At 71.6% G+C, this 57,671-nt stretch carries 31 protein-coding genes and 2 pseudogenes (1 of these 33 cut by a window edge); 13 read left to right on the forward strand and 20 right to left on the reverse strand.

Going from position 1 to position 57,671, the window contains the following annotated elements; genetic code table 11:
• Positions 1-126: 126 nt before the first annotated feature.
• Positions 127-279, reverse strand: a complete 153-nt coding sequence (locus ACFY36_RS10025; RefSeq protein WP_499745560.1) for a hypothetical protein — start codon at positions 277-279, stop codon at positions 127-129.
• A gap of 190 nt (positions 280-469) precedes the next feature.
• Complete coding sequence (locus tag ACFY36_RS10030) at positions 470-3,409, reverse strand: ATP-binding protein (protein WP_499745561.1); 2,940 nt, start codon at positions 3,407-3,409, stop codon at positions 470-472.
• Positions 3,410-3,572: 163 nt separating this feature from the next.
• Here ACFY36_RS10030 and ACFY36_RS10035 point away from each other — a divergent pair, with 163 nt between their 5' ends.
• From ACFY36_RS10035 to ACFY36_RS10050, 4 genes are all read left to right on the forward strand, one after another.
• Complete coding sequence (locus ACFY36_RS10035; RefSeq protein ID WP_499745562.1) at positions 3,573-4,112, forward strand: hypothetical protein; 540 nt, start codon at positions 3,573-3,575, stop codon at positions 4,110-4,112.
• Positions 4,113-4,156: 44 nt separating this feature from the next.
• Positions 4,157-4,882 (forward strand): hypothetical protein, encoded by a 726-nt coding sequence (locus tag ACFY36_RS10040; RefSeq protein ID WP_499745563.1) that lies wholly within the window; start codon positions 4,157-4,159, stop codon positions 4,880-4,882.
• Positions 4,879-5,565 carry an NUDIX hydrolase gene (locus ACFY36_RS10045; protein WP_499745564.1) on the forward strand — a complete coding sequence of 229 codons (687 nt, stop codon included), beginning with the start codon at positions 4,879-4,881 and terminating at the stop codon, positions 5,563-5,565. Before ACFY36_RS10040 ends, ACFY36_RS10045 begins: the two co-directional genes overlap by 4 nt.
• Before the next feature lie 117 nt (positions 5,566-5,682).
• Entirely contained in the window at positions 5,683-6,903 is a 1,221-nt protein-coding gene (locus ACFY36_RS10050) for a 5'-methylthioadenosine/S-adenosylhomocysteine nucleosidase family protein (RefSeq protein WP_499745565.1), read from the forward strand.
• A gap of 4 nt (positions 6,904-6,907) precedes the next feature.
• Here ACFY36_RS10050 and ACFY36_RS10055 read toward each other — a convergent pair whose 3' ends face one another.
• The 4 genes from ACFY36_RS10055 to ACFY36_RS10070 all read right to left on the reverse strand — a co-directional run bounded on the left by ACFY36_RS10055 (position 6,908) and on the right by ACFY36_RS10070 (position 13,435).
• Positions 6,908-10,042 carry a helicase HerA domain-containing protein gene (locus ACFY36_RS10055; RefSeq protein ID WP_499745566.1) on the reverse strand — a complete coding sequence of 1,045 codons (3,135 nt, stop codon included), beginning with the start codon at positions 10,040-10,042 and terminating at the stop codon, positions 6,908-6,910.
• Positions 10,042-10,653, reverse strand: a complete 612-nt coding sequence (locus tag ACFY36_RS10060; RefSeq protein WP_499745567.1) for a hypothetical protein — start codon at positions 10,651-10,653, stop codon at positions 10,042-10,044. Before ACFY36_RS10060 ends, ACFY36_RS10055 begins: the two co-directional genes overlap by 1 nt.
• 22 nt (positions 10,654-10,675) lie before the next feature.
• On the reverse strand, positions 10,676-12,454 hold the full coding sequence (locus ACFY36_RS10065) for a hypothetical protein (protein WP_499745568.1): 1,779 nt from the start codon (positions 12,452-12,454) through the stop codon (positions 10,676-10,678).
• Positions 12,455-12,754: 300 nt separating this feature from the next.
• On the reverse strand, positions 12,755-13,435 hold the full coding sequence (locus tag ACFY36_RS10070; protein ID WP_499745569.1) for a hypothetical protein: 681 nt from the start codon (positions 13,433-13,435) through the stop codon (positions 12,755-12,757).
• A gap of 73 nt (positions 13,436-13,508) precedes the next feature.
• Here ACFY36_RS10070 and ACFY36_RS10075 point away from each other — a divergent pair, with 73 nt between their 5' ends.
• A complete protein-coding gene (locus tag ACFY36_RS10075) occupies positions 13,509-14,210 on the forward strand; it encodes a GAF domain-containing protein (protein ID WP_499745570.1) in 702 nt (233 codons plus the stop codon).
• 141 nt (positions 14,211-14,351) lie between these two features.
• Entirely contained in the window at positions 14,352-18,713 is a 4,362-nt protein-coding gene (locus ACFY36_RS10080) for a S8 family serine peptidase (RefSeq protein WP_499745571.1), read from the forward strand.
• A gap of 55 nt (positions 18,714-18,768) precedes the next feature.
• On the opposite strand, the gene ACFY36_RS10085 is transcribed toward ACFY36_RS10080, so the two are convergent.
• The 6 genes and pseudogenes from ACFY36_RS10085 to ACFY36_RS10110 all read right to left on the reverse strand — a co-directional run bounded on the left by ACFY36_RS10085 (position 18,769) and on the right by ACFY36_RS10110 (position 26,826).
• Complete coding sequence (locus ACFY36_RS10085) at positions 18,769-19,227, reverse strand: winged helix-turn-helix domain-containing protein (protein WP_499745572.1); 459 nt, start codon at positions 19,225-19,227, stop codon at positions 18,769-18,771.
• Positions 19,228-19,449: 222 nt separating this feature from the next.
• Positions 19,450-20,412: a hypothetical protein gene (locus tag ACFY36_RS10090; RefSeq protein ID WP_499745573.1), complete on the reverse strand. Its 963-nt coding sequence runs from the start codon at positions 20,410-20,412 to the stop codon at positions 19,450-19,452.
• Positions 20,413-20,423: 11 nt separating this feature from the next.
• Entirely contained in the window at positions 20,424-20,906 is a 483-nt protein-coding gene (locus tag ACFY36_RS10095; RefSeq protein ID WP_499745847.1) for an OmpL47-type beta-barrel domain-containing protein, read from the reverse strand.
• Positions 20,892-21,809: pseudogene (locus ACFY36_RS10100) on the reverse strand (cupredoxin domain-containing protein); the annotation flags it as partial. The gene ACFY36_RS10095 and the pseudogene ACFY36_RS10100, both read right to left, overlap by 15 nt.
• 80 nt (positions 21,810-21,889) lie before the next feature.
• Positions 21,890-25,795, reverse strand: coding sequence for a ThuA domain-containing protein (locus tag ACFY36_RS10105; RefSeq protein WP_499745574.1), 3,906 nt, complete (start codon positions 25,793-25,795; stop codon positions 21,890-21,892).
• Complete coding sequence (locus ACFY36_RS10110; protein WP_498688970.1) at positions 25,792-26,826, reverse strand: multicopper oxidase domain-containing protein; 1,035 nt, start codon at positions 26,824-26,826, stop codon at positions 25,792-25,794. Before ACFY36_RS10110 ends, ACFY36_RS10105 begins: the two co-directional genes overlap by 4 nt.
• Before the next feature lie 171 nt (positions 26,827-26,997).
• Here ACFY36_RS10110 and ACFY36_RS10115 point away from each other — a divergent pair, with 171 nt between their 5' ends.
• Complete coding sequence (locus ACFY36_RS10115; protein WP_499745575.1) at positions 26,998-27,720, forward strand: hypothetical protein; 723 nt, start codon at positions 26,998-27,000, stop codon at positions 27,718-27,720.
• On the opposite strand, the gene ACFY36_RS10120 is transcribed toward ACFY36_RS10115, so the two are convergent.
• The 5 genes from ACFY36_RS10120 to ACFY36_RS10140 all read right to left on the reverse strand — a co-directional run bounded on the left by ACFY36_RS10120 (position 27,710) and on the right by ACFY36_RS10140 (position 36,351).
• Positions 27,710-28,444 (reverse strand): DUF899 family protein, encoded by a 735-nt coding sequence (locus ACFY36_RS10120; RefSeq protein ID WP_499745576.1) that lies wholly within the window; start codon positions 28,442-28,444, stop codon positions 27,710-27,712. The two genes, ACFY36_RS10115 and ACFY36_RS10120, sit on opposite strands and share 11 nt — an antisense overlap.
• A 623-nt stretch (positions 28,445-29,067) precedes the next feature.
• Positions 29,068-31,749 (reverse strand): FtsX-like permease family protein, encoded by a 2,682-nt coding sequence (locus tag ACFY36_RS10125; protein ID WP_499745577.1) that lies wholly within the window; start codon positions 31,747-31,749, stop codon positions 29,068-29,070.
• A complete protein-coding gene (locus ACFY36_RS10130) occupies positions 31,746-34,805 on the reverse strand; it encodes an FtsX-like permease family protein (RefSeq protein ID WP_499745578.1) in 3,060 nt (1,019 codons plus the stop codon). The genes ACFY36_RS10125 and ACFY36_RS10130 overlap by 4 nt, the downstream gene beginning before the upstream one ends.
• A complete protein-coding gene (locus tag ACFY36_RS10135; protein ID WP_499745848.1) occupies positions 34,799-35,473 on the reverse strand; it encodes an ABC transporter ATP-binding protein in 675 nt (224 codons plus the stop codon). The genes ACFY36_RS10130 and ACFY36_RS10135 overlap by 7 nt, the downstream gene beginning before the upstream one ends.
• Before the next feature lie 8 nt (positions 35,474-35,481).
• Entirely contained in the window at positions 35,482-36,351 is an 870-nt protein-coding gene (locus tag ACFY36_RS10140) for an ABC transporter ATP-binding protein (RefSeq protein ID WP_499745579.1), read from the reverse strand.
• Between the two features lie 231 nt (positions 36,352-36,582).
• Here ACFY36_RS10140 and ACFY36_RS10145 point away from each other — a divergent pair, with 231 nt between their 5' ends.
• A complete protein-coding gene (locus tag ACFY36_RS10145) occupies positions 36,583-37,707 on the forward strand; it encodes a Fic family protein (RefSeq protein ID WP_499745580.1) in 1,125 nt (374 codons plus the stop codon).
• Between the two features lie 18 nt (positions 37,708-37,725).
• On the opposite strand, the gene ACFY36_RS10150 is transcribed toward ACFY36_RS10145, so the two are convergent.
• From ACFY36_RS10150 to ACFY36_RS10160, 3 genes are all read right to left on the reverse strand, one after another.
• On the reverse strand, positions 37,726-39,666 hold the full coding sequence (locus ACFY36_RS10150) for a WD40 repeat domain-containing protein (RefSeq protein ID WP_499745581.1): 1,941 nt from the start codon (positions 39,664-39,666) through the stop codon (positions 37,726-37,728).
• A gap of 52 nt (positions 39,667-39,718) precedes the next feature.
• Positions 39,719-46,300: an RHS repeat domain-containing protein gene (locus ACFY36_RS10155; RefSeq protein WP_499745582.1), complete on the reverse strand. Its 6,582-nt coding sequence runs from the start codon at positions 46,298-46,300 to the stop codon at positions 39,719-39,721.
• A 330-nt stretch (positions 46,301-46,630) separates the two neighbouring features.
• On the reverse strand, positions 46,631-53,509 hold the full coding sequence (locus tag ACFY36_RS10160) for a non-ribosomal peptide synthetase/MFS transporter (protein WP_499745583.1): 6,879 nt from the start codon (positions 53,507-53,509) through the stop codon (positions 46,631-46,633).
• A gap of 225 nt (positions 53,510-53,734) precedes the next feature.
• Here ACFY36_RS10160 and ACFY36_RS10165 point away from each other — a divergent pair.
• The 5 genes and pseudogenes from ACFY36_RS10165 to ACFY36_RS10185 form a co-directional block, all read left to right on the forward strand.
• Positions 53,735-54,676: pseudogene (locus ACFY36_RS10165) on the forward strand (pyridoxal-phosphate dependent enzyme); the annotation flags it as partial.
• Between the two features lie 61 nt (positions 54,677-54,737).
• Positions 54,738-55,988: a diaminopimelate decarboxylase family protein gene (locus ACFY36_RS10170; protein ID WP_499745584.1), complete on the forward strand. Its 1,251-nt coding sequence runs from the start codon at positions 54,738-54,740 to the stop codon at positions 55,986-55,988.
• A gap of 90 nt (positions 55,989-56,078) precedes the next feature.
• Positions 56,079-56,492 (forward strand): hypothetical protein, encoded by a 414-nt coding sequence (locus ACFY36_RS10175; protein WP_499745585.1) that lies wholly within the window; start codon positions 56,079-56,081, stop codon positions 56,490-56,492.
• Positions 56,489-57,241, forward strand: coding sequence for a vWA domain-containing protein (locus ACFY36_RS10180; protein ID WP_499745586.1), 753 nt, complete (start codon positions 56,489-56,491; stop codon positions 57,239-57,241). The genes ACFY36_RS10175 and ACFY36_RS10180 overlap by 4 nt, the downstream gene beginning before the upstream one ends.
• On the forward strand, positions 57,238-57,671 hold the 5' portion of the coding sequence (locus ACFY36_RS10185) for a PP2C family serine/threonine-protein phosphatase (RefSeq protein WP_499745587.1). The gene runs 310 nt beyond the window's last position; 434 of the gene's 744 nt are visible here — the first part of the coding sequence; its start codon is at positions 57,238-57,240; its stop codon lies beyond the right edge, outside the window. The genes ACFY36_RS10180 and ACFY36_RS10185 overlap by 4 nt, the downstream gene beginning before the upstream one ends.

Raw genomic sequence — 57,671 nt, forward strand, 5'->3', positions numbered from 1 at the left:
GCCCCCCCCCCCCCGCGGGCGGCCCCCCCCCCCCCCGCCCGCCCCCCCCCCCCCGGGCCCCCCCCCCCCCGCCCCCCCCGCCCCCCGCCCCCCCCCCCCCGCCCCCCCCCCCCCCCCCGGCTGTGATCAGACGCAGCGCTGGAGGAGATCGTCCCAGGTGGTGCTGGCCGGGCAGCCGACCGCGGCGGCCGAACCCGGCGACGGGACGAACTGACCGGTGAGGGCGACCGTGACGGCCGCGACGAAGGCGATGAGGATCTGACGACGACGTGCGCGCATGGCCTTTCCTTTCCAGGAAGGTTGCGATTGACGATGGGTGCGGCACGCGCGATCGCCGTCGTCCGGCCGAACGATGACGGAGAGGCTGGCCTACCTCAGCGCGCGTGCCCTGTGCGCGCTCGACATTGCTTTAATGTCGACCTGACACTAATACCTGGGACTAGTTTGTGTCAAGAAGACATTATGGCGGTCAGATGGCTCGGCGGTCCTCGGGCGGCACGTTGCCCCGGTCGTAGAGATCGGTCACCCGGTCCCGGGCGGCCTTCGCCTCGGCCACATTCTCGAGGCGGTCGTACGCGTCGGCCAGCTCCGCCTCGACACGGATCTCCAGCTTCGCCGAGCCGTACGACCGGATCGGGACCAGCGCGCGGCGCAGCACGGTGACCCGGGCGCCGTGGCGCCCCTCAAGGGCCTCCGCCGCCGCCAGCGACAGGCCGACCCGGCCCTCCAGCCCGGCGTCCGCCGCCTCGTGGGCGAGGGCCTCGGCCTCCTCCAGCAACGGCACGGCCGCACCGGCGTCACCGCGGGCCAGCGCGAGGTCGCCCAGGCCGTGCAGCGCGTACGCGTGCGCGACCCCGCTGCTCGGCGGCGACATCCGGAGCACCTCGTCGAACGCGGCGCCCGCCGCCGGCAGGTCGGCCCGGGCCAGATAGGCCTGACCCAGCCAGTACAGCGCCGGCGCGAGCACGCGGACCTGCCCCTGCCGTCGCGCCATCTGCTCGGCCTCGCGCAGCACCGCCACCGCCGACTCGGCGTCACCGCGGTCGAGATGGGCCTGCCCGATGAACCGCAGCGCCTGCTGACTGCCGACGAGGTCGCGGCTCTGGTGATAGTGGGCCAGCGCCTCGGCGAACAGGGCGAGCGGACGCTGGAGCTCGCCGTTGCGCCGCAACGCGTTGGCCAGGGTCCGCTGCGCGACGGCCAAGACGTGCCGCTCGCCGGTCTCGCGGAGCAGCATGACCGCCCGCTCCAGCTCGGGCACGCCGGACACCCCGGAGCTTCCGCTGGCGACCAGGGGCGGCATGCCCAGCATGGTCAGCACGATGCCCTCGCCACGGCGGTCACCGGCGGCCCGGCACGCCGCGAGAGCGACCTCGTGGGTGGCCCGCCAGTCGTCGAAGTAGCCGCGGACGGCGTAGAACTCGTGCGCCGAGACGGCCAGGTCCCAGCACAGGTCCGCGCGGCCCAGCGCGGCCGCCTGCTCGACCACGGCGCGGATGTTGGCCCGCTCCCGCTCGAACCACGCGTACGGCTCGGCGACCGCCGCCTCGAGCTCGCCCGCCGGCACCGGGATGTCGGCGATGTCGCTGTGCGCCACGTCGAAGTCCCCGCCGTAGAAGGCGGTATGGGCGCGGCGGGTGAGCGAGAGCAACGCGAGACCGACCCGCAGGGGCGCGCCGGCGAGCCCGTCCGGCCGGCCGGGCTCGGAGGTAGCCAGCCCACGGGCGTATTCGCGGGTCAGATCGTGGAAGCGGTAGCGGGCGGCACCCGGGACCGCGTCGACCATGCCGATCGCCGCCAGCTGGTGCAGCGCCTCGCCGGCCGCGGGGCCCGGCTCGCCGAGCACGGCGGCCGCGGTCCATTCACCGAACGACGGCAGGGCGAGCAGGCCGAGGCCGGGGAAGAGGCGGCGGGCGCGGTCGTCGAGCCGGAGAAGCCCGGCCCCCAGCGTCCGGGCGAGGCTCTCCGTCCCGTACGCGAATGCCGTCGGCCCCTGCTCGGTGAGACGTCGCAGCAGATCGCCGGTGGAGCGGTGGAAGGCCTCGACGCGCAGCAGCGCGGCCATCCGGACCGCGAGCGGCAGGCCGCCACAGAGCCGGACCACCGCTTCGACGGTCTCCTCCTCGCCGGTCAGGTCGACCCGCCCGTCGGCGACGATCTCGTGGAAGAGCCGCCGGGCGGTGGTCTCGTCGAAGGCGCCCAGCGGGGCGACGTGATGGGTGGGCGCCCCGATGTCCGGCAGGCGCCGCCGCGCGGTGATCACCACGACGCTGTCACCGCCGCCGGGCAGCAGATCCCTGATCTGCGCCCCGTCCACCGCGTCGTCGAGCAGCACGAGCACGCGCCGGCCGGCCACCGTGGAGCGGAACAGTGTCGCCCGCTCGTTCCGTGTCTCCGGCACGGCCGTGACACCGAGCGCGCGCAGAAACTGGGCCAGCACCTCGGCCGGGTCGGCGGGCGAGGCGCCGGTTCCGCCGAGGTCGGCCCAGAGCTGACCGTCCGGATAGGCGCCCGCGGCGTCGTGCGCCGCCCGCAGGACCAGGGCGGTCTTGCCGATGCCGCCGGGGCCGGAGACGGCCAGCACCGGCCACCGGCGCTCGCTCAGCAGCCAGCGGATCTCGGCGAGCAGGCTGTCACGGCCGACGAAGTACGGCGGTGGCGGCGGGAGCTGGCGCGGCACCACGGCCGTCTCGGCCACGTCGCCGCCGCCGCTCACCAGCCCGTACGCGAAGCGGCGCAGGCTCTGATCGGGGGTGGCGCTCGCGCTCTCGTACCGCTCGACGGCGGGAATGATCTCCTCGACCTGCCCGTCGCGATGCAGGCCGTCCACCAGCAGCCGGCAGAGCTTCGCGTCGTCGGGGTACTGCGCGGCGAAGGCGACCAGATCGTCGATCACCTCCGCGTGCGCGCCGCGGTCGATCTCCAGCGTGAACAACCGGGTGGCGGCCCGCTTGCGCTGCCGGCGCAGGGCCTCGATCTCGTCGGCCACCGTCTCCAGGCGCATGTTCGACAACGGGCGGTCGGACCGCCACAAGGTGAGAGCCTCCCGCAGGAGCGCGATCTCCCCGGCCGAACCGTCCGCTCGCTGGAACAGACGCCGGAAGCGCAGCATGTCCAGGTCGCCCTCGGACACCACCAGCTCGTATCCGTACCGGTTGTGGGTCCTGAGCGAGGCGTCCCGCCCGGCCGCGGCCAGGGTCTTGCGCACCGCGGAGACGGCCTTGTGGAGCTGGGCGTGGCTGACCCCGCGGTCGCCCCAGGCCGCGGCGACGAGGTCGTCGGCCGAGACCGGGTGGTTGGCGTTGAGCAGCAGCACGGCCAGCACCGCGCGCGCCCGGCCCACGGGCAGCTCGACGACGCCACCGGTGGAGTCGCGGACTTCGAGATCACCGAGAATCCCGTAGATCATGGGTAGTCCCCTCCACACCGTCGAGCCGCCACGGTAGGAGCTGAGCCGGGCGAGCGCCATCGGTGCGACAAGTAGTTGGCAGATTCTCTTCGCGCGCGGCGGAAGCAAATCGGTAGACCGCTGTGGCCGAATCGCGGAGTGTCTTCGTCACGGGGAGCGGGTCATGGTTCATCGTCTGCGCGACAGGCTGGACAAGCTGATCGACGACGAGAGCCGGTCGCTCCGGCCGATCGGCATGAGCGTCCGCGACGCCGCCGCGCGCACCGGCGCCCTGCTGGACCGCTTCACCGAGGCCCCCGGTGTCCGCCTCTACGCCGGCATCCGGCTGACCGAGCGCGGGCCGCGCGTCGGCTTCGCCGTCATGACCGCCTCGCGCGTGCTGCTCGTGGAGTCCGTCGCCTGGCCGTCCGGCGCGTACTCCGTCACGCCGGAGGGTTGCGTCCTCTGCGACGGTGTCTACATCGGCCAGTCCGTCACGCCCCTCCTCTGCTCGGTGCGCCTGCTGCGCCGGGTGTCCCGCGGGCGCCAGGTCGGCGCGGCGGTGGTGGTGCATCCCGCGGGGGACGGCGCCCCGTCGCTGCCGGCGCCCTCCGCCGCCGGGCCGTCCTGGCTCCCTCCCGGCGCGGTGGGCCCGCACATCGTCCGCCGCCTCCGCCTTCGCCGCCGCCACCAAGCTTACTGTCACATTGACAATAATATCTGATACGCTCACCTCACCGACAGTCACCGACCCCGAGGACGGTACCGGTGCGTATCTGGCAATCCCTGGATCTCATCGCGACCCTCGCCATCTCACTCACCGTCGGCGTGCTCGGCATGCTGAACCTCGCCGACGGCCCGCTGCTCTCCGGCGCCACCCTGGCCGCTCTCGGCGTCCTCGTCGCCGGGGCCCTCCACTCCCGCTTCCAGATGAACGGCCTGCTCCGGGTGACCCGGCAAATGGTGGAGACACCACCGGCCGACCGCCTGCTGCACTCCTCGTCGTCGGGCGCGGACGCCGACCTGACCGGGGCGACCGAGATCGACATGGTCGGGGTGACCCTGAACCGGACCGTGCGCAACCACGCGGCCGCCCTGCGGGAGTGCCTGCGGCGCGGCGGAACGGTCCGGGTGGCCGTCATCGCCCCGCACGGCGAGGTGCTCGGCGAGGCCGCCCGCCGCAGCACCACACCGGGCGCCGCCGAGATGTTCGCGCACCGCCTCCGGCCCACCCTCGCCCTGCTCGGCGAGCTGGCGGCGACCGGCCCGGGCCGCGTCGAGGTGCGCCTGCTCGACTTCGTGCCGGCCTTTCACCTGCTGGCGGTGAACGCGCGCCGCCCCGGCGGCCGCCTGCACGTCGACATCTACTCGCACACGTTGGGCGGCGCCGAGCCGTCGCTGACGCTGCGGCCCGGCCGCGACCACGTCTGGTATCAGCACTTCGCGAGCGAGTTCGAGCAGATCTGGTCCGCCGGCCGTACTCTCGGCGGATGATCGATCGGGAGCACACCTATCTCCGCCTCGCCGTCGACCTCGCGATCCTCACGGTCCGCGAGGACGCCCTCCAGGTGCTCGCGATCACCCGGGCCAACGAGCCGTTCCGCGGCCGGCCGGCGCTGCCCGGCGGCTTCCTCCGCGGCGACGAGGACATCCCCGAGGCCGCCGCCCGGGAGCTGGCCGAGGAGACCGGCCTCGACGGCGGCGATCTCCACCTGGAGCAGCTGAAGACGTACGGCGCACCGGACCGTGACCCGCGCGGCCGCGTGGTCAGCGTCGCCTTCCTCGCCATCATGCCCGACCTGCCGCTGCCGACCGCGGGCTCGGACGCGAGCAGCGCCTTCTGGGCGCCGGTCGACGAGGTCGGCGGCGGTCTGTCCTTCGACCACGACGTGATCCTCGCCGACGCCGTCGAACGCGCCCGCACCCGGCTCGAGTTCACCACCCTGGCCACGACCTTCTGCGGCCCCGCCTTCACCATCGGCGACCTGCGCCACGTCTACGAGGTGGTGTGGGGCCACAAGCTCGACCCCCGCAATTTCAGCCGGAAGATCATCAACACCCCCGGCTTCGTCGAGCCCACCGGCGAACGCCGGGTCCCCGAGGTGGGCCGCCCGGCCGCCCTCTACCGGGCCGGCGCCGAGACGGCCCTCAACCCGCCGATCATGCGCGGCGCCTGACCGGACGCCCGTACGGAAGAAATGCGGAAGACGACCGCGTGACACTCGTCGGGCCGCCCGCCGGCTGGCGGGCCCGCGGGCGGCTCCTTCCCTTCTTCCGTTCACAGGAGGCTCTCGTTGGGCAGCGGGACCGGCGCCGACGTCCTCGTCATCACCGCGATCAAGGAGGAGTACGACGCCGCCCGGGCGGCCCTGCACCCGGCGGAATTCCAGGAGCGGGACGCCGACCGGACCGCTCCGTACTCACTCGCCCGGCTCGGATCGGGTCTGTCGGTGGCGCTCGCCCGGCCGGTCCACATGGGCGGGCGCAGCGCCGGGAGCATCACGACGACGCTGACCAACCGGCTCGCGCCCACCTGCCTCGCGATGTGCGGCGTCTGCGCGGGCAACCCGGACCACACCGCGCAGGGCGACGTGATCATCGCGGCCCCGGCCTACGAGTGGGACGAGGGCAAGCACACCGACGACGCGTTCCTCGCCGAGCCCCAGCAGATCCCGCAGGACATGAGCTGGGTCCGCACGGTTCAGGACTTCGACCCCGCGGTCTTGCCCAGCTACGGCGCCGCCACCGGACGGGAGGCCGCGGTCTGGGTGCTGGAACGGCTCTTCAAGGGTCAGATTCCCCGTACGCATCCGGCCCGCGGCCGCTATCTGCCGGGCGCCGCCTGGGGCACGCGGCTCGGGCAGTTGGAGTCCGAGGGTCTCGTGCGCTGGCTGGGCGACCGCGTCGCGCTGACCGACGCGGGCCGGGACCGCATCCAGCGCATCCTCTACATGGACGTCGAAGGGCCGGAGAGGCTGCCGTTCGCCGTCCGGGCCGGCGCCATGGCCAGCGGGAGCGCCGTCATGGCGAGCGGGAACACCTGGGCCCGGCTCCAGCCGGGCCAGCGCAAGCTCCTGGCCCTCGACATGGAGGCCGCGACCATCGCCACGATCGCGCACGAACGGAAGGTCCCGCACTGGCTGGTCGCCAAGGGCGTCTCGGACCACGCGGACGGCGGAAAGGACGACCGCTTCAAGGCTTTCTCCGCGCGGGCGTCGGCCGAGGTGCTCTTCGCGCTCCTCGAGCGGCTGCTCGCGCCCTCGCCGCCCCGGCCCGCCCACCGGGTCCCCGACGAAGTGCGACAGCAGGTCCTGCGCCAGCTGACGTACTACTGGCAGGACGTCGCCGACGCGGTCGGCGTGCCGTCGTACGAGGTCCTGAGATTCCGCACCGGTGACGAGCCGTACGAGCTGTGGACCTGGCTGCAGACGCGCAGCCGCCTGCCCGAGCTTCCGGCCGTCCTCGACGAGATAGGCCGCGGCGACCTGGCCGGCCTGCTGCGCCGGCACATCTGACGGCTCACCGGCGGGCCCGCGCCATGACCTCCTCGTCGGTGAGCGGGCTGCTCGGGTGGTGGCTGAGGGACATCGGCGTCCGGGTCCGCTGCGGCACTTCGCCCTCCAGGGCGATGTAGAACTCGCCCGCGGTCAGGTTGCCGATGTCGGGGACGTCCCCGCCCTTCACCTTGGCCATCTCCCGGGCGGCCTCGATCTGCACGGGCACGCTCAGCCGGCCGAAGAAGTGCGTCGCCGCGTTGCCCGGGATGCGGTTGTGCAGGTTCTTGGGCGCCTGCGTGGCGAAGATCAGGCCGAGCCCGTACTTGCGGGCCTGCGAGGCCAGGGCGAGGGTGCTCTGGGTGCAGGCGGTCATCGCCCCCGAGGGCGCGAACGTCTGCGCCTCGTCCATCACCAGCAGCCCCAGCAGGGGCCGGTCCTTCGCCGGGTTCTTCTTGATCCAGGCGAACAGGCTCATCTGCATCTGGTTGACGAAGCCCTGCCGAGCGTCGTCCCCGGGCAGCCCGATGAGGCTGATCACGGAGATCCGCGCCCGCTTGCCCGGTGACGGCGTCAGCAGCGTCGCCGGGTCGGCCGGCGTCCCGCTGCCGCCGAACATCGGATCGTTGTCCATCGACGCCGTCAGCGTCTGCGCGAGCCCGGCCGCGATCTTCGCCGCGTCGTCGAGCCCGCTCACCCCGTCCGGCAGGTCGGACAGCAGCGCGATCAGCCCCGGCAGGTCCCGCCCGCCCTGCCGGCCGAAATGCTCGACCGTCCGCCGCAGAACCGCGGTTCCCAGATGTACGGCACGGGCCCGCCCCGTCAGATTGGCGCGCGGCGCGAGCGCGGCCACGGCCGACTCCACGGCCGCGCCGAACTCGTCCGGGTCGTCGCGCACACCCGCGAAGTCGGGCAGCGGCTGGAAACTGAGCGCCCGCCCGGACTGCCGCCGCGGCGTCCAGGTGATCAGCTCGGTCTCGGCCAGATAGCGGGCCGCGCGCTCCACGTCGCCCGGCCACCAGCCGCCGGGGACCTCGGGCCACGCGTCGCCCAGCCGGGCGAGGTCGTTGTTGGGATCGAGGACGATCGCCGAGACACCTTGCAGGGCGCACTCCTCGACAAGGCGCCGCAGCAGCACCGTCTTTCCGGACCCGGACGCGGCGAAGATCGCCACATGCTTCCGGAGCGACTCCAGCGACAGCGAGACCCCGTCACCGATCGCGAACCCGGTCGCGGGTGGAGCCGGCGCCGGCGGCGGCCGTTCGTCGGCCCCCGCGTCGGCGTTCGCCAGCGCCTCCTTGAAGAGCTTGAGCTGCTCGGTGGGCCGGTAGCGGACGAGCCACGCCTGGAACTCGGCCGGGTTCTCGTCGCGCAGCCCGTACAGGGCGGCCAGCACCCGCAGATCGGTCTCGTCGACGCCGAGCGTCACGCCGCCCTCCTGTTCGAGCTGCCGGACGACCTCCTGGGTCCGCGCGGACTGGCTCCACTCGGCGTTGCGTAGCAGGAACAGCTTCCTTTTGGCCATGCCCGGCATGACGCCGGCCGCGGTGCACGCCCGGCGGATGCGGTGCAGCGCGGCCACCCCGTGGTGGGTGTCGCTGATCGCCCGGAACGACCAGTGCACCTGGTCTTCGGTCCGTGACTGGTCGGGCGAGCGCTCCCGCTCCTCCTCGGACCGCTCGTCCAGATCGCGGCGGAGCCGCGCGTGCAGATCCGGCTTCGAACTGGGCGGCGGATCGATGCTGAACCGGGCGCCGCGGTCGCCCCGCTCGACGATCCACGCCTGCAGGCCGGCCGCGAGCAGCGCCGGGAAGGTGCTGTCCTCGGTGTCCCGCTCCAGCGGCGAGGTGACGTCGGCGTCGCGCCGCAGCTCTTCGAAACGCGCCTCGATCCGGGCGAACGCGTCGTCCGAGATGGCCGGGGCCACGGTGGCCGGCGCCCCACTCCGCGCGTCCTCTCTGGGCACCTCACTCAGATGCCGCAGCTCCCGGATCTCCCCGTCCAGAAGGCACGCCTTGATGTGCCGGTCGATATCGATGAGCAGGCGCCGGGGCGTGTAGTCCAGCGTTTCGCCGAAGACCTCCTCGTGGATGGGCCAGGTCGGATATTCCGGCGCGAAGCCCACGGCCGCGAAACGTAGCGCGAACCGCTTCTCGATGAGCTCGCGGGCGAGGCGCGCATCCCTGATGCCCTGAAGCGACAGGCGACGGCGGAATCTCGGGGCGAACGACGTGGGCGCCCGCGTGGCGATCTGATCCCAGGTCGACGAGAGCGTGGCCACCACCGTCAGAGTCCGGCGGGTCGTGTCCCGCAGGTCGCTCAGGCCGTGGGCGAGGCCGGACGTGACGACGGCGTGGCGCAGATCCGCCTCGCCGCCGCCGATCCTTGCCAGGTCCTCCTCCAGCGCGGACTGCGCCACGGCGGTGTCGATCTGGTCGAACGCGATCACAGTGGGGCCGGTCATGGCCAACAGCCACGAGATCTCCCGGACGATGTCCTGTGCGGTTCTGTCCCGGTGCCGGATCCCCCACTCCTGCCGCGCCTGCGCCGTCGTCCCGCCTCCGCCGGCGAAGAAGTCGTCGGCGAGGTCCTGGTGCTCCTCGCTGTCGGAAGCGCGAAGGGCAAGCGCTCGCAGGGCATCCCGGCACTCATGCGCGACGTAGCCGTCGTACTGCCGCAGACCGGCGACGAAGGCGTCCAGGGCCGGGCGGTTGAGCTCGGTCTCGCCGATCACCGCCCGGCGGTCGGCCCGGGGCGCTCCGATCCGGGACGCCAGACGGCGCAGCAACAGCCGCAGCTGGGTCTCGCCGTCGGGCACCTCCCGGGCCAGGCCGTCGAGAAGGAAGACCAGTACACCGTCCCAGAACTTGCGCCCGTCGAGCAGGCCGATGAGGAAGAAGTAGCCGCCCTGGTGCTGGACCTGCTCCCGGATCCAGCCCAGCAGGTGCGTCTTGCCGGTGCCCTGGCGGCCCTCGAGCACCAGGCCCACCGGGCTGGCGTCGGGACTGGCCTCGGCGTCGGCGATGCCGTCCCGCACGTCACGGGCGACGTCGGAGTGCAGGCCCTCGACGTGGAACGGCGAACGCCGCCAGACATCATCGGGCGCCTGCACCCAGTTGAGCCGCAGGGCGGCCAGTGCGGCTCGTTCCCTCTCCTCCATCACAGGCCGATCGCGAGCTTGTGCCGGTCCTCGCCTCCGATGTGAACGGCCGCACGCCGTTCCTCCGCGCCGACCCGGTGCCCGAACGGCTCCGGCTCGAGGCGCACATCGGACGCGTCCAGCATCCGGGTCAGGGCTTTGTCGAGGTCGGCCTTGGAGACGTCGGCCAGAAGCGGCCGGAGCGCCGTGAGGTCGACCCATTCGCCCGGTACCGAGGCCAGCTTCGCGTACGTGACCCGGATGCGGCCGTCGAGATCGGCCGGCGCGGCGGCGTTTCCGGCCACGGGCGCGCGGACGTTCTCGTTCTGCTGGGCCACCAGCCCGGCCCAGAGCAGCCGTTCCCGGAGCGAGCGCTTCTCCCCCGGCTCGGCGTGGTCCTGGTCGATCGAGAGCGGGACCTTCAGCACGTCGAGGCCGGCTTTGGTGATGCTGTGCCGGTAGGGACGGCGGGCGGTGTCGGAGGAGACGTATCCGGCCGCGTTCAGCCTCTCGTAGGGCCCGCTGAGAAGCCTGAATCCGTACTGCTTGTCCATCTCGGTGTTCGACAGCTCGCGCCCCGCGGTCTTGAGCAGGATGAGGAACACGTAGTCGGCGCCGGCCAGCTCGGCCATCAGAAGTCCTTTCCACGCATGGTCATGAGGATGGTTTCCGGGTGACGAGCTGCCCGTCCGCGTCGAACCCGAAGGCCCGCAGCCGGATCAGCGCCGGATGTTCCTGTGCGGTGTAGAGCGCGATGAGCCGGTCGGCCGCTCCCGGCGTGCCGGCCTCCAGCTCCACCCTGAGCTCTTCCTCGTCGCGCAGCTCGAACAGCAGCGTGCACAGTTGCAGTGCGGCCTCGGCCCGGCCCTCGTCCGCTTCCGCGCGCAGCTGCTCGATCTGAAATCTGGCTCCCTCGTGGCGGTGCGCTTTCGACACCCGCAAGTCGGCGGCGGCGTCGCCCCTCGCGGCGCGCGATCGCAGCTCGTCCACGTCGCCCCAGGCCGCGTGGAGGTCGGCCAGCGCCTCGGCGGCTCGTTGCTCACCGCGGTCGGCGCGTTCGCGGAGCTCGCGGAGGCAGCCGCGATCCGCGAGCAGCTCGACGAGCCGGTCGGCGGCGATCGCGTTGCCACCGGCGGCCTCCCGGCGCAGCTCGTCGGCGAGGCCGCCGTCGTACAGCAGCTCGGCGACCTCGGCCCGAAGGGCCCGCCCTCGCGGCCGCATCTCCTCCACCCGGCGCCACACGGCCTGCACGTGGTCGAGCTTGCGGACGACGGGTTCGTCCTCCGCGCTTCCGGTCAGCCGGCGGTTGAGGACCTCGGCGGCCTCGGCGAACCTGTCCTGGCGGACGAGCAGATCGGCCAGTTCGATCGCGGCCCGGCTGTCGCCGAACTCCACGGCGAGCCGGGCGAGCGCGCCCTCGGCATAGCGGTGGCGCAGCCGGGCGGCGGCGCTGGTGGCCACGCGCCGCAGGTCGCCGGGCCGGCTCAGATGGGTCACCAGGGCCTGCCACGCCGCGTGCGGGACGTGTTCGCCGCGACGTCTGCTCCGCACGTGCTCGGCCAGATAGTCCGCGATGGTGTAGCCGGCCATGGTGCCCGCGCGGCCGGCGTCGACCGGGTAGAGCGCGGACACGTCGCCGTGGATCGGCTCGGTGGCGTGCGGCAGCGCCTGCGCCAGCCAGTGGTCGGCCGAGCGCACCCGCTGCTGGGGCTTCAGATAGCCGAACATGGCGTCGGCGAGCAGGGCCTCGCTCAGCGGGGACTGCACGCCGAGCCGGTGGGCGTCGGCCGCGGCCGCGATCATCGCTTTCACATAGGCGTTGGCCGGTTGTTCCCAGCACATCACCAGCCGCGGTCCGCCGGCGAGGACCTGCGTCATGCCGACGTCGCGCACGCTGAGAGCGTCGCGGATCCGGCTGTCCCGCGTCGCGATGTCGGCCGCCTGGGCCCGCTCGAAACGGTCCAGCGACTCGGGCACGGAGATCAGCGACGCGCCCTGCACCAGCTTGTGCACCGGCTCCCGGCCGGCGGTCCACTTGGCGTACTGATCCGGCCAGAGCGTCCCGACGACCAGGTTGCCGTGCCGCACCAGGGCCTTGACCGACACCGCGGTCAACGCGGACGGGCCGCCCAGGAAATGCTGCATCTCATCGAGCCAGAAGACCGTCGAGTGCGGTGGCTCGTGCCGCAGGTCGAGCAGGTCGGACACCTCGGCCGGCTGCATGATCCACCAGTCCGGCACGAGCTCGAGCACGGCCTCGTAGAGCGACCGCGTCTTGCCCGTCGAGGAGCCGCCGACCATGACCACGAACGCCCCGCGGTCCGGCAGACTGGCCGACAGCGCGAGGCGCAACTGAAAGTCGAAACTGCGTTTGACATAGCTCGGCAGAATGTCATCGCCGCCGGCCACCGGGCCGGCGCTGTGAATACCCAATTCACCGGGATCGGCCATATCGACGCGCGGCCGATCGAAAAGAGCCTCGAAATCGCCCGGTGAGCGAACCCCCGATGAACCGTCGCGAATCCGCTCCAATTTACGCACCCGCCCCATTGATTCACCCCGACGGTGGAGAAGGTTACGCCACGTCGGAGGAAGATCACCAGGTCGTGAACGGGCACGGGAAAATTCATTCACATCACGCCGGAATCAAATCCGTTCAGGCCATTCGAAATACCCTTCCAGACGTATCTACCGTTTTTCTACCAGGGGACCGCCCGCTGTTCTCGAAACGGTTCATAGCGCGCCGCCCTCGACTCCCTTCGTGAAAGACAGATACGCGTCCGAGAGCACCGTGTCGCGGCCCGGCGCGAGGTGACCCTCGGCCGATCCGGGCAGGGCCAGCCCGAGCTCGGGCCACGTGCCGCCCACCGCGCCGGCCAGGGACGTGCCCGTCTGCTGGGCGTAGTCGGCCAGGGCCGTGAGGTTCTGGCGGTAGAGCACGCTGTCCCGGCCCGGCGCGGTCACGCTGAAGCGCAGACAGTCCGGGCCGGGCGGGGCGTAGACGCGGCCCGCGGCGGACGGGCCCAGCACCGCCAGGTCGCGGGGCCAGAACGGCATCATCAAGGCCACGTGTGGTCTCAGAGCCGTCGTCACGTGCAGCGGGCTGTCCGGGGTGGGCAGCTCGACCTCCGCGTGGAAGACGCCGATGGCCGACTCGATCAGCAACCGCGCTCCGGCGCCCGTCCGGTCGGTCGCCGAGACCCTCGGGTGGCCATGCGGACAGTGCGCCACCCGGACGGCCACCCGTGACTGGCCGGGCAGCCTGACCACGATCCAGACCGAGCCGGCGCTGACCACGGCCGAGAAGGCGGCGTCCTGTGCGGCGGCGCTCCAGCAGGGCGTCCCGCCGCCGCCGCCGGGCAGCATCCATGGTGAGACCGCCTCCGTGCGATGTTCGTCGAAGCCCACGCTCATGGTCGCCGCGTACCCCCCGAGGATCATGGCAAACCGGGCGAATACCGGCCGGTTTCGGGGGTATGCGGGCGGGGTGAACGGGCCCCTCGCCTCCGCGCTGACCGCCCTGGCGGCGACACCGGACCACGCGCCGAGCGTGCCGGGTCAGCTGACGGCCATCGCCCGGCTCACCACCGAGCGGATCGCCGCCGCGCACTACTCCTCCATTACCGCGCTGCGCGGCCGGGAGTACACGACCGTGGCCGTGAGCGACGAGTTGATCCGCGCCGTCGACGACGCCCAGTACCGCGACGACGCCGGGCCGTGCCTCGACTCCCTGCACACGAGCTCGCCGGTCGGCGTGCCCGACATCGACCTGACCGTGAAGTGGCCCCGCTTCCACGAGGAGGCGCCCGCGCTCGGCCTGCACGCGTCGGTGTCGGTGCCGCTGTTCGCCGGTTGTGGTGACGCCGTCGCCGCGCTGAACGTCTACAGCCGGGACCGCGTCGCGATGGCTCCGCTGATCGCCGGGATCTGCCTCGTGCACGGCCGCCTGACCGAGGCCGAGGTGGCCGACGCGCAGCTGGCGGCGCTCGACCCGGGCGGGCGGGAGCTGGTCGAGGGCTACACCGAGGCCCTCGGCATCCGCGCCACGATCCGGCTGGCGGTCCAGCTCATCCGGGCCGCCGCCGGGTGTGGCGACCGCGAGGCGTACCTGACCCTGTGTGCCCGGGCCGACGAGGCCGGCACCGACCTGGCCGAGACCGCGGCCACATTGGTCGGCGAGGGCCTTTAAACGGCCCGACGCAGTTTGCTCATCGGGTGACCACCGATTGCTCATCACACGTCTTGAGCATCGAAGATCGTGGATCTTAGCGTGCTGTTCAGGTGGCCGGCGTGATCCGCCCGGCGCCCGAGACTCCATGAGGGAGACAGCATGGCGAGAGGTAGACACCTCAAACGTACGGCAGGAGCCCTGGCGATGCTCGTCGCCACGGCGGGATTCGTCGCGGTCGACAGCAGCGCGCAAGCGGCTCCGAAGGACAAGATCCGGCCCGAGCTCGCCGCGCAGATGGCGGCGCGCGGGGGCGGCGACTTCTGGGTCCGGTTCGGTGGCAAGGCCGATCTGAGCACGGCCGGAAAGATCAAGGACTGGAACGAGCGGGGTACGGCCGTTGCGGCCGCCCTCAAGAAGGCCGCGGCCTCCAGCCAGGGCGCCGTCAAGGCCGAGCTCGACCGGGACGGCACGAAGTATCAGGCCTTCTGGGCGACCAATGCCATCAAGGTCAGCGGCGGGTCGGCCGATCTGGTGCAGAGCCTCGCGGCGCACTCCGAGGTCGAGGGCCTCTATCCGGCCGTGGCCATCGAGGTGCCGAAGGTCGCCGAGGGCACGAACGAGAAGGCCGTCAACGCGGTCGAGTGGGGCATCGCCAACATCAAGGCCGACAAGGTCTGGGAGCAGTACGGCGTCACGGGCGAGGGCATCACGGTCGCCAGCATCGACACCGGCGTGCAGTTCGACCACCCGCAGTTGGTGGGCTCCTACCGGGGCAACAACGGCGACGGCACCTTCACCCACGACTACAACTGGTTCGACGCCGCCAACGCCTGCGGCAGCGGCGGCGCTCCCTGCGACACCAACGGGCACGGCACCCACACGATGGGCACCATGGCCGGGTCGGCCGACATCGGTGTGGCGCCGGGTGTCCGCTGGATCGCGGCCAACGGCTGCTGCCCCTCGGACGCGGCGCTCATCTCGTCCGGTCAGTGGCTGCTCGAGCCGACCGACCGCACCGGGGCCAACCCGGACGCGAGCAAGCGGCCGAACATCATCAACAACTCGTGGGGCACCACCCAGCCCTCCACCGAGCCGTTCATGCAGGACGTCACGGACGCCTGGGAGGCGTCGGGCATCTTCGGCGTCTGGTCCAACGGCAACATCGGGCCCGGTTGTACGTCCAGTGGCTCGCCCGGCAGCCTCGCCGCCAACTACTCGGCGGGCGCGTACGACGTCAACAACGTCATCGCCGAGTTCTCGTCGCGTGGCGCCGGGCAGAACGGCGAGCTCAAGCCGAACATCGCCGCCCCCGGCGTGAACGTCCGGTCGAGCTGGCCGGGCAGCGGCTACAACAGCATCAGCGGCACGTCGATGGCCGCGCCGCACCTGGCCGGCGCGATCGCGCTGGTGTGGTCGGCCGCGCCGGCCCTGGTCGGTGACATCGCCGGCACCAAGGCGTTGCTGGACACCAGCGCCACCGACACCGAGGCCGCGCAGTGCGGTGGCTCCACCGGCGACAACAACGTCTTCGGCGAGGGCCGGCTCGACGCGCTGGCGCTCGTGGCGGCCGCTCCCACCGGCGAGACGGGCACGCTGGCCGGCAAGGTGACCGACACCGCGACCGGCACGCCGATCGCCAACGCGGCGCTCGCGCTGACCGGCGCCGCCGAGCGCGATGTCGTCACCGGGACCGACGGCACGTACTCGACCCGCCTTCCGGCCGGCGACTACAAGGTGGCCGTCACGGCGTACGGCTATGGGCCGAGGGAAGTGACCGCGACCGTCACGCCTGGCGCGACCACCACCGCCGATGCGGCCCTGACCGCGGTGCCGACGGTGACCGTCGGCGGGACGGTCACGGACGGCTCGGGTCACGGCTGGCCCTTGTACGCCAAGGTGACCGTGGCCGGACCGGGCGGCGTCTCCGACTACACGACGCCGTCCAACGGGCGCTACAGCCTCAAGCTGCCGGCCGGCGCCTCGTACAAACTCACCTTCACCTCGCAGTACCCGGGCTACCAGACGTTGACCAAGGACGTCGTGGTCGGCACGAGGAACCTCACGCAGAACGTCGCGGTGCCCGCCTCGGCCGACGACTGCACGACGGCGCCCGGATACGAGTTCGCCTCCGACGGCGAATACGAGACGTTCGACGCCGCGCCCAGCGACTGGACCGTCGTCGACCACGCCGGCAACGGGCAGGTCTGGAAGTTCACCGACGACCGCAAGCGGGGCAACAACACCGGCGGCGCCGGCGGCTTCGCCATCATCGACAGCGACGGCTACGGCGGCGGCAGCAAGCAGAACACGTCGCTGGTCAGCCCGGTGGTCGACCTGACCGGGGTGAGCGCGCCGGTGGTCCGGTTCGACCAGGAGTTCCGCCAGTACGGCTCCGAGCGCACCGACGTCGAGCTCAGCGTCGACGGCGGCACGACCTGGGAGACCGTGCTCTCCCAGACGGCCGGCGTGACCGGCCCCAAGCGCACCGAGGTCGCCCTCCCGCAGGCCGCGGGCAAGCCCCAGGTGCAGGTCCGTTTCCACTACGTCGACGGCTCGTACGCCTGGTGGTGGGAGGTCGACAACGTCCTGATCGGCAGCGAGGTCCGCTGCGAGCCGGTCGGCAGCGGCCTGGTCGTCGGGCACGTCAAGGACGCCAACACCGGCGGGTACGTCAACGGCGCCACCGTCACGAGCAAGGACGCCCCGGCCGACAAGGCGACGACCGTCGCCACCCCGGACGACACCGAGCTTCCGGACGGCTTCTTCTGGATGCTGTCGGCGAAGACCGGCACGCACACGTTCGACGCCAAGGCCGGCAGCTACGCCGGCGGCAGCGCGACCGTGAACGTCGAGGCCGACTGGGTCACCCCGGTCGCGTTCGAGCTCGGGGCCGGGCGCCTCGAGGTCGCACCGGCCTCGCTCAGCGCCGATCTGCGGTTGCCCGACGGCACCGCGAACAAGAAGTTCACCGTCACCAACACCGGCACCCAGCCGGTCACGGTGGAGTTCGGCGAGCGCGACAGCGGCTTCGAGATGCTCAAGGCCGACGGCAGCAAGGCGTCCCGGGAGGCCATCCTGGCCGCGCCGGGCGCGGCCGCCCAGCGGCTGAACGTGGCGACCTCGTTCGCGGCCAAGCCCTCGGGCAAGGCGGCGGCCGCGGCCACCACCGCCGACGGCCCGCTGGCCGAGCCGTGGACGAACATCGCCGAATATCCGGGCAAGGTCATGGACAACCGGGTGGTGAACCTGGACGGCAAGGTCTACTCGATCGGCGGCACCGACGGGTCGGTCGCGGCCAAGGCCAACTACGTCTACGACCCGGCCACCCAGGCCTGGACGGCGATCGCGGACCTGCCCGAGGCCCGCTCGGCGATGACCGTGGGTGTCATCGACGGGAAGATCATCGCTACCGGCGGCTGGGGCGCCTCCGGCACCGAGGCCGCCACGTGGTCGTACGACCCGGGCGCGAACTCGTGGACGCGCAAGGCCGACAACCCGGCGCCGCGCTCGGCCGCCGGCCAGGCGGTCATCGATGGCAAGCTGTACGCGGTCGGCGGCTGCACCACCTCGGGCTGCCTGCCCATGTCGAACAGCGTGGTCCGCTACGACGCGGCCGCCGACAGCTGGGAGACGCTGCCGAACTACCCGAAGTCGCTGGCGTTCGCCTCGTGCGGCGGCGTCGACGGCGTCGTCTACTGCTCCGGCGGCAACGACGGCTCGGCGTCGCAGAAGGCCGGCTACGCCTTCGACACGGCGGCGTCCACGTGGAGCCCGATCGCCGACGCTCCGGCCGACCACTGGGCCGCCTCGTTCGCCGTGGCCAACGGCAAGCTGCTCGTCGTGGGCGGCTCGCAGGCCGGCGCGGTCACCAACGCCGGTTTCGCGTACGACCCGGCGGCCGGCGCCTGGGCCGCGCTGCCGAACGCCAACACGGCCCGCTACCGGGGCGCCGCGGCGTGCGGCTTCTACAAGGTCGGCGGCTCCTCGGGGTCGTTCAACGCGACGGCCAGCGGCGAGGCCCTGCCGGGTCTCGAGGAGTGCGCCGAGGGCGGGGACGTCAGCTGGCTGACGATCGACAAGCCGTCGGTCACGCTGGCCCCGGGCAAGAAGGCCACGGTCACGGTCGGCATCACCGCCGCCGTGGACCAGCCGGGCGCCTACACGGGCCTGGTCACCATCAAGGAGAGCACCCCGTACTCGGTGCCGCCGGTCGACGTGACCCTGAACGCCTCGCCCCCGAAGACCTGGGCCAAGCTGATGGGCACGGTGACCGGGGCGTCCTGTACCGGCGGCAGCGGCTCGCCGCTGGCCGGGGCGACGGTCCAGGTGGACTCGTGGGCCACGTCGCTCACGTTCGCCACGGAGGCCGACGGGACGTACGCGTACTGGCTCGACAAGCGCAACAACCCGCTCACCCTGATCGCCGCCAAGGACGGCTGGAAGCCGCAGGCCCGCACCACGAAGATCAACCCGGCCGCGCCGAAGGTGGAGAACTTCGCTCTCCTGCCCGTGCGCTGCTGATTGTTCGTCGCACAGCCGGCCCGTCCGCGTTCACCGCGGGCGGGCCGGCCCTTTGTCATTGGATGGCGAATCGGATGCCGACGCCGCGGATGGCGTGGATGGTCGCGGCCGCGCCGAGCCGGGCCAGCTTGCCCCGCACCCGGCGCACCATCGAGTGGATGTCCGAGCCGCGCCCGACGTGCTCGTTGCCCCAGACCTCGAGATGCAGTCTCTCGTACGTCAGCACGCGCCCCGGAGCGCCGACCAGGCACCGCAGGAAGTCGTGCTCCAACGGCGTCAGCGCCACCTCACGGTCGAGCCAGCAGAGCACCCGCCGGTCGGAGTCGATGCGCAGCCCGCTCCCGGTGGACTCCAGGGGCGGCGGCGCCACCACGTCGAGGAACTGCCGCGCCTGGTCCACCGTGGACACGATGACGACCGTCCCCGCCCCGTCGAGCAGCTGGGCGAGCTTCCTGCGGCCGTCCGGCGACGCAGCGATGCCGATGGCCAATGATGGGACCGCACTCTCCGCCATGCCCCCGCCTCCCGACAGCGACGCTGTCATCGAAGGGTGACGATAAATCCGGTTTGTCACGTTCTTGTTAACCCCGTGGCTCTTCCATCGAGACAAGGCTATGTGGCCTGCCCGGAACCCTGGTGGCGCTTCTGCGCCATGTCATATCTCCGCCATCGCCGGTCCCCGAAAAGGGACCGGCCCCGGACGACGAGCGTCCGGGGCCGGTGTGTGGCAACAGGATCAGAGATCCGCCGGGCCCGCGGCGGTGGCCTCCTGAACGGCGTCCACACGCCGCTCCTCGGCCTTGCCGGTGTCGTCCTGGCGCGGGGCGGCCGCGCGAGCCGCCGAGCGGGCCGCGGCCGCCGCCGGCGGGTCGGTGACCACACCGCGGCGGATCCGGTTGTTGCCGGCGATCTGAGCCACCGGCGTGTTGCCGGTCGCGGTCAGCGCGCCGTCGATGATGTTGTCGTCGACCGTGACGCCACCCGTGGTGCTGGTGACGCTGACGTCCTTGCCCCAGAAGCCGCCCGAGGCGCAGGAGTCGAGCGGGCCGTTCGGGCCGAGCTGCACGCCGCCGAGGTTGCCGGCGAACGTGGCCTTGCCGCGCACCGAACTGCCGCAGACGACGCTGCCGGTGGCGCTGTTGAGCACCGAGAGCGTGCCGTCGACGAACGAGTCGTGCAGGTCGGTGTAGTACGTCCCGGTGCTGCTGACGCTTCCGGTGATCTGAGTGCCGTCGTCGAGACGTACCTCTCCGGCCTGGACGTTGACACTGCCCGTCACCGAGGCGCCCTCGGCGAACAGGAAGCTGTCGACCGTCGTGGTTCCCTTGGGGCGCACGGTGATCGCGCCGGTCGCGGCGTCCTTGAGGAAGACGCCGTAGCCGCCGGCGGCCAGCACGACCGGGCCCGAGACCGTGGTGTCCGAGGCGTCGAAATAGCCGTTGCCGGCGATCCGCACGTCACCGGCGAGCTGGCCGCCGGTGACGACCAGGTTGCCGCCGGCGGCGACGCTGACGTTGCCGGTGACGATGGTCCCGGTGAGCGAGCAGGACTCGCCGGCCGGCACGTAGAGGTCGTTCGGGACGGTGACCGCCCCGCCGGTGCCGATGCAGTAGGTGACCAGCGCGGCGTTGGCCGGCGCGGCGGCGGCGAGAACACCGGCCGCGGAAAAGGCGGTGACGGCCGCCAGGAATCTCTTCACGGAACTCTCCTTCATGATCCGATGTCCGAACGGGCGGCCGCGCGGACGATCGTGCCCTGCTGCCGTTTGGTGAGGGTGCCGCCGGTGACGAGCGCGGCGGTGACGGTCTCCACGTGCCGGACGAAGGCGGCGTGGTCGGCGTAGTCGCCGTGCTCGGCGACCAGATCGTTGACGGTGCAGCCGTTCCCGGTGGCCTTGTTGGGCACGCCGGTGTCGTCGCCGTCGATGATCACGGTGGCGCGGGTGTCCGGCACCGGGCACTCATCGGATCCGGAGCCGACGACCGTGAACGTCTCCGACTCCTCGGACGAGGTGTTGCCGGCCGCGTCGGTGGCCTTCGCCCGCACGGTGTGCTCGCCGAGCCCCGTGATCCTGAGCGGCGCCGTATAAGCCGTCCAGGCGCCGGAGTCCAGCGCGTACTGGATCGTTCCAGGCTCCGAGGATCCCACTGTCACCGTGGCCACACCGGGCTGGTTGTCCACGTCGAGGGTCACCGTGGGCGCGGTGGTGTCCGGCTCCTCCGGCTCGACGACCGTGAAGTGCGACATCTGCTCGGCCGAGGTGTTGCCCGCGTTGTCGGTCGCCCGGAAGTGCAGCATGTGCATGCCGGGCGTAGTGATGACAACCGGTTGGGTGTACGCCGTGAAGGCCGCGCCGTCGAGCGAGTACTCGATCCGGGCCACGCCCGAGTCCGCGTCGGTCGCCGCGAGCGTGGCCGTCACCGTGCCGACGTAGTTGCCGTCGCCGTCACGATCGCCGGCGAGCTGCACGGTCGCCGTCGGGGGCGTGGTGTCCTCGTCCGGCTCCTCAGCCACGACCGTGAAGGCCAGCGAGCCGATCGTGGAGACGTTGCCTTCCTTGTCGGTCGCCCGGTAGCGCACCGTGTGGGCGCCGACCGCGGTCACCGCCACCGGGGCGGTGTAGGCCTGGAACGCCCCGTCGTCGAGGGCGTACTGGACGGTGTCGACGCCCGAACCGCTGTCCGACGCGGCCACCGTGACGGTGGCCGAGCCGATGTAGTTGCCGTCGCCGTCCCGGTTTCCGGCCGCCTGGGCCGACACCGTCGGCGGGGTGGTGTCCGGGTCGGGGTTGCCGTCGGTGACCACCAGCTCGCCGACCATGGAGCTGTGGCCGGGGATCGAGCAGAAGTAGCGGTAGCGACCCGGGGTCAGGGTCACGGTCGCCGTGTGGCGGCCGTTCTCGGCGTCGAACGGGTTGGCCAGGATGTTGAGGGTGACGTCGTGGTTGTAACCCTCGGTCGAGGTGTCGAAGGTCAGCGTGTGCGGCATGCCGGTCGTGTTGCCGGTGGCCGCGCTGTTCTCGAACACGATGGTGGTCTCGCCGGCGGCGGCCTGGGCCGGCGCCGACTTGTAGGCGGTGATGCCGTCGTCGGCCGTCCACGTCAGCGTCTGCGCCGCCGTCGCGGGGGCGGCCGGCGCCAGGAGCATCAGCGCGGCCAGGATCACTAGGAGCCGTTTCATAGAGCACGCACCCGGATGTCGCGGAAGTCGACCAGGTCGGTGTCGCTGTGGTTCTGCAGGCCGATCAGGCCCTCGGCGAACTGCCGGAGGTCGGTCGGCGGGTCACCGGCGCGCGAGGACTGCTTGCCGGGGGTGTTGTCGAACTCGTTGATGACCTTGCCGTTGCGGATGATCGTGTAGTGCTGGCCGACCACCTTGATCTCGTAGCGGTTCCACACGTTCTTCGCCGTCACACCGGCCGCGGCCAGCGGGTTGACGTCGAAGTTGTAGATGGAGCCGGTCTTCTGGGGCTCGCCGGTCTCACCGTCGTAGATCTGCACCTCGTGGCCGCAGTAGATGGCCACCCAGGCCTGCGACGTGCGGGCCGAGCCGACCGTGCCGCAGCTGCCGGCCGGCCGCTGGTCGAGCGGGATCCGCGGGTCGGGGAACCTCGTGAACACTCCGCTGTTGCCGCGGGCGTCGCCGGGTGCGACGTCACGGAACTGCAGCGTCAGCGAGAAATCCTTGAGCGGCTTCGTGTAATAGAGCATCCCGAGCCCGCCGCTGGGCCGTAGCGACCCGTCCGGCTGGATCGCGAACTGCCCGGTGGGCGCCTGGGCCCAGTCGGTCAGCGACTCCGGCGTGCCGTTGTAGATCGAGACGTAGCCGGTGTGCCCTTCGCGGCCGATCGGCGAGGACGCGGCCGCCTTGGTCAGCGCGCCGGCCTCCCGGGTGCTGAGGACCTTGTCGTCGACGAGACGTGCGGAGACGTCGGTGACGTGCCGGACGAAGGCGTCGTGCGTGGCCCAGGTGCTCTCGTCGTCGATGAGGTCGTCGACCGTGCAGCCCTGGCCGACGACGCGGTTCGCCACACCAGAGTCGACGGTGTCCAGCCGTACGGTCGTCGAAGGATCCGGCACGGCACAACCCGCGGTGACCTTCGTGCGGACGACCTCGGTCTTCCCACCGGCGTACGTGATGGTCAGCGTCACGTCGTAGACGCCGACCCGGGCGTACGTGTGCCGGGGGTTGGCCTCGGTCGAGGTGCCGCCGTCACCGAACGTCCACTTGTGGGACAGTCCGCCCGAGCGCGAGCCGTTGAAGGCGTACGTCAGCGGCTTGTCCTGCACCGCCGTCGCGGTCGCCGCCGGGGCCGGGGTCGCCGGGCCGCCCTGATAGGTGATCCGGATCAGCTTCTGGTTGGGGTGCAGGCTGAAGAAGCCGCCCGCGTAGTCGAGCATGTAGAGCGCGCCGTCCGGGCCGAACTTGGCGTCCATCCACGACTGGAGCTGGTTGGCGCCGCCGCCGGCCGGGATGATGGCCCGCAGCGACTCGCCGAACACCGGCGGCTTCTGCTGCGGCACACCGGCCGGGTCGACCGTGACCGCGACGCGGTTGGCCGAGTTCGACTGGTCACCGATGAGCCACTTGTCGTTCCAGTACGCCGGCCAGGCGACCGTGCTGTTCGCGTCGACCAGGTCGCGGTGATAGGTCGGGCCGGACATGACGGCCTGGCCACCGCCGCGCAGATACGGCTGGGTGTACGTCGCCTCGGCCGCCTTGTAGCTGGGCACGCCACTGGCGTCGCGGGCCGGGAAGACCGGGCCGCCGCCGTCCGGCGAGTACCAGATCATGTTGTTCTTGATGGGCGGCAGATCGGTCAGGCCGGTGTTGCGCGGCGACTCGTTCTTCGGGTTGTCGCAGTCGTACCAGCCGGTCAGGACCTTGGCGTCGGTGTTGCTGCGGTCGCGGTACGGCTGCTTGTTGCCCATGCAATACGGCCAGCCGTGGTTGCCCGCCTCGGTGATGATGGTGGCGGTCTCGTACTTGGCCGGTCCCAGCTCCGGGCTCGGCGACGACGCGTCCGGGCCGACCCAGCCGGCGGTCAGCCACTGCTTCTCCGGGTCGATCTGGAGGCGGGCGATGTTGCGCACGCCCATCACGTAGATCTCCGGGCGGGTCTTCTCGGTGCCGGGCGGGAAGAGATTGCCCTGCGGGATGGTGTACGTCCCGTCGGCCTCCGGATGAATCCGGATGATCTTGCCGTTGAGGTCGTTCGTGTTGCCGGCGGTGCGCCGCGCGTCCTGGAACGACAGGCCCTCGTACGCCTGGGTCCAGTTGTTGCCCGAGTAACCGTCCGAGCCGCCCGACGAGTTGCTGTCGCCGGAACCGACGTAGAGGTTGCCCTTGGCGTCGAAGGCCATGCCGCCGCCCGCGTGGCAGCAGCTGTGGATCTGCACCGGCCACTGGATCAGGTCCTTGCGGGTGCCCTGGTCGATGGTCTGCGCGGCCTTGTCGTAGGTGAACCGGGAGACCGTCCGCTGCCCGACCCGCTTCTGCCGGTCGATCGAAGCGTGCGGCATCCAGTAGACGTACAGCCAGCCGTTCTCGGCGAACTTGGGGTCGGGGACGATGCCGAGCAGGCCCTCCTCGTTCTTGACGAGCTCGTCGCCGCTGCCCCGGTTGCCCATCACGGGCAGCGTGGTCAGCAGCTTCACCTGCTTGGTGTCCGGGCTCCAGGAGTGGATGGTGCCGCAGCCCAGGCCCACGTTCGGGTTGTCCCAGCTGACCACCGGCCCGCTCGGGCAGGCCGCCTTGCCGACGTAGAACACGGTGCCGTCGGGCGTGATGGTCAGGCCGTGCGGCTCGCCGATCTGGTCGAGCTCACCGGTCTTGTTGGCCGCGGTCAGCCGCTCCACCTTGTAGTTGGAGGCGATCGTGGCCTGGCAGTCGCCGCGGACGATGCCGCTGGTCCAGCCGAGGGCGCCGGTCAGATGCTTCTTGAAGGCCTCTTCCCCGTACGACCCCTCGGTGTGGCCCATGCCGGTGTAGAAGGAACGGCCGCCGTCGTAGTCACGGCACCAGGAGATCGGGTGGAACGGGCCGTTCGCGCCCAGACCCGGGTCGTAGTGCCGCTCCTCGACCTGCGCGAGCGTGTGCACCTTGCCGATCGGGTTCTGATCCCAGTTGTTCCAGCGGTCCTCGCGGGTGATGGTCAGCCCGAGGTCCTTCGTGGCCGGATGCTGCCGGTCGAGGATGTCGACCACGGCCCGGTTGACGGCGGGCGGGGGCGGCGCCTCGGTGGTGCCGGTGAACAGGCGCCAGTCGGCCAGCTGGATCAGCGGCTCGCCGCTGTTGGCGGTGATGTTGAGCCGGTAGAACTTGAAGTCGGCCGGGCTCGCCACGTCGAAGCGCCGGATCTGGAAGCGCTCCGGGAAGGTCTGCCCCGTGCGGCGGTCCAGGTCGGTCCAGGTCTGCCCGTCGGCCGAGCCCTGGAACGTCCAGTCCTTCGGGTCACGCCCGTCGAAGTCGTTGGCCGACGTCAGCGCGTATCCGGTGACCTTGGTGGGCGTGGCCAGCTCGTACCGGACCCAGCCGGTCGCGGTCCGCACCAGCCACTTGGTGTTGGCGTCGCCGTCGGTCAGCTTGGAGCTGATCTCGTTGGGCGGGTTCTCGCCGCTCGCGGTGACCGCCTGGACCGGGTGCGAGACCGGGATGGCGCCGGCCGGGCGGGTGCCGATCAGGCCGGTGAACCAGCTCGAGTCGAGCTGCGCGCGGGCCGCGTCGCCGATGCCCAGGAAGCCGCCCCCGGCGTTGACGAAGCCCTTCAGGGCCGCTTCCTGGCCCGCGTTCAGCGTCACGCCGTCGGCCGACAGGAAGACCACCGCGCGGTACGCCGCCAGGTCGCCCGCGTTGAAGTCCGCCGTGTCGGTGCTGGCCTCGACGTCGAGGCCCTGTGCCGCGCCGAGCTCCTTGATGGTGGCGGTCGCCTTGACGACCGGGTCCTGCTGCGCGGCGGCCGCGCCCGAGAAGACGAGAACCTTGGGTTTCGCCGGTTCGGCGGCCGCCGCTGTTCTGGGTGGGGACGCTCCGGTCACCAACAGCGCCGCCAAGGCCATGGCGGCGGCTTGCTTCATTCTCATGATCCACTCCCTCCGTGAACGTGGGTCTGTGCGGCCGCCTTGTGCTGGTGGCCCTGGAACCGGTCGATCGCCTCCTGAGCGCCGGGCGGCATGCTGCCGTCGGCGTTGCGGACCAGGAAGATCCCGGCCATGCCGGTGTCCGAATGGGACTGGACGTGGCAGTGGTACATCCACGCGCCCGGCCCCACGGCCTCGCCGGCCAGCACCTGGAACCCGAACGAGCTGCCCGGGTTGAGGTCCTTGTTGTCGATCACCTGACTCGGGTCGGACGGGCCCTCGAGCATGCCGGTGCGGTTGTCGGCCCACCGGTGCGCGTGCAGGTGGAACGTGTGGAAGAAGTTGCCGTGCCCGATGGCGATCCACTCCACCCGCTGGCCGAGATTGGCCTCGAACATGGGCGTGTTCGGCGCGACCTTGTTGTTGATCTGCATGTCGTTGAACACGACGGTGACCTGCTTGTCGGGCAGGATGTCGCCGCGCCGCCGCACGATCAGCGCGCCGTAGAGGCCCTTGATGAGTCCGGCGGTGCCGTGGTCGGTGCCCATCGCGTGATCGTGGTAGTGCCAGTAGCCGGCGCTGCCCGGCATGAACCGCCGCCCGCTGGTGGCGGTCATCTCGTGCGATCGCCAGACGTACGTCCGGGTCTCGCCGGGCTCGTTGTACGAGGCGTTGAAGGGCGCCCCGTCCGAGTCGGTGCTGTAGTCGACGCCGTGCGGATGAATGCTCAGCCGCTGGTTGGTCGTGTTGACCAGGGTGATCTCGAGCGTGTCCCCTTCGTACATCTCGAGGATCGGCCCCGGGATCGTCGCCCCGCCCGGCGTCAGGCCGTAGCCGAACTGGTTGCCGGGCAACGCCTCGGCGTAGATCGTGATCTTCCGGGTCACCCCCGCCGCGGCCTTGGCCGGCTCGCCCCGGGTCGTGGTCGCCACCGCGACCGCCCCGCCCGTCAGGCCGAGAACACCGGCCGCGGCCAGCAAAGACCGGCGCCGGAGCTGCGGTTGCTCGTCTAGATTGACAACGTTGTCTTCCATGCGCGTCCTCCGTCGTATCCCGGCCGGCCGGGATTCCCACGAGTCGAGAGAGGTGTGCGAGTTACGGACTTTTTTCAAAAAGGTCAAAACTTTGGTCCGTTCCGAGCAACCTATGACTCATATCGACGAAAGTAAAGGTCTGTGATTGACCGGCGTCGCTATCTTTGGCGCATGGCCACCGCAGCCGCCATCGTGATCCTCATCGGCGTGGGCATGGTCGTCGTGGCCGGCCTGTTCGCCCTGTTCAGCGTGGGCGACCTGCGGCTGCGGCGCCTGCTGCGCCAGACCCCGCCCACCCCGATCGGCTCGTGGCGCCCAGGCCGGGTCGCCGCCGAGGGCGTCGTCGAGTGCGGACCGGCCGGCCGCCAGACGGCCCCGCTCAGCGGCGCCGAGTGCGCGTGGTTCGACGTGACGGCCACGTGCTACCGCTCGGGCGACAGCGACGGCGACCTGACCTGGCGTACGGAGGTGGGCCGCACCCCCACCGTCCCCGCCCTGGCCGACGGCACGGCCCGCGTCCCGCTCGACCCGGCGATCTTCGCCGGCACCGCCCCGGCCGAGACCACGACGTTGGAGTATGTCCACAAACGCCACTCCGTGCCGCCATCGTGGATCCCGGCGACCATGGCCGACCGCCTCAAAAGGGGCGACAGCGTGACCGGCCGCGAGGTCCGCCTGCCGTTGGGCGGCCCCGTCTTCGCCCTGGGCCGTTTGGAGAACGGCACGCTGGCCGGCCGGGGCCGCACGGTCTTCGCGAGGGGCGGTTACATCGACGCGGTGAAGGCCAACGACGGCGACCTGAGCCTGATGACGGTCACCATCCCGGTCTTCTTCCTGGGCGGCCTGATCGTGGCCGGCGGCGCACTGGCCGTCCTGCTGGCCGTCACGAGCTGAGCCGCCCCAGCGTCGTCTCGGCCGTGACACCGGGCCGCGTCCACTGCGGAACGGGCCGGGTGGTCCCGCCCCAGCCGGGCTCGCCGTCCGCGCCGGACCGCCAGTACCAGCACGGGTCATGACCGCCGGCCGGCCCCTGCCAGGCTTCACGACGCCCGTACGGGGTCATGTCGAGCAGCGCGAACATCCCGCTGTAGGCCTCGGTCCCCCGCCCGGTCGTCGAATAGGTGAGGAAGACACGGTCGCCGTCCCGCAGATAGCAGGCGAGAGAGCCCATGTCCCCGGCGGCGGGCCCGTCGACGCCGCGAACCGAGTACCAGGGCTGGGTGTAGCCCATGAAGTCGACGAAGTCGGCCACCTCGCCCCACTCCCCCGTGGTCACGATGGCGAACGAGACCCCGCGGGCGTTGAGGTAGACGGCATCTTTGAGGTGCCAGGCGGAAATGGTGCAGCCCTCGCACTGCCCCTGGTGCGGCGCGCCGTCGTGCCACATGTGCTTGTAGACCAGAAGCTCGTCACGCCCTTGGAAGAGCTCGAGGAAAGGCACGGCCCCATCGGGCCCGACCACCATCACCGACCCGTCGAACTCCACCATCGGCAGCCGCCGCCGGGCCGCGGCGATGGCGTCGCCTTCGCGGGTGTGCGCTTTCTCCCGCACCAGAAGCTCATCCCTCGCGGCCTGCCAGGTGCCGAGATCAACGACGGCCGGTCGAGCCTGGGTCATAGCGTCCTCCACGAGCCCGGCGCCGGCCCGCGCCGGCGCTCGCAGAGCAGACTCCCTCCGCACCCGAAATTCATCGCCCGCCCGCAGTGCCACCGCCACCGGTTCGGACCCGATCGCGAGCAGCGGCTCGGGTGATCGCGCAGCGCGCCCGGCACGCGCATGTACGAGCGAGCAGCCGGCCCAGCGCAATCGATCACACGATCACGGTCAGGCCACAGCCGGCCCGGGCCACGAACGCGCCATCGGCACAGCACGAACGCAACAAGCGCGCAGTCAGCCGTGCGCGAAGATGAGCACCGGCGCGCAGAGCTCCGCGCGAACATGAACAATCGCGCACCGAGCGACCACAAACGCGCGCAGCGCGCAGTCAACCGCCCCCGACCACGTGCACGCAGGCGACCAGCCCCACACGACCATGAGCGAGCGTGCCTCGACCGACCAAGAACGCGAGCAGCGCGCAGCCAGCCATGCACAAAGATGAGCAGCCACGCGCGACCAACTCTGCGCGAATATGAGCGAGTGCGCAGATTCGACACTGCAAACGCGAGCAACCGCGCAGCCGAGACGGCGCATACGTGAGCAACCGCGCAACTAGCGGGGCGCCGGTCGGCGCGGTGTGGCGGTCAGCTTCCGCCCGCGCGCAGGACCTCACCCAGGCGTTGGCGTCGGTGCAATGACGCCTCCACCATCACCACAACGGGCACGGCGGCCAGCAGGACGGTGGCCACGATGGCGGTGGCCGGCCACGGGATCACCACGGGCGGGTCGGCGGCCTGGGCCGTGAGCAGGTTCAAGGCGAGCGGGCCGAGGGTGAGGCGGGCCAGCAGGATGCCCAGGATCGGGCCGCTGATCGCCGCGAACAGGATCAGCGGGAGCAACTCGCCCGCGGCCACCCGGCGGGTGTCGCGGGAGCGCAGGCCCAGCGTGCGCAGGCGGGCCAGGGTCTCCCAGCGGGACGGGGCGTTCGCGGCGGCGCCCAGCGCGAAGCTCAGCACGGCCAAGGCCAGCAAGGTCGCCGCCGACGCGTAGGTCAGGTTGGTCAAGCCCGAGGTCAACGGTGCCGTGGAGCGGTCGCGCAACAGGTCGGTCCGGACCAGCACGGAGCCGTCGACGCCCGCGTTGCGGAGCGCGGACGCGGCGCCCGGGCCCATCGCCCACACCGTCGTGGGTGTGGAGTCCAGGCCGGCTGCTGCTGCGGCGGCCGTGTCGATCAGGATCACGTCGGGGGCGTCGCCGATCTCGGGGGCCGGGCCGGCCGCGGTGAGGGCCAGGGCGGAGGTGCCGTCCCGTCTCAGGTTCACCGTCGTGCCGGGTGGGACGTTGCCGTCCTTCGTACGGACCAGGGCCGGAATGCCGCCGCCGGTGAGCCGTGCCAGGCCGGGGGCGCCGGGCAACGGGGTGCTCGCCAGCAGCCGCTGGAACGCGGCGGCGTCGACGATCACGAGGCGTGGGCTGAGGGCAAGTCCGTCGGCGACCACCTGGACGTCGGTGATCCGGGCGGCGACGGCCTGCTCCACCCCGGGCGCGGAAGCGACCCGCCGTAGAAAAGCGGGAGCGCCGGACTCGTCGGGAGCGCCGGGCTCGATGTCGAGGCGGGCGTCGGCGCCCACGCTCCGCCACGCGCCGTCGGCCAGGCCGGCGCTGACGGTCGCGGACAGCACGAGCGCGAACGACGCCAGGCCCACCGCCGTGACCAGAGCCAGCCCGGGCAGCAGGCGGGCCGACGACGCGGCCGCGCGGGCCGCACCGAAGACCGGCAGCGCCCGCCGGCCGCGCAGCGTCGCCCCGAGGATCCCCCGGGTCGCCGAAGGCAGCACCCGGAGCAGCAACAGGGAGCCGCCCAGCACGCCGAGGACCGGTGCCGCCGCCGGCAGGACCAGGTCGCCGCCCGTGCCGAGTCCCCGCTGGCGCAGGGCGACCAGCGCGCCCACCCCGGCCGCCAGCACCGCCACATCGACCGCAGCCCGGCGCAACTGGCCTGTGCGGCGCATCCAGAGCCGGGCCGAACGGTTGGCCGGCACTCGCCGGTCGCGGGTCGCCCGAGCCGCCGCCAGGGTGCCCAGCGCCGGCCCGGCCACGATCGCGGCCAGCGCCACCGGCAGTGCCCAGAGCACCGCCGCGCCGCCCGCCACGACGTACGCCAGAAGCACCCCGATCCCCGCCGCGGGCACCGCCACCGCCACCGATTCGACCAGCAGCTCGGCCGCGATGCCGGGCAGCGCCCCGCCCCGCTCCCGATAGGCGGTCAGGGCCGTCAGCCGCCGCCTGGTCAGCAGTTCCGCCGTCAGTGAGAGGACCAGGCCGGCCCCGGCCAGCACCGCCAGGAGCAACACCGTCGCCTGCGCGGTGGCGGCCGCGATCCGCGCCTCGACCTCGGCCACCACGCCGTCCAGGCTGGTGTCCCAGCGCAGGGATTCGTCGCGCACCCCGCTGGCGGCCGAGGTCGCCTTCAGCGTGGAGACCGCCGCCGCCAGCGACCGGGCCGAGTCGCGGTCCAGTTTGGCCGCGTCGGGGGTGAAGGTGACCGTACGGTCGAGCCTGTCCGCCGGCAGCAGGATGCGCGCGTCCGGCAGCGAATCCACCGACAGCAGCCCGCCGAACGCGCTGGCGCTCGACCCGGAGGGCGCCAGGAGCCAGGGCGTCAGCCGCCATCCGGGGTCGCCGGCGTCGACGGGACGGAACACCCCGCTGATCCGTACGTCGTAACGGGTGCCCTGCTCGTCCTTGACGGTGATCCGGTCGCCCGGCGCCGCTTTGAGCGCCTTGGCCTCCGCCTCCGACAGTCCTATCTGGACCGACCACGGCGTGCCGGGCCGGACCATCACTTCACCCGGGGCGGTGGCGCGGGGCGGCCCGCCCGAGATCCAGGTCGTGCCCGGGATGGTGCCGTCGTCGCTGACGAATCCGAGGCGCAGGGTCCGCGGGGCGTCGCCGGTGACGAACGCGAGGGGGCCGCTGGTGACCGTGGTGACCGGCGGTTGGAGGACGGCCGTCTGGGCCGCGCCGAGCTGTTCCTTGGCCGAACGGGGCAGGAACGCGAGGTACTGGGCCAGGAAGGGCTCGCGCTGATAGCCGTCGCCCATGGCGTAGTTGCTGTCCCAGGACGCGTGGACCCGTACGGCCGCTTGTTCTCCGGCCTGTCGCACCGTGTCGCGGAAGGTGTCGTCCTCGGTGGCGCGCAGCAGCGGCGGCACGGCGGCGGCGAGCAGGCTCACCGCCACCACGACGGCCGCCATCAACAGCAACGGCCCCAGATCGGCGCGGGCGCGGCCGCGAATGCTGGGCCAGTGCAACGACGGTCTCATGACGCCACCCGCAGATGGGCGGCGTCGGCCCGGCGGGCCTGCACCGAGACCGTGACGGTGACGATGACCGCGGCGGCGAGGATCAGGGCCGCGAGGAGTACGGCCTCGCTCGCCCACGGCCAGTGTGCGGCCACCGCGGGCACCGGCTGGGCGCCCGTGTCCGACCGGATCATCAGGGGCGCCACGCCCCACGTCGCGAGCGCGCCCACCGCGGCCCCGCCCACGAGCAGCGGCAGGATCACCCCGGCGTGCTCGCCGAACAGCGCCGCCCGGATCTCCCGGCGGGAGACGCCCAGGCCGCGCAGCCGGGCCACCTCCAGGGCCCGGTCGCGCAGGTCGGAGGCGACGTGCAGGAGCACCCCGCCGAGCAGGAGCACGATCGCCGCGGCGACCAGCAGCCGCATGGCCGCCGGCTGGGCCGCGCGCAGCGGGCTGCCGGTGAGGCGGGCCGTCTCCCCGGCCCGGGTGGTGACCGGGCCGAGGCCGGCGGCGGCGAGGGCGCCGGGCCGGGCCGGGTCGCCGATCCACCAGGCGTTGACCGGGGTTTCGAGGTCGCCGTGGCTGATCAGCGCCCGGGACAGCAGGTCGAGGTCGGCGAGGACGGCGGGGGCGCCCGGCGCGGACGGCACGGTGGGGATCACCTCGGTGATTCGGGCCTGGACGGGGGTGTTGCCGTAGCTGAGGCTCAGCGTGGCGCCGGGCCCGGCGCCGAGGTCGCCGGCGAGCCGCCGCGAGATGGCCACCGGCACGGCTCCCGGATCGGGGAAGGACGAGGCGACGAGCTGACGGGCGCCGTCGTACGGGTCGACGAACTGCACGATCGCGTGCAGCCGCACCCGGTCCCCGGCGACGGTGACCGTCTGACCGCCGAGCTGGCCGGCCGGGTGAGCCGTCCAGGACGAGGGGCCGGTGGCCCCCGGGACGGTCAGGGTGGCGTCCAGGGCCGCCGCCGCGTCGTTCGCCACTCCCGTCGGTTGCAGCGAGACGGCGACCAGCCGCAGCCCGGTCGCCGGCGCACAGGCCTGGAGCCGATGCGCGCGGCCGTCGAGCGCGATTTCCGGCCCGGTGCAGGCGGTCCGCAGTCCGGCCGTGTCCTCGAAGACCAGCCGTGGCACCACCGGGACCGGCCCGCGGCCAGCGAGCGTGGGAACGGCCCGGGCCGGCACGGTCAGGCCCTCGACGGCCGAGCCGGGCGCGAGGCCCGGTCCCACCGTCACCCGCCCGCGGAGCAGTTCCCGCGCGTGGCGCATGTCGACCGCGACCAGCTGGGGTGTGGCGTCGTTCCCGCCCACCGACTGGCCCACGACGACCGGGCCGTGCGCGACCGGGCTGACCGTCCCGCCGGTGGCCGCCCCCACCACCGCGCCCTGCCCGGCGGCGGGCGGGGCGTCGAGCTCGAGGGCGACGTCGGTGCCGACCGCCAGGTCGGCCTGGTCGTGCTGGGAGGCCCGCCAGGTGGCGTCGTAGGCCAGGCCGAAGGTGGCCGCACCGCAGCCGAGCGCGATGAGCAGCCCGGCCGCGAAGGCCTGCCGGCGGCGGGCCGCCTGCATCGCGGCCAGCGGCAGGACGAGGCCGCGGGCCCGGTCGGCGAGGTGCTCGGCGTACCGCAGGATCGGCGGCAGCAGCCGCAGGGCGAGCGCGGCGCCGGCGGTCAGCAGCAGCGCCGGCGCGAGGACGCGGACCACGTCGGCGCGCGAGCCGGCGTCCGGGGGCTGGGCCCGCAGCTGCCACCAGCCGACCGCGGCCAGGGCAGCCAGCAGGACGTCGGCCCCGGATCGGGCCAGCAGCTCGCGCCGGCCGCGCCGGTCGCCCGCGTCGGCGGCCGGGCGGATCGCCAGGGCCACCAGCAGACCGGCCAGCAGCAGCACACCGGCGCCGACCGCCAGCAGCTGCGCCGGGGAGACACCGGGATCGGTCGCCAGCCCGGCGCCGGACAGGGGCGGCAGGTGCGTGAGGAGGGCGTGCAGGGCCGACGAGGCCGGCACCGACAGGAGAGCGGCCACCGCCGCCAGCGCCACTGCCTCGACGGCCGCGACGACGGCGAACTGGCCGCGCCCGGTGCCCATCGCCGACAGGAGAGCAGCCTCCTCCGTACGAGCCGAAGCCGCAAGCCGGCCGGCGAGCGTCAGGGCGATCGCGGTGAGCATGACGCCGATCAGCGTCAGCGCGAGCACCGCGGCCGTCGTGAGCCGTTGCTGGGCGCGGGCGTCGGCCAGCGTCTGCGGCAGCGGGGAGGACACCCGCTCGATCTGCACCCGGTCGGCCAGGGCGCCCGAGAGCCGGCGGTCGGCCTCGCCCAGCGTGGACGCGATGGCGTTGAGGTCGCGGCTGTTCGGGGCGGACAGGTCGGGACGGGCGACGATCTCCAGGCGATCGATGGCCGACCCGCCGGTGAGCAGCGTGCCGAGGTCGACGATGAACGGGCCGTACGCCTGGATCCGGCGGGCCGAGGTGGCGTTCGGCGGATCGGCGTCGAATCCCTTGCCCTGCAACGGGTCGCGGTCCCAGCCGCCCTGCGGCAGCGGCCGGACGATCCCGGACACCGTCACCGTGACGGGCGCCGCCCCGTCGATCCCCAGCTCCTCGCCGAGGGTGACACGGCTGCCGACGCTCAATCCGAGCAGCCGCGCGGTGCTCTCCAGCACGGCCGCCTGCCCCTTCTTCGGCCAGCCGCCCGTCACGAGAGAAGCCCGAGAGTCAAGATCTTCAATTCCTGAGAGGTACGCCTCCCGGTCGCCCCCGCCGGGCAGCAGCCGCATCGCCGACGACGCTCGGGCGGCCGTCGACACCTCGAACGGGGCGACCGCCGACACCAGCACCCGCCGCGTGTCGGCGGCGACAGAGGCGGCATCGCCGGCGGCGATGGTGGCCGTGTAGGCGACGACCTCGGCCGCCGCCGGATCGTCGCGGACGGCGACTTCGAAGGCCCGGTCGGACGTACGGGTGACGAGCAGCGCACAGGTGCCGAGGAAGGTCGCACCGATCGTGAGGACCGCGAGCAGCGACAGCAGGAGTGACCACTGGGCGCGGGCCCGGCGCAGGAGCAGGCTCAGCAAGGACCGGCCTCGACCCGGCCGTCGGCGATCCGGACGACCCGGTCGGCCAGCTCCATCATCACCGGGTCGTGGGTGGAGACCAGCGCCGTGACGCCTTCGGACTCCACCACGCCACGCAGCAGCGCCATGACCGACAGCCCGGTCTCGGCGTCGAGCTGCCCGGTCGGCTCGTCGGCGATGAGCAACCGCGGCGAGGCGGCCAGCGCGCGGGCGATGGCCACCCGCTGCTGTTGCCCGCCGGACAGCTCACCGGGCCGCTGCTTGGCGTGCCCGCCCAGCCCGACCAGCTCGAGCAGCAGGGCGACGCGGCGTTCCCGTTCGGCCCGCTCGGCGCCGGCCAGCCGCAGCGGCACGGCCACGTTCTCGGCGGCCGAGAGCACAGGGATCAAACCGAAGGTCTGGAAGACGTACGACACCCGCTCGCGCCGGAGCCGCGACAGCCCGTCCTCGTCGAGCGAGCTGACGTCGACCCCGTCCACCTCGACCGACCCGGCGTCGGCCCGGTCGAGCCCGCCGATCACGTTGAGCAGCGTGGTCTTGCCCGACCCGGACCGGCCGACCAGCGCCACCATGGTCCCCGGCTCGACCTCGAACGACACGTCCCGCAACGCGTGGACCGCGGCCGCCCCTTTGCCGAAGGTCCGCCGCACCCCCGCGACCCGCAGCATCGGCGCGCTCACGCGTCGGGCCGGATCGTGACGTGGTCCGGTTCCAGGGCCAGGCGGACCCGGCGGGTGAGCGCCAGCGCCTCCCGATAATCCCGCGGCACCTGAATGCGCCCGGCGCGGTCCATCACGGCGTACTCCTCGGCGATCACATGGGTGCCGCCGTCGGCGGCGGTGGCCGTACGGCGCAGCACCTCGCTGCTGGTCCGCCCGTCGCGGATGGCCACAGTCCGCTCGACCTGCCCGCTGACGGCGGCGTCGTGGGTCACGACGACGACGGTGACGCCGAGCTCCCGGTTGGCGTCGCGCAGAGCCCCGAAGACCTCGGCCGACGTGGCGGTGTCGAGCTCACCGGTCGGCTCGTCGGCGAACAGCACCCGGGGCTCGTTGGCCAGCGCGGCCGCGATGGCGACCCGCTGCTGCTGCCCACCGGACAGCTGCCCCGGCCGCCGCCCGGCACAGTCGGCGATGCCGAGCATCCCGAGCAGGCCGGCGGCCCGCTTGCGGCGCACGGCCTTCGGCGTACGGGCGGCGGTCATGGGAAGGTCGACCATCTGCTCGGCCGTCAGATAGGGCACGAGGTTGCTGGCCGTCTGCTGCCGCACGAAGCCCACGGTGTGCCGCCGATAACGCACCCGATCGGCCCGCGTCATGGAGAGCAGATCCCACTCCCCCACACGGGCGCTGCCCGCGGTGGGCGCGTCGATCCCGGCCAGGATCGACAGAAGCGTCGACTTGCCCGACCCCGAGGCCCCGACCACCGCGATCATCTCGCCGCTGTTCACCGCGAGATCGAGCCCTTGAAGCGCCTGCACCTCGATGGGCCCGCTCTGATAGATGCGAACCAGACTCTCGCACACGATCAGCTCATCGGCTGACAACGTTGTCGGCACCCCTCAGCCGCCTTCCCTGTGAATCACGAGCGCACGTTACCCCCGCCCGTCCACCGCCGGTACCGGAGGCTGCGAAACCCCCTACCACCAGCCCGAACGTCGCCCATTTACGTGCTCGGGAAACGACTGGCGAAGCCCTGGCGACGCTCAACTAGTCGACAGATTGTCGAATCATCTGTTCAAGTTGACAGATTATCTGTCAATTGTCACGCTGGGTTCATGCTCTTCCGCCCGCCCTCTCTTGACGAGAGCGACCACCGCGTCATTCAGGAGATCAACGAGTTCCGCCATCAGCTTCGTATTCACCTGCACGAACCGCGGCGGTGGAAGGGGCAGCTGAGGCGCAATCTGAAAGCCCGGGCGGTGCGGGGGTCGAACAGCATCGAGGGCTACGACGTAAGCCTCGACGACGCCTTGGCGATCATGGCGGACGAGGAACCACTGGACGCGGACCGGCGCACCTCCTTGGAGATCGTCGGATATCGCAACGCGCTGACGTACGTCCAGCAGCTGGCCGACGATGCCGACTTCCGCCTCGACGAGTCCCTGATCCGCAGCCTCCACTTCATGATGCTGGGCCACGACCTGACGAAAGGGCCGGGCCGTTACCGTCCCGGGCAGATCTTCGTGCACGACGAGGAGAACAACCGGAAGGTCTACGAGGGGCCCGAGCCGGAGACCGTGGCCACCCTGATGCAGGAGCTCGTGACCTCCTTGAAGAACGGCGCCGGCGACTGCCCCGTCTTCGTCCGAGCCGCGATGGCCCACCTCAACCTCGTCATGATCCATCCTTTCCGCGACGGCAACGGTCGGATGGCACGAGCTCTCCAGACCCTGGTACTGGCGCGCGAAAGGATTCTCGCCCCGGAGTTCAGCAGCATCGAGGAGTGGCTCGGCCGCAACACTCAGGGCTACTACGCGGTGCTGGCCGACGTCGGCGCCGGATCGTGGCAACCGGAGCGTGACGCGACGAGCTGGGTCCGCTTCAATCTGGTCGCCCACCACATGCAGGCCCAGACGGTTCTGCGGCGCGTGGACGATGTGAGCAAGACGTGGCTCGAGCTCGAAGGCGTCATCAGGCACCACCGTCTGCCCGAGCGGGCCCTGTTCGCGCTCTACATGGCCTCCCTCGGCCTCAAGGTGCGCCGTACCGTGTACGAGAAGGATGCGGAGATCGAGGTCGGCACGGCGAACCGGGACCTCCGCCTGATGGTGAGCGCCGGCCTTCTGAAACCGCAAGGCGAGACGAAGGGCCGCTACTACGTCGGTACGCCGGAGCTACGGGACATCCGCCAACGGGTGATCGGCGAGCGGCCACAGCTCCGGAACCCCTATGAGGGATAGCTGTCGTCCCGCGGGTCGCTATGTCGACGGCGGGAACGGGGTGATGGTCAGGCTGCCGTCCTGGTGGCCCACCGCGAGGGCGGACCGGCCGCCCGGAAGCGGCACGATGGTGGCCGACTGCGCCTGCTCGATGTCGCCGAGGTGCCGGCCGGTCAGAACGTCCCAGCACCGCACCGTGTCCTCGTGGCTCGTGGCGACGACCCGCTCGGGGACAGCACCGCCGAGGTCGAGACCGGTCACCGGGGTCTCGCCGGAGGAGAGCGGCTCGCCGATCGTCTCGCCGGTGAGCGCGTCCCAGCGGAAGACCCCACCGGCGTCGTCCACCGCGACCAGCGCCGCACGGCCGCCCGACAGCGACCCGAAGGCGAGCCGTACGGCGAACCACCGGCCCACCGGCAGGGGCGAGCCGATCCGCCCGCCGGTGGTCACGTCGTAGCGCACGACCTTCCGGTCCTCGCCGCCCGCGGCGAGCATCACGGTCCCGTCCGCGAGTGTTGTCACGGCGACGGCCAGGATCGGGGACGCCGAAGCGGGAAGCGGCGGCTGGAGCGCCTCGCCGGTCTCCGCGTCGAGCAGATGGACGTGACCGTCGGCCGCGCCCGCGGCGAAGAACCCCCGCCCGTCCGGCAGGGTCCCGGCCGCGACGTCCCAGACGGTCTCCTCGGCCGGGTCCACCGCCGGGTCGCCGCCGCGCAGGGCGTCGAAGCGCAGGGCGTCGAAGCGCAGGATGCCGTCCTCGACCCCGCTGGCCACCATGAGCCGCCCGTCCGGCGACCACACCGCGGCCAGGCCGTTTCCGGCCGGCACCGAGACGGACGGGTCACCCACCCGCTCGCCGGTGACCGCGTTCCAGCACCGGATCCCGTCGCGGCCCGAGGACACCAGGATCGCCGGGCGCTCGTTGTCGCGCCCGCCCAGCACCGCGGTCAGCTGGTGCACCCCGGAGGGATGACCGGCGAGATCGTCACCGACCGGCTCACCCGACGCGTCCCAGCGGCGCAACCGGCCCCGCTCCTCGCCGGTGACGCATAGCGGGCCCCGGGCGGACGGCACGATCGCGAGCGCCGTCACCGGCCGGGTCGTCACCGGCAGGGCCTCGGCGACCGGCTCCGGCCGGGACAGGTCCCACCGCCACGGCGTGCCGCTCTGGTCCACCGAGAAGAGGATCCGCCCGTCCGGGGTCGTGGCCAATCCGCCCTGGTTCAATCCGCTCGATCGATGCGGCAGCGTACGGACCGCCTCACCGGTGCTCACGTCCCAGAAGTGGATCGGGCCCTCGAACTCCTGACCGATCACCAGATCGCGTCCGTCCGGCGCGGTCGTCCAGCCCAGGGCGGTCACCGGCCGGCCGTGCCCGGCCAGCGGGGAGCCCACCGGTTCCCCGGTCATGGCGTCCCCGAGCTGGAGCACACCACCCTCACCGCTGGCCGCCACCAGAACGCGGCCGTCGCGCAGGCGGCGCACGCCGATCGCCAGCAGCTTCCCCGTGGAAGCGGTCCACTGCCGGCCGACCGGCCCACCGGTCGACGCGTCCCACCGGGACACCACGCCGCCGGACGACCCCGCGACGATCAGGGCGGAGCCCTCCTCGGCCAGCATCGCCACCGGGCCGAGGCCACCTATCGGCAGCCACTCGGACCCGGGTGCGCGCAGCCGCTCTCCGACCTCATCGCCGGACTCGAAATCGAATCGGCGTACGCCGCTGTTGTCGGCCCAGACCACGAGCCCGGATCCGACGGCGCCGGCCAGGCCGAGGAAGCCGGCGCGGCTCTTCGACGCCACGCGGAGACCCCGGGCGACGCCGGTGTCCGCGTCCCAGGAGCGGATCATGCCGTCACCGCCCGCGCTGAGCACGACCCCGCGGCCGTCCGCCGCCCGGCCGCCGCCGACAGCCTGGACCGGCGCCTGGTGCGCGATCCGCACCCGCAGGCTTCGATCCGAAGAATCAACGCCGAACATCTGTACCTCCGAAGCCCCTTGGACGCCGAAACGGTAGCGCACAGCACCGAGCTCAGCGCCTGCCTCCGCCGCCGCCCCGCGCCCCTCGGATGGAGAGCCGCACGGCGCTCTTGTTGAAGTTGCCGTCGTCGCTGTGCTCGATCGCCGACAGGGGCATCGACAAGAAGTGGATCATGTTGTGCAGCGCGTTCGGGGTGGCGGACGAGGCCAGGGATTGGCGCATCACCTGGTATTGGCCATAGGTGAAGGCCTGGCCCCCGAAGTAGCCCAACCCGCCCTGTTCCAGCGACACCCCGTTCCCCAGGAACGAACTCAGGTCGGCCGCGCACTCGCCGGCGCACATCCGGTTCGACACGAGCGCGGTCGTCGCGTCGCCCATCACGCCACCGAGCAACTCCTTCTGCTCGTTCCCGCCCGCATTGCGTAAGCCCGCGGCCGCCGCCTCGGCGTGCCCCTCGCCCTTGCTGCCGCTGCCGGGCTCCGCTTGCAGCAATGGGACGTGCCACTCGTCGAACTTCGCGATCATCTGCTTGCTGACCGCCTTGCCGCTGTTCACGAAGGCGACGGTGCGCGGGACGACGACGGTGTCGCCACCGTCGCTCCGCATCACGACGTTGACCTGAGCGATGATCAGCGTCATGCCGCGGTACTCCCCGGGGTGCTCCTGAAGCCACTCGTCGAGCAGGATGAGGGTGCCCCGGAGGTGCTCGTCGGTCAGCTCGGTGATCTGCTTCTGGGTCAGCTCGGGGCCGGGGGCGGCCAGCTTCACCTTGGTCAGGACCTTGTACTGCTTCTTCTTCTTGGTCGGGGTGCTGCTGTTGCCGGAATCGGGGTTACAGGCGTTGTCCGACTGACAACCGCCCGGCTCGTCCTCGTAGTCGTCCGGTGTCTCGTATCCGTGGCAACTGCCGCCGTTGTTCGGCGCGCAGCCCGGCCGGCCGGGGTCGACCCGCCCGAGCCCTGACGGATCCTCGCCGGACACGGGGTTGTCACCGGCGTAGGTATATCCGCCGAGCTGCCCGGCGTCGGTGATCTGCAGGAGCGGATCGGCGCTGATGAAGCGGCCCAGTTCCGGGTCGTACTTGCGCGCGCCGACGTCGGTGTACCCGGTACCCGTGGCCTCGGGCGCGCCCAGATAGCCCCTCGTCAGATCGGGCCACTGCGCGGTGTTGCCACTGGCGCGCCGCTCACCGTACGGCTTGTACTGCTGACGGGACACCTCCTGCGTCGTGGTGTCCATCGCCAGCGTCGCGGTGCCGTGGGGGTCGCTGAACAGGTACGCGGTGCCCCCGCCGGGCAGCGTGGAGCGAACCGCGACGGCGTCGCCGGCACCGCCGTGGGCGTAGTTGCGCGCCGCGCCGAGCGACACCGCCGGGGACACCGACGTGTCGATCACGACCTGGGTGTCGCCGGCGAACAGCGTGGTCCGGCCCGGATCGCGTCGGATCAGCTGATTCCCGTCCGCGTCATAGACGTACTTGGTGGTGCCGGCCGCCGCACCGGTGATGGCGACCTCGGCCAGAAGGCCTTCGTCGTCCCATTTGAGCGTCTGCTTCTCCCCGCTGGCGGCGGTCCTGGTGAGCAGGTTGCCCGCGGTGTCGTAGACGAAGGCCGTCGGGTCCGCGCCGCCCGACGTGGCGGTCAGCGTGTGGGGTTGCGCCCCGGTGCGGTTGCAGCCGGTCTTGCATCCGTTGGTGTACGAGGTCGTGACGTCCGGCACGTCGGAGGTCGAGTGGTCGACGACCTGGGTGCGATTGCCGATGGCGTCATAGCCGAAGCTCTGCCAGTAGGCGCCGGTGCCACGTGAGACGGTCGCGGCGCCGGGGCCCGTTCCTTCCGCCGGGCAGTTCCCCGCCGCCGTCCAGGCCTCGCTCAACCGCCCCTGCGTGTCGTACCGGTAGCACTGGGCGTCGACGAGCACGTTCCCGTTCTCCGACTGCTTGTTCACGGTGGAGAGCGGGTTGCCGGCGTCGTCGTAGGTGTAGGACGTCTCGTCGACCACAGGGCCGATGCCCTGGACGCGCGACACGGTACGCCCGGTCAGCCGCAGGGTGTGCGGGTCGTAGTCGTAGACGGCCTCGGCCTGGTTGCTGGAGGATCCCATGGTGATCCGGGACGGCAGGCCGAAGTCGGTGTAGACCGTGCCGGAGACGTACTCCCCGATGCCCGACGTCTTGGTGGGCGCCCCGAGCACGTTGTGGCTGTAGCTGATGGTCTCGGCGGGCAGACCGCCCACATCCGGGTCGGTCTGCTGAGCGAGCATCTCGGTGTTCGGCGTGTAGGCGTAGGTCGTGGTGTACGAGACGGGGAGTGGCCGCTCCTCGGTCGGCAACGTGATGGTCCGGCCCAGGACGTTACCGAGGGCCGAGTAGCCGGTGACCGCGGTGGTGTAGCCACCGACCACGCCGGAGACCTTCCGGGTGGACGAGGTGAGTTTGCCGATTCGCACGGTGTCGTAGGCCCACGAGGCGTACTCGAAGTCGCTCTTGCTCTTGTCGGTCGCGGCCAGACGGCGGCCGAGCAGGTCGTACGTGAAGTTCAGCTCGATGCCACGAGCGTCCTTGGTCGCCGTGACGTTGCCGGCGTCGTCGTATGTGGTCAGGCTCATGCCGGCATCAGGGTCGAGGCGGGACGTCAGCCGGCCGAGCAGGTTGTACGTGAAGGTCCACACCGACTCGTCCGGCCCGATGATCTTGGACTGCTTGCCGGCCGTGTTGTAGAAGTACCTGGTCGCCTTGCCGGCGCCCCCGGTGGAGGTGAAGCCCGCGGTGAGGCTGCCGGTCAGTGTCGGCGCGGTGGTGTACTGCTGGAGTTCCGTCAGCAGTCCCCGGGCATCGATCGTCTTGGAGGTGGCCACACCTCCGGCCGGCGGAATGGTCGTCGTCCGGTCTCCGGTGTACGCGTTACGGGTCCGCCACGTCGCGACGCCTTTGTGCTCCTCGGTCGTCTGGGTCACCCGGCCCATGGCGTCGTGGTCGATGGTTGTGGTGGACGGCAGGGACACCTGTGACACCTGTGCCGAGACGAGCGCGTCGGAGGGACTGCCGGACACGGCATATCCATTGTTGGTGAGGACCGTCCAGCCGTGTGAGTCGTACTGGACGTCCGAGACCAGCACGCTGCCGTTCTCAGCGGTCTCCTGAGTCTCCATCGTGCGGAGCATCGCGTCGTGCAGGACCTTGGTCGTCGCGTAGGCGACCGGCGCCTTCACATCGTCGTTGTCGAGCAGCCGCTCGGTGGTCACCACTGTCGGCGCCGAGGTGGACAGCTTGTAGCTGTAGCGGAAGTTCGCGGGTGCGCCGGCGGCCTTGCTCTTGTTGGGCAGCCACACCGCGACGAGCCGCCCGAGCCCGTCGTAGAGCAGGGAGGTCAGGGTGTCGTCGACGTCGGTCCGGGCCACTGGGAGCTGCCGCCCCGCGTCGAGCACCTCGGCGACGACGTGGCAGTTCCTGTTCGAGGTGGTCACCGACGAGCAGTCGGCGCCCGGCGTCACCTGGGTGGCCGTCGTGACGTTCGACGGCAGGGCTCCGGAGGCCGGGGACCGGTTGATGACGACGGTCTGGGCCAGGCTCGTGGTCCCGTCCGCCGCTTTCGAGACAGGCGTACGGGTCGAGGCCTTGACCCGGCCGTAGCTGTCATAGGTCGTCGCGGTGACGGTGAGGAATGCGGTCGGCGTCGCCCCGCTGGCGGCGGAGGCGTTCTGGACGATCGTCGGGTTGCCCCTCGACGGCCGGGCCGGGCCGGCCTGGCCGTCGCCGTCGAAGGCGAAGGGGTTGCCGTCGAACGACGTCCGCACGTCCGAGATCAGCGTGCCGGACGGAGTGGCGCCGGCGGCCGTGCAGTCCTGGTTCGTGGTCACGAGCTCGGCGGCGACCACCAGGTTCGAGACGCCGGAGAGGTAGCGGGTGAAGGTACACGTGGGCACGTTCCCGTCGGCGCCCGTCTCTCCGCGATCGACGGACTGCACCGGAAAGCCCGTAGTGGCCTGGCCGAGTGAGGTGTTGTAGAACGTGGACGTCTCCGTCCGGCGCCACCCGTACGAGACCTTCTGCCGCGTGAGAGTCCTGGCGGTCCGGACCATCTGCGCGTTCAGCGCCGGCAGACCGGTGCGCGCTCGCGTGGCGGTCGGGCCGATCAGTGTCGGAACCGTGATGGTCATCTTGTCGATCGAGCCACCCGATCCCGTATAGACATCGGACTCGAACAGCTGACCGGCGAAGGCGTTCCGGTCGGGGACGGTGACGCTTCCGTCCTGACTGACCAGCGCCGGCCCGTCCATACCGAGGAAGTAGTAGTTCTTCGTCAGCGTCTTCTGGTCGTACACCTGGTTCTGGTCGGTGTAGTGGAACACCGACGTGTTGCCGGTGGTCACGTGCACCTCGGGATAGCCGCGGAATTGGCCCCAGGTCCGGTTCTCCTCTTTCACCACCTCGTTGTCGTCGTAGTGCCAGCCCGGGTCGCCCTTGTAGGCGTACTCGGTGATGGTCTTGGGCTGACTGCCGTCCTGGTAGTGGTTGTAGTTGTCGATGGTCTCGACCGACGTGACCGGGTGCGTGTAGAACCAGTCGATCAGCGGGCGCGGCTGAGCCTCGGGCGTCCAGTAGACCGGGAAACAGCCGGTCTTGTTCGAGGCCGCGTACGCCTGCGCCGCCGTGTCCTTGTCGTCGTTCAGGTCGCTGGCCGGCACCCCGGCACAGTTCGGCGTGCTGTACGTGACGATGGTTTCCGCGCCGGTCTCCGACACGATGCTGCCGACCCGGTTGTGGTACATCAAAGGCAGGCTGGGCAGCGTTCCGACCCGGTTGGCGAGCTGCCGGGGATAGAAGGTGACCGCCGGGATGGACGCGTCCACGGTGGCTCCGCCGAGGCGGTCGACGCCGGTGTGCTTGATCGACTCCAGCCAGAGCGCGGGCGCGTGGTCGCCTCCGGTCGGGAAGGTCTGGGTCAGGTCGTAGCGGTCGATCTGTTTCACGGCGCCATCGACTCGAACCTGCGTGACGATCGAGGTCAGGCGGCGGCGCGACCAGAAACTCGGTCCGTGCGTGGTGCAGTTGGTCGCGGCCTTCGCGCAGTTGAGGTCCACCGGCGTGTCCGGCCAGTACTCGGGGTGGTCGAGCGTGAACTGGCCGCTGGCACAGTTGTTGCCGGCGGGCTGGCCGACGAGGCACCTTTCATCGGTCTCGAACACGATCTGCTCGGGCGCCGCCGGCGTGTAGACAGTCGATGCCGTCATGCCGTAGTCGATCCGCTCCAGGGTTCCGCCCCGCGTGTACGGCACCGCGTCGTTCTTCATGTTGGCGCCGTAGTAGCCGGTCTCCTGGGCGTAGTAGTACGCCATGGCGTTGCCGTTCAGATCCACGACGTAGTCGAGGTTGAACCGATATCCCAGGGTGCACGCGGTGGCCGCGAACGAGCCGTCCGGGCAGTCCGGCACCGCCGCGTGAGCCCGGTACACCGGGAGTGCCCAAGCCGACTCCGTCTCCTTCGCTCCCGTGGTCCAGCCCGGCAGCCGGTTGAGCCCGAAGTAGTACTGCGTGCCGTTCTCGGTGACTTTGAAGTACTCGCCGTTCCTGGTGCCGTTCGAGGCGCCGGTCAGGTTCTCGATCTTGGTGGTCGAGTTGTCGGCAACCGGCCGGAAGGTCTTGGTCTTGTCGTCGTAGACGATCTGCGTCGACTGCCCGTTCAGTGAGAGCGTCAGCACCTGGCCGGCCCAGCACAGGTCTCCACCGTGCTCCGGCGCTCCCGACCCGCTCATGTCGGTGCAGCGACGGTAGGTCCGCTCGATGAAACTCTCTCCCGAGGACCACCCGTCACCGATCCAGGACGACTGGTCGTTCGTCGCCTCTGTCCGAGCGTCCTGGGAGGCCGAGTTGTACGAAAGGCTCACCGCGGGTCCGGTGCCACCGACGGGAGGCGGAACGGAGATGGGATAGCTGTAGGCGAACGCCCCGGTGTTTCCGCCCACGGCCCACGAACCGGCCGGTGACAGGCTGGTGGCCGTGTAGTCGCCGGACGGACCGCTCGCGTCCGCGTCCGCGGCGAGGACCACGGCGCTCGCCCGTGCCCCGGCGACAGCAACCGTCGCCGACAGGGGCTCGCCCACCTCAGCCGCCAACGGGGTCTGCGTCTGGCACTCGACAAGATCGGGCGTCGTCAGCGCGCAGCTGGGAAGCCGCACGAGGCGCAGTCGCGACGCGTATGCGCCGCCGTACGCGTTGCGGAACGCCGACGGGTCGACTTCCACACGCACGCGGCCGGATCCCTCCACCCCGCGCACCGTGAACATGACGCCGTGCACGCCCGCTCGCCGAGCCTTCGCCTGGTCGACGGTGGTGACGCCGACCCGGTCCGGCGAGCCGCCCGGCGCCGCCCGGCCGATCGACACCGGAGAGGCGCCCGCCCGCACCTCGCCCTTTCCGGAGGCGGGCAGACTCACCGTCGCGTCCCCGCCGGCGGGGAGGATCGCGTTCTCGCCGACGGCGAACTTGGCGTACGTCTTCTCGGGCACCTGGCGCCGCTCGCCCTTGACCGCGCCGAGCTCGACCCGCTCCATCGGCCGGGGCTCCGGGAACGTGACGTCCCTCGGGCCGGCGACGGCGGCGCCCGGCGTAAGACCGATCAGGGCGGGCCCCATCGCCGCGACCAGGAACAAAATGGCGACCCGGCGCCATCGCGCCAGAAGTCTTGCACCCCAAGGGTTTCCGGACACCATGATGCAGCCGCCTCCCGTACGCGCATCGACGCCGGCGATCTTGAGGCCGGCGCCGACAGCGTACGGGGATCATCACGTGCAGTGACAGGAGTGGATGAATTTAGTCACATGCCATCGATGGGCGGTGATCGCTGACGTGGACCGATCACTGTCCGAAGTGTAGGGAGCGGATGACATGGACGGCTTCTCTGACTAGCCTTCGGCCGGGACGATGTCGTTGTCAGGGTTCAGGATGATGCCGTACGACCTCGTTCAGGCGCCCGACCTTTCGAGGAGCTCGTCGGCCTGGCGTTGCAAGGTATCGCGATCGCCGACCTCGGCCGGGGGCAGGGCGTCGGGCAGTGTGTCCTCGACGAAGTGGACGCGCCGGTCGTACCAGCCCCGTACGCACCACGCGATCTGGAGCAGGCCGCTGACGAAGACCAGCAGGGCCAGGCTGCGGCCCTCGCCCGTGCCGAAGACGGAGCCGACGTTTCCGGCGAGCGCGCCGCCCGGGGCGAGCAGCGGCTCGACGTAGCGCTCGGCCAGCGGGCCGACGATGAGGTAGCCGACCGGCATCGTCAGCATCATCAGCGTCAGGAAGACCGCCAGGACACGGCCCTGGAGGTCGAAGCCGACCTTGTTCTGCACCACCGCGATCCAGTGCGACTCGGCCAGCACCTCGCCGAACGTCAGCAGGAACATGCCCACGACCGCCGTGGCGACGCCGCTTCCGGCGCCGATGACCGTCATGCCCAGGCTGGACACGCCCATGAAGACGATCATGCCGCTGGCCCGGCGGGCGGTGCCGCCCCATAGGGTCATGGCCAGCGCGCCGGCCAGGCCGCCGATGCCGCCCGCGCTGAGCACGGCGCCCAGGGCCAGCGGCGAGTGCTCGATGAGCAGCAGCGGGGTGATGACGGCGAAGCCGAGCGTGTAGAGGACGTGGTCGACGACGAAGTAGCGCAGGACCGCGCGCAGGCCGGGACGGCGGCTGAGATAGCGCCAGCCGGCCGCCATCTCCGTACGGAAGGGCTCCTCCCGCCGCCGCCACAGGCGATCGGGGAAACGCACCCAGAGCAGGGTGAGCACGCCGGTGAGGAACGAGGCGACGTCGATCAGCAGAACGCCGGTCAGACCGACCACGCCGAACAGCGCCGCGCCGATCATCGGGGCGAACGTGGTGCCGGCCGCGACGCCGAGCTGCGTGATGCCGACGGCGTGGCCCAGATAGCGCTTGGGGACCAGTTGCGCGACGGCGGCCAGGTAGGCCGGGCGCTGGAAGGCCCCGGCCAGGGACGTGACGGAGACGGCCAGGTAGAGGTGCCATTCGTGGACGGTGCCGGCGACCATGACGGCCACGACCGCGGCCATGGCCAGGGCCGCGGCGAGGTCACTGGCCAGCATCACGCGGCGGCGGTCCCACCGATCGGCCACGGCGCCGGCCAGCGGTCCGGCCAGGATGCCGGGGAGCAGGCCGATCGCGCTCAGCACGGCGAACTGGGTCAGCGAGCCGGTCCGCTGGTAGACCCAGATGCTCAGGACGAGCGAGCTGAGACCGCTGCCGACCAGCGACACGAACTGCCCGAGCGCGACCACCCCGAACCGCTTCACGCTCGGTTCGGTGGCCTTCGTCCGCGGCGGCCGCTCCTTTACCCGCGTCTCACCGATGCTGGTGAGGACGGCGGCCAGTTCCTCGGCGTGCGACTTGATGAAGAAGTGGCCGGCGTTGGGCAGCACCCTGAGGTCCACATCGGACGCGAAGTGCTCCCATTCCCGGTACCGCTCCTGGTAATGGTCGGTGACCCGGTCCCGCTCGCCGATGACGGCGACCACCGGGGCCGTCAGGGGCGGTGCGGGCGTGCCCCGGTAGGCCGCCGTGAAGTACTCCTCGGCGTCCCGCTCGTCGTGCTTGACGTTGCGGACCACGAAGGCCTGCTCGGCCGGGTCGTCGACGTCGGTGAAGCCGCCGCGCCCGCGCAGATATTCGATGTACTCCCGCTTCGACCCCATCCGCTGCAACCGGGTGAACCAGTCGAGGACCGGGCCGGTCAGCCGGGCCGTGGGCAGTCCCGCGCCGAGGCCGACGCCGGCCAGGTCGAGCCCGGCCGCCTCGGCCTGCCGGGCGATCTCGACGGTGATGGCGACGCTGAGGCAGTGGCCGTAGAGCACGAGCGGCCCGCTCAGGTTCTTCATCTCGGCCACCACCCGCTCGGCCACCCGCGCCGCCGGTTCGAGCGGCTCGAACGGCCGGTTGCGGTCGTGGCCGGGCAGTTCGACCGCGTGCAGCGCCCAGGTCGGCGGCAGCACGTCGGCCAGGGGCTGATAGGCGATGGCGCTGCCGCCCGAATAGGGCACGGCGACCACGGTCCGGCCACCCGGGGAGGCGTCGTGGCCCGTCAGGCGGTAGAGCAGTGGGCGCCCCTCGGTGGAGACGGCGCCGTGCCGCTCGTCGAGGAGGGCGGCCAGACTCCGCACGGTCGGGTGTTGATAGAGGTCGACCAGAGCGGGCGCCGGATCGATGCGCCGCACCAGCTTGACCGCCGCGAAGGAGTCACCGCCCACGGCGAAGAAGTTGTCGTCGATGCCGAGCTCGTCCAGCCCGAGCGTCTCCCGCCAGGCCGCCGCGAGCCGCTTCTCGGTCGCCGTCCGGGGCGCGGCCGGCCGGCGGGCCGGGTCCTCGGCCGGCGCCGGCAGCTTCCCCCGGTCGGTCTTGCCGTTCGGGCTGAGCGGCAGGACGCCGAGGAAGACGATCCGCGCCGGCACCATGTGCGTGGGCAGAGCCTTGGCCAGCGCCTCCCGCACCCCTTGCTCGGTGACGCCGGTCGCCCTGTTCACCACGTAGCCGACGAGCTGGGTCAGGCCGGAGGCGCCGGGATGCACCTGCGCCGCGCACGACGCCACCCCCGGCAGCGCCCCGAGGGCCGCCTCCACCTCGCCCAGCTCCACCCGGTAGCCGTTGATTTTGACCTGGTCGTCCAGCCGGCCCAGGAAGTCGATCAGCCCGTCCCGGTGGTAGCGGGCGGCGTCGCCCGACCGGTACATGCGCGCGCCGCCGCCCGCGAACGGGTCGTCCACGAAGCGCTCGGCGGTCAGCTCGGGCCGGTCGAAGTAGCCGGTGGCCACGGCCCGGCCGCCCAGGTACAGCTCCCCCACGACACCGGCCGGCACCGGCTGGCGGTGCTCGTCGAGGACGTACACCCGGCAGTTGGGAAAGGGACGCCCGATCGGCAGCGGCGCCTCGGCCGGGAGCTGGGAGACGTCGCCCTCGAAGAAGGTGCTGTCGGCCGTCGCCTCGGTGACGCCGTAGGCGTTGACGACCCGCCCGGCGAGCGCCCGCGCCCGCCGGAACTCCCCCACGTGCCACTTCTCGCCGCCGCAGATGAGCAGCCGGACGAAGCTCAGATCGGACCCGGTGTCCTCGACGTGGTCGAGCAGCATCCGCAGGACGGCCGGCACGATCTCGGTGCACTCGACCCGCTCGGTGCGCATCAGATCGTAGAAGGCGGCCGGGTCGAGCAGCGTCTCCCGCGGGACGACCACGAGCCGCCCGCCGGTGCACAGGGCGCGGAACGTCTCGCAGACGAACATGTCGAACGAGAAGCTGGCCTGCTGCTGATAGGTCCAGTCCGGGCTGAGATCGTAGGCGCGCTGCCACATCCGTACGGCGTGTACGAGGTTGCCGTGGCTGACGACGACACCCTTGGCCCGCCCGGTCGAGCCCGAGGTGTACATGACGTACGCCGGGTCGCCGGCCGCGTTGACCAGCGGAGGATCAACGTCGGGGAATTCGTTCGTACGTCTCGGGTCCAGCACCTCGACGCCGTCGCTTCCGTCCCGCGTGACCAGAATCCGGGATCGGCTGTCGCTGAGCATGTAGCGCAGCCGGTCCTCCGGATAGGCCGGGTCGAGCGGGACGTAGGCGGCGCCCGCCTTCAGCACGCCCCACATGGCGACGAACAGCTCGATGCCCCGGTCGAGACAGATGGCCACGCGGTCGCCCGGTTCCACCCCGCGCGAGCGCAGCGCCCAGGCCAGCCGGTTGGCGCGGGCGTTGAGCTCCCGATAGTCGATGGTGTCGCCGAGGTGGGTCAGCGCCGGCGCGTCCGGGGTGGTGGCCGCGATGTGCTCGAGGAACTGCTGGACCGCGACCTCGCCGGTCAGCTCGAACGCGGTGTCGTTCCACTGCCGCAGAATCAGGTCGCGTTCGTCCTCGCCCAGCATCGGCAAGCGGGAGACGGCGGTCTCCTCGGCCCGGGCGCCCGCGCCGACCAGCGCGAGCAGATGCCGGGTGAGCGCCTCGATCCGCTCGGGATCGTAGAGCTCGGTGGCGTAGTCGACGTTCAGCGTCGCGCCCTCGCCGGACAGGTCCAGCCCGATCGTCAGATGGTCCATCGTCGTGCTGGGACCGGTGTCGCCGGCGTAGCGCAGCTCGCCCGTGTCCCCCGGCGGCGTGTTGTGCACGATGAGCACCACCGGCCCGAGACCGTTGCCCCCGTTGAGGTTTCGCCGTCCAGCCGCGGCGAGGATGTCGGGGAACGCGACGTCCTGATGCTCCAGATCGGCGGCGACCGCGTTGCCCGTACGCCTCAGCAGCTCCCCGAAGCTCCGCTCACCCTCGACCGTGCCCCGCACCGGGATCACGTTGATGGCCATGCCGATGTGGTTCTCCAGCGCGGGCCGGGTCCGCCCGGCCACGGTGGCCAGCACCGTCACGTCCTGCTTGCCGGTGTAGCGGTGCAGCAACGTCTGAAGTCCGGCCAGCAGCAACACGAACAGGCTCGACCTGTGCTCCCGCGCGAAGCCCCGCCAGGCTTCCAGCTCGCCCGGCTCGATCGGCCGCGCGAGACGGGCCGCGGTGTAGACCGGTGTCCGCGGCCGCGCCCGGTCGGCCGGCAGCTCGGCGCTCAGGTCCACCCCGTCGAGCCGTTCACGCCAATAGCCACTCTCCGCGAGCCAAGCGGGCGGCTCCGGCAGCGGGGTTCGTTCCCCGGCCGGAGTTTCACCTGCCCGCAGCGCCCGGTAGATCTCGGCCAGTTCGGCCCCGAACAACCCGGCCGACCAACCATCAAAGACAAGGTGGTGTACGACCAACAGCAGCTCCTCGCCCCGAAGAAGCACCTTCGCCAGCGGCGCCACCCCCAGGTCGAACGGCTCCGCATCGTCCTCGGCCACGGAGATGGTGACGTCGTCCTCGAAGACGAAGTGCGGGTCGTCGCCGATCGTCGTCACCCGCGCCCGCAGCATCGGGTGCCGCCGGGCCATCTCGAACAGAGCCCGCCGCAGCAGGTCGACCCGCACCGGCTCGTCGAAGCGGTAGCGGATCCCGAGCGTGTGAACGGACCGGTCGGCGCTGATCTGCTCGGCGATCCAGAACTCCCGCTGCAACGGCGTCAGCGGCAGCGGCACCGCCTCGTTCCAGACTCCCGGCTCCGCTTGCCTGGCGCCGGCCCCTTCCCCGGCGGCGGCGGTCAGCGCGGTCAGCGTGGGCGAGGCGTAAAGCTCGCGAAGCGTCAGCGCGACGCCGAACTCGCGGTGCAGCGCGCTCAGCAGCCGTACGGCGACCAGCGAATCGCCGCCAGCGGCGAAGAAGTCGTCCGCGTCACCGGGAAGCAGCCGCCGCCACAGCCCGGCCACGCCCTCCTCCACGCGCCCCGCAGCGGGCTTGCTCGTGGCGGCCAGCGCCTCGCGGTCGGTCTTACCCTGCGGCGTGCGAGGGAAAGTGTCGTGGCGGACGAACGCCGCCGGGACGAGGTGCGAGGGCAATTCGGCCAACAGCTTTTCCCGTACGACGGAAACGTCGTCCCCGGTCGTCAGAAGATGAGCCACGAGGCGGTCGCCGTCGCCCAGCACCACGGCGTCGATGACGTCCGGCTGACGGCACAGGGCGGCCTCGACCTCGCCCGGCTCCACCCGGAAGCCCCGGATCTTCAGCTGCTGGTCGAAGCGGCCCAGATACTCGAGCTGCCCGTCAGGCCCGAGCCGGACACGGTCGCCGGTGCGGAATTCGCCGTCCAGGAAGCGCTCGGCCGTGAGCTCCGGCCGGTTCAGATAGCCGGTGGCGACGAACGGGCCGCCGATGCGCAGTTCCCCTTCGTCGGCCGGGACGCCATCCGGGCCGAGCACGCGGCATCGCACGCCGTCCAGCGGGTGGCCGATCGGGACCGGGCCGTCCCCGGTCCAGGTGGTCAGATCGGCGACGGTCACGACAACCGTCGTCTCGGTCGGGCCGTAGGTGTTGAGCAGCCGCACACTGTCCCCGGCCGCGCGCTGCCATTCGCGCACCGCTGACGCCGAGACGGCCTCACCGCCGATGATGACCGTGCGGACCGTCGACGGCAGCCGCGCCTCGCCCCGGCTGAGCGCGCCGAGCACTTCGAGCCAGTACGAGGTGGGCAGGTCGACCACGGTCACGCCGAGCTCGGCGCAGCGCCGCAGGAAGAGATCGGGCCGGCTGATCATCTCGTCGTCCCGGACCACCACGGTCGCCCCGGCCGTGAGCGGCACGAAGATCTCCTCGACGCTGGCGTCAAAGCTGATCGGCGCGAAATGCAGCCACCGGTCCTGCTCGCCGACCCCGTACCGCTCCCGCGCCCCCGCACAGAAGCTCGCGAGCGCCCGCCGTGGCACCAGCACCGCCTTGGGCCGCCCGGTGGACCCCGACGTGAAAATCGCATACGCCGGCGCTTCCGCCGCCCATTCCTGCGGCAGCGCCCCCGCGCCGAAGTCGCCCACCCTGGAATCGGCGAGCGGCGACGATGGGCTGAAGGGGAACGGCAGCGTGGGTGAGGCGGCGTCGAGGACGGGCTGGCCCAGGATCAGGCGTGGGGCGGCGTCCTCGACCATGGCGGCCAGGCGGGACCTCGGGTACGACGGGTCCAGCGGTACGTAGCCGGCGCCGGCGGACAGGATGCCCAGCATGGCGATGACGGCGTCGCGGCCCCGTGGCAGGGACAAGCCGACCAGGTCGCCCTCCACCACGCCCGCCTCGCGCAGCCGCGCGGCCACGCCGGAAGCCTGGGACACCAGGCCGGCGTAGCTGAGCGAACCCGCGGCGTCGGTGAGGGCGGGCGCCCCGGGGCGGCGGCGGGCCTGGGCGGTGATGAGCGTGAGCGGGTCCGGGGTGACCGGTGGCGGGTCGACTGAAGGCATGCGCGCCACCCTCGGAAACAAAGTGGACGGCCGAGCCAACGCCGGATGAGCATATCTTTAATTCGGCTGACCTGGGACCGTTTCCGGCGACGGCCAGGATTCGCCTGCTCAGGACAAGCGTAATACCTATGGGTAATGGGCGATTCCTAATTTGATTAGTGAACACATGAGGAAGTGTCAATGGGATCGGCCGCCGCCGGGAAAAGACGTGTGACGATGCACCGCATGCGTTTTGCCTCCTCGATCGTCGAACTCATCGGAAACACGCCGCTGGTGCGGGTGCAGCGGGTCGCCGCGCACGTCGCGCCCACGGTGCTGGCCAAGGTCGAATATCTGAACCCGGGTGGGTCGGTGAAGGACCGGGTCGCGATCCGGATGATCGAGGCGGCCGAGCGGGACGGGCGGCTGCGGCCGGGCGGCACGATCGTCGAGCCGACGTCCGGCAACACCGGGGCCGGGCTGGCGCTGGCCGCGCACGGCAAGGGGTACCGCTGCGTTTTCGTCTGCCCGGACCGGGTCAGCCAGGACAAGCGGGACGTCCTGAAGGCGTACGGGGCCGAGGTTGTGATCTGCCCTTCGACCGTGCCCCGTGACCACCCCGACTCGTACCACTCGGTCAGCGACCGGCTGGTCGCCGAGATCGACGGGGCCTGGAAGCCCGACCAGTACACGAATCCGGACGGGCCGGCCAGCCACGCCGCGACGACCGGGCCCGAGATCTGGCGGGACACCGACGGGCGGGTGACCCACTTCGTCACCGGGCTGGGCACCGGCGGGACGCTCAACGGGACCGGGCGCTACCTCAAGCGGATGGGGCCCGTGCGGGTGATCGGCGCGGCGCCGGAGGGTTCCGTCTATACCGGCGGGAACGGGCAGGGCTATCTGGTCGAGGGCATCGGGCAGGACTTCTTCCCGCTCACCCACGATCCGGCGGTGCCCGACGAGATCATCGCGGTGCCGGACGACGAGACGTTCGCCATGACCCGGCGGCTCGCCCGCGACGAAGGGCTGCTGGTCGGCGGGTCGAGCGGAGCGGCCATGGTGGCCGCCCTGCGGGTGGCCGAGCGACTCGGGCCGAAGGACGTCGTGGTCGTGCTTCTGCCCGACGGCGGCCGCGGCTATCTCACCAAGGTTTTCAACGACGACTGGATGACCGTCCACGGGTTCGACGTGCCCCGGCACGCCGTCACCGCGGCCTGACCACCACCGGAGACACCGCACCATGCCGATGAGTGACGATTTCGACCGGCGCCTGCGCGCCGTGCTGCCGCAGGTGGCCGAACGGTTCGGGACGCCGTTCTACCTCTACGACGCGGCGGGCATCGACGAGACGGCCGACTCGTTCAACGAGGCCTTCGCCGGAATGGACTGCCGCGAGTATTTCGCGGTCAAGGCGCTGCCCAATCCGTCGGTTCTGAGCCGGCTGGCCGCGCACGGTTTCGGGTTCGACTGCAGTTCCCTGCCGGAGATCGAGCTCGCGCGGGGAACCACGGGCGAACTCTTCTTCACCTCCAACAACACCACCACGGCCGAGCTCCTGATGGCGCTGGAGGCCGGAGCTTTCGTCACGGTCGACGACGAGGCCGTGCTCGACAAGCTGATCGCGGCGAACGCCGTGCCGGCCTCGCTCGGCTTCCGGATCAATCCGGGGCCGCTGGCGCCCGACTTCGACAGCAAGCTCTTCGGCCATCCGCAGTCGGCGAAGTTCGGCATCCCCGTCGACCGGTTGCCCTCGGTCGTCGCCAAGGCCGCACACCATGGCGTACGGACCGTGGGCCTGCACATGATGATCGCGGCCAACTTCCGTACGCCGGAACCGACGCTCTTCGCCCTTGATCTGCTGACCGCGCAGGCGTTGCGGCTCGGCGTCGAGGTCACGCTCCTCAACGTCGGCGGCGGCATGGGCATCCCCTACCGTCCGGGCGAGGCGCCCCTCGATCTGACCGCCCTGGCCGCCGCCGTGCGGGACCGCGTGGACGCCTGGCCCGCCGGGTTCCGGCCCCGGATCTGCTTCGAGAACGGCCGCTACATGACCGGCCCGCACGGCGTGCTGGTGACCCGGGTCGTCAACCGCATGTCGAAGTACCGCGAAGTGGTCGGGGTGGACAGCACCGTCAACGCGCTGCTGCGCTCGGTCGTCTACGACGGCGTCTATCACCACGTGACCGCGCCGTTCGCCTCCGGCCCGTCCGAAACGGTCGATGTCGTCGGCTCGCTGTGCACCAACATCGACCGTTTGGCTGTCCAACGTGTACTCCCGAGTGTGGCAGAGGGCGAACTGCTGATCGTCCACGACACCGGGGCCCACGCGCACGCGATGGCGTCGGTCTACAACGGGCGGCTGCGGCCGAAAGAGCTGCTCCTGCACGCCGACGGCACGGTCGAGCTGATCCGCCGGGCCGAGACCGACGACGACTACTTCGCGACGCTGCGCTTCGCGCCGGAGACGCTGAGGCCGGCGATTCACGCCATGAGGTGACACCCGATCGGGTGACGGTCTCGACAGGGACGACCGCTTGCTGTCCGTCAGTACTGGGGCGACAAGCAGTCCGACCCTGGAGGCACGCTCATGCAGACCGTCTCCGTGCCTCCGCGAAAGAAGCGGGCGGGCGCGTTGCTGGCCGGCACCCTGCTGCCGGTCGCCGGGGCCCTCGCGGCCGGCGCCGCCCTCGCCGGCGACGACGACTTCAACCCGGCGGCCGGCGCCGCCGCCGGGCTCGTCCTCGCCGCCGGCGCCGTCCTGCTTCTCCTGCCGCGCCCGGAGGCGGAGGACGACCCCGAGATCGCCGAATTCCACGGGAGGCGGCCCGAGCCGGGCGCCACCGTCCGGGTCCGGGCCCACTTCGGGCCGGCCGGCGGCTACGTCGAGCACGACGGCCTGCTCCTCTGGGCCACGGCGGCGCCGGGCGCGGGCGAGCTGACACCGGGAACGCTCTGCCGGGTCGAGACGGCCGGCGGCGAGCTGACGGTGACCCGGGCATGACCTCACCCGCCGGCTTCCCGCCCGTACAGAGCAGCAAGAGCCGGCTGCTCATCACCCTCGTGGTCGACACGTCGTCGTCGATGGCCCGCGACGACGCCATCGGGCAGCTCAACGAGGCGCTGCGGTCCTGGCGCGAGAGCGTGCACGCCGACAACCACCTGCGGCACATCAGCGAGATCGCCGTCGTCACCTTCGGGGCCGGTGGCGTACGCGTCGTCGACCCCACCGGGCACGAGCGGGGCGGCGAGCCGTACGCGCCGATCACCCGCTTCCAGCCGCCGACGCTGCGGGCGGGCGGCTTCTCGCCGATGGTGGCCGGCATCAAGCAGGGCCTGACGATCATGGACCAGCGGCGGCAGGCGCTCGCCCGCGAGGGCATCCAGATGGCGTACACCCCCCTGGTCTTCCTGCTGACCGACGGCGCGCCCTCCGACGAGCGGGGCAAGCCGTGCGACCTGTGGCGCAACCTGGCCCCGGAGCTGCGCCGGCAGGAGCAGGAGCAGGGCCTGATGTTCTTCGCCTTCGGGGTGCGCGGCGCCGACGCCAAGGTGTTGCAGGCGCTCGCCCCGGACAAGAACTACCAGGCCGACGGCACCGACTTCTCGTCGGTGCTGGGCGCGGTGCGGCAGAGCATCGACCGGGTCGTGCGCAGCACCGAGGGCGTACGGACCGAGGAGATGACGGCCCGGCTCAAGAAGCGCAAGTCGGCCATGGACTGGATCACCGACCATGCGCGGGGAGAGGCATGATGCCCGGCTGGCGGGTGGTGCCGGTGTCGGTGACCGGGCCCGAGCATCTGCGGCAGGGCGCCGGCAACCAGGACGCGTTCGCCTGGCGGGCCGGGGACGGCCGGCTGGTGCTCGCGGTGGCGGACGGGGCCGGTTCGGCCGTACGGTCGGCGACCGGCGCCCGCCTCGCCGTCGACACCGCCTGCGACGCCGCCGACGTCCTCGGGACCATCGACGCGGAACACGCCAGGCGTTACGCGGGGCGGGTCCTGGGTCTGTTCGACCGCCGCCTGGCCCGGCTCGGTGGTGAGCGCCGCGACTACGCCACCACCCTCATCGCGGTCGTCGCGCGGCCCCCGGCGTACGTCTTCCTGGCCGTCGGTGACAGCTTCCTCATCGTCGAGCACCGGGACGGCGGCGCGCATCTGCTCGTGGCGCCCGACAACGGGGA

This window comes from Actinoplanes sp. NPDC000266, assembly GCF_042899005.1.
Taxonomy (GTDB): domain Bacteria; phylum Actinomycetota; class Actinomycetes; order Mycobacteriales; family Micromonosporaceae; genus Actinoplanes.

What these genes read in the sequence shown, in the direction of transcription:
- ACFY36_RS10105 (WP_499745574.1), bottom strand. Translation starts at nt 25,795, where the DNA reads ATGAGAATGAAGCAAGCCGCCGCCATGGCCTTGGCGGCGCTGTTGGTG.
- ACFY36_RS10135 (WP_499745848.1), bottom strand. Translation starts at nt 35,473, where the DNA reads ATGCTGCGGGTCGCGGGGGTGCGGCGGACCTTCGGCAAAGGGGCGGCC.
- ACFY36_RS10060 (WP_499745567.1), bottom strand. Translation starts at nt 10,653, where the DNA reads ATGGCCGAGCTGGCCGGCGCCGACTACGTGTTCCTCATCCTGCTCAAG.
- ACFY36_RS10025 (WP_499745560.1), bottom strand. Translation starts at nt 279, where the DNA reads ATGCGCGCACGTCGTCGTCAGATCCTCATCGCCTTCGTCGCGGCCGTC.
- ACFY36_RS10170 (WP_499745584.1), top strand. Translation starts at nt 54,738, where the DNA reads ATGAGTGACGATTTCGACCGGCGCCTGCGCGCCGTGCTGCCGCAGGTG.
- ACFY36_RS10085 (WP_499745572.1), bottom strand. Translation starts at nt 19,227, where the DNA reads ATGGCGGAGAGTGCGGTCCCATCATTGGCCATCGGCATCGCTGCGTCG.
- ACFY36_RS10070 (WP_499745569.1), bottom strand. Translation starts at nt 13,435, where the DNA reads ATGAGCGTGGGCTTCGACGAACATCGCACGGAGGCGGTCTCACCATGG.
- ACFY36_RS10180 (WP_499745586.1), top strand. Translation starts at nt 56,489, where the DNA reads ATGACCTCACCCGCCGGCTTCCCGCCCGTACAGAGCAGCAAGAGCCGG.
- ACFY36_RS10145 (WP_499745580.1), top strand. Translation starts at nt 36,583, where the DNA reads ATGCTCTTCCGCCCGCCCTCTCTTGACGAGAGCGACCACCGCGTCATT.
- ACFY36_RS10035 (WP_499745562.1), top strand. Translation starts at nt 3,573, where the DNA reads ATGGTTCATCGTCTGCGCGACAGGCTGGACAAGCTGATCGACGACGAG.
- ACFY36_RS10080 (WP_499745571.1), top strand. Translation starts at nt 14,352, where the DNA reads ATGGCGAGAGGTAGACACCTCAAACGTACGGCAGGAGCCCTGGCGATG.
- ACFY36_RS10125 (WP_499745577.1), bottom strand. Translation starts at nt 31,749, where the DNA reads ATGAGACCGTCGTTGCACTGGCCCAGCATTCGCGGCCGCGCCCGCGCC.
- ACFY36_RS10030 (WP_499745561.1), bottom strand. Translation starts at nt 3,409, where the DNA reads ATGATCTACGGGATTCTCGGTGATCTCGAAGTCCGCGACTCCACCGGT.
- ACFY36_RS10150 (WP_499745581.1), bottom strand. Translation starts at nt 39,666, where the DNA reads ATGTTCGGCGTTGATTCTTCGGATCGAAGCCTGCGGGTGCGGATCGCG.
- ACFY36_RS10055 (WP_499745566.1), bottom strand. Translation starts at nt 10,042, where the DNA reads ATGGAGGAGAGGGAACGAGCCGCACTGGCCGCCCTGCGGCTCAACTGG.
- ACFY36_RS10120 (WP_499745576.1), bottom strand. Translation starts at nt 28,444, where the DNA reads ATGACCCAGGCTCGACCGGCCGTCGTTGATCTCGGCACCTGGCAGGCC.
- ACFY36_RS10175 (WP_499745585.1), top strand. Translation starts at nt 56,079, where the DNA reads ATGCAGACCGTCTCCGTGCCTCCGCGAAAGAAGCGGGCGGGCGCGTTG.
- ACFY36_RS10045 (WP_499745564.1), top strand. Translation starts at nt 4,879, where the DNA reads ATGATCGATCGGGAGCACACCTATCTCCGCCTCGCCGTCGACCTCGCG.
- ACFY36_RS10160 (WP_499745583.1), bottom strand. Translation starts at nt 53,509, where the DNA reads ATGCCTTCAGTCGACCCGCCACCGGTCACCCCGGACCCGCTCACGCTC.
- ACFY36_RS10110 (WP_498688970.1), bottom strand. Translation starts at nt 26,826, where the DNA reads ATGGAAGACAACGTTGTCAATCTAGACGAGCAACCGCAGCTCCGGCGC.
- ACFY36_RS10155 (WP_499745582.1), bottom strand. Translation starts at nt 46,300, where the DNA reads ATGGGGCCCGCCCTGATCGGTCTTACGCCGGGCGCCGCCGTCGCCGGC.
- ACFY36_RS10115 (WP_499745575.1), top strand. Translation starts at nt 26,998, where the DNA reads ATGGCCACCGCAGCCGCCATCGTGATCCTCATCGGCGTGGGCATGGTC.